Origin of the sequence: Streptomyces sp. YGL11-2 (assembly GCF_050054615.1) — a bacterium.
Classification (GTDB): domain Bacteria; phylum Actinomycetota; class Actinomycetes; order Streptomycetales; family Streptomycetaceae; genus Streptomyces.
The window spans coordinates 53750-110071 of the sequence record NZ_JBNHIN010000026.1 but is presented as its reverse complement, the minus strand read 5'-3'; the positions used below and the strand labels follow the sequence as shown (position 1 = coordinate 110071).

Below are 56322 nucleotides of genomic sequence, written 5' to 3'. Positions count from 1 at the left end.
GCTGCACAGCAGAATCGCTGGCTTGGACACCCCTTTGCAGGTGGCCGCGTCCTTCATCACGTCGATCTACCGACCCCGTTGAACCGAGATCACCGGCACCGGCTGCCAGGGGCTGGCAAGGTCCGTCCCTGGCAGCTCCCAGAGTTCGAGTACCGCCGGTACTGAGGGCGGTTCATTCTCCCAGGGCACGGGCGTGGGCCGACTGGCCGGTCGCGGGCATGCGCGAGCCGCATATGCCTGGTCTTGTGAACGGCATGACCGCCACTGACCCAGGAGAGATCACCTTCCATAGACCCCCTACCCCTGCCCGACGCCCCGCCAGGAAGGCGTCGGGCCGACATCGTCCGAGCCCCCCGCAACGGTCCCGCCGTCGCCGTCGTCTCTGTTGGTGTTCGGCCACCGTCCTGCTACTGCCCTGCGTACTGGCCGCCTCCGGCGCACCGCCACACCCGGGGCATCGGCACGCGGCACGCTATCCCATGCGCGTCAGCGCCTATGTGGCCAACAGCGGCGCGGGGATCGTCCAGGTCTATGACACCCGCCTGGAACGCAAGGTCGGCGCCGTTGCGGTGGGCCGCGGCCCCACCGGGGTGGGAGCGAATCCGGACGGGGACGCGGTCTACGTCGCCAACGGGCGTAGTGACACCGTCTCCGTCATCAACACCGGCAACCGGCTGGTCACGGCCACGCTGCCGGTCCGCCACCGGCCCTTCGCGGCGATGCCAACCCGCGACGGCCGCTATGTGCTGGTGGCCAACTTCAGCTCGGACTCGGTCTCGATCCTCAGCTACCCAGCCTGCCACCTGATCGCCACCGTGCGCGTGGGGCCGCTGCCCCACAGCATCGCCACACTGCCAGACAGACGCGCCTACGTCAGCGACAACGGCGGTGGCACGGTGACCGTGCTCGACACGCACGGGCAACCGGTTCGGGACATCCCGGTGGGCGACTTCCCCAGCGGGATCACTTCGTCGCGCTCCGGCAACCGGGTGTACGTCTCCAACACCGGTTCCGGCACCGTATCGGTCATCGACACCCGCAGCGACACCGTGGTGGCCACCCTGCCAGGCGGTCAGGCGCCGCTGGGCATCGCGGTCAGCCCCGACGGCCGACGCCTTTACGTCGTCGATTCGGCCCGGAACTGCCTGCTGATCATCGACGCCGTCACTCGCCGCGTCATCGGCCACGTCCCTGTCGGTGTCCAGCCGGAAGGTGTCGCGGTCACCCCGGACGGCCGGCGGGTGTGGGTGACCAACGAACAATCCGACACCGTCTCGGTCATCGACCCCCTCGCCCAGCGCGTCCGAGCCACCCTGCCGACCGCACACGAACCCGAAGGCATCGCCATCACCCCCCGCTGAACCTGATATTGCTCCAGGGCGCTGCGGTCTATTCCCACCCTGCGACGAATCACCGCCGCCCACCACGCCGGAAACCTCGCCGCCCAGCTCACCCGGCCCGGCCGCCATCCCTGTGGCCTACGAATTGCGCCCCACGCCCACCGTGACCCCGACATCCGCCGTGGATGAACGGTCAGCGGCGTGGTGCGGCTGCTCCCAGGCAGTCTGCAAAAGCTTCACTCCTTGTGGGAGACGATGTACTGCGTGACAGCCGTGAACCCGGCCAGGATCACGGCGGCGATCGTTGAGCGTGCCGCCGACGGGAGCCAGCAGCTTCGCCGAGTCGGATGTCGTCGCCGTCAGGTTGAAGAGCCGGTTGACCAGCGGCAAGCCCTTGACGAAGAGCGTGACCATCACCAGTGCGAGGGCGGCCACCAGCGCGTACCTCTGCCGTCTGAAGACCAGCCGCGAGCAGAGAACTCCGATGGCGACACCCGCCCGTGCGCAGGTGAGCTGAGCCTCCAGGCCCAGGAGGAGGTCGACCACGGCGATGAAGAACGCGGTGGGCGGCGTCGGTCTGATCTGTGCAGTTTGATCTTGCGATTTCCATCCGCTGGTGCCGCCAGCGCGCTGCCCTGTCGGTGTAGCGGTAGGTGACGCTCTACTGACGCCGGCTGCCTTTTCATGGTGTGGGCGGCAGTTGGCCGTCAGGGGGCCGGGTTCGGCCGTCGTCGAGAACGGCGATCAGGTCGTCACGGCACTCCTGAAGATCTGCAAGCGGTGCCCGTGTCGACTTCCGTTGCGAAGAGGTACGCAGATGCGCCCCGCGCGCGGGTACCGCGGCCTAGACTTGCAGAGTTCTTCAATTCGCTAGTTGTCGTAGCAGTGAACCGTTGCGTGTGGAGGTTTGGGTGGGCGGCTTCGCCGAAGCAGTGCTGGAGCGGGTGCGTCGGGCGCGGGCCGCGGTCGCGGAGGCGTGCGAGGCCGAGGACGCGTACGCGGTGGCCGTGGCCGAGGACGAGCTGGACGACGCACTGCGGATAGCGCGCGGCCTGGGCGTGGATCCCGGTGTCGCTTCGGAGGGTGAGAACGGGAGCGTGGCATGAACGGGATGCAGGTTCCGCTGTATCAGGCGAAGGCGGAGTTGTTCCGGATGCTGGGGCATCCGGTGCGTATCCGGGTGCTGGAGTTGCTGCAGGACGGGGCGATGCCGGTGCGCGACCTGCTGGCGGCGATCGAGATCGAGCCGTCCAGCCTTTCGCAGCAGCTGGCGGTGTTGCGCCGGGCGGGGATCGTGACCGCGACGCGGGGCGGCTCGACCGTGGTCTACGAGCTGGCGGGTGGGGATGTGGCGGAGCTGCTGGGGGCGGCGCGGCGGATCCTCGTGGAGTTGCTGGCCGGGCAGCAAGACCTGCTCGCCCAGCTGAGGGAGTCCGGCGCGGGTGTGCGGGAGGGTGCGTCGTGAGGTGGGCGGGTCGCTTCCTGCCGCGAAGGCAGGAGATCTCGCCTACCGCTGCCTGTGAGCACACGTTGCCGCAGGTACGGCGGCATGTGTTCACCGTGCCCGTCCGGCCCGGTGCGGTGCGCATGGCCCGGCGGGAGGCGGAGGCGAAGCTCGCCGAGTTCGGTATCGCCCCGAAGTCGTTTCTTTCGGACGCGGCGCTGCTGGTGGTCAGCGAGCTGGTGGCCAATGTGCTGCGCCACGCCGCGGACCGGTCGCCCACGGCGGATGTCGGGGTCACGGTCGGCGCCGGGCAGCTCGTGATCGGCGTGGCTGATCGAGACCCTCGGATCCCGAACGTGGAGGGCGATGCGGTGGGTGCAGGGCTGCGGACCGTTGCCGAGCTGACCGCGCGGTTCGGCGGCACGCTCACGGTCGAACCTGACTGGGCCGGCCACAGCAAGGACGTCCTGGCCCGCTTCTTGATCCCCGATGCTGATGCCCGGTGAACCATGGTGGAAAGAAACCCTGGGTCCGGCGCTGTGAGATCACGTACCTGCGTGCCGACGACGACTGCCCCTCGCCTGAGGTGCACCTCGACGAGATCACCATGCTGGTCAAAGTGGGCCGGATCGACGGGGCTGCCGGTCCGCATACACCCCGTCACTGGATCACCGAGCCCTGATATCCGATACCTCAGGAGAGCAGCTATGCCTGATGACCAGGCCAACGGCCAGTCGATACCCGAACCGTCCTTCGGCGGTGGGATGTCCGAGGAGCGGAAGGAGCGGGGGGCGTCCTTGCGGGTGTTCCTCTACATCGCCGGCAGCCATCTCCTGCTGGGGTTCATGGCGCTGCTGTTCTATCTGGGCAGTCACGCCGGCAAGTAGGCGACGGTCCTGGCCGTACGGGAGAAGGGGAGGCGGAGGACGGTGATCGCTGTCGTGGGTCATGCGGATCTCACGCCGCAGGTGCTGAAGCCGCTGGAGGCCGAGTTGAGCGGCAGGCTGAAACGTCTGGCCGGGCCGGGGTCGATGGTCCTGATACGGGCCGGTCGGGGCCTGCCGGTCGTGGCCGGGCGGGCGGCGCGCAAGGCCGGGCTGCCGCTGGTGGTCGTGCTGCCCTCGCAGGGCTCCGTGCCGGCGCTGCTCCCGGGCCCCGACCGGGCGGCGGCCGGTGAGCTGCTGTTCCTGGCCGCGCATGTGCGCTTGGTTCCTTACGACCCGGCGGACCGGAGCGCATGTAGGAACGCCGATGAGCGCCTTGTCTGCTCCAGCCGTCATCTGCTGGTGGTCCGAGACGGCTCGGCGCCCCGCGACCAGGACGCCGCAGCACACTTGATCGCCTACGCCCGCAGCCAGGGCATCGCAACCGACACTCTCCGGGCTCGCGACTGCATACGTGGCAGCACGCAGCCCCTTGCCTTCCCCAGCGAGTCCTCGTGAACGCCGCGCCGACCGGCTCTGTGCGCAGGGTCGAGCTCTCGTGTGCGGAGTGCTTGGAGTTGCTGGCCGGGGTCACGGTGGGGCGTGTGGTCTTCTCCCATCACGCGCTGCCCGCCATCCGTCCGGTCAATCACCTCATCGACGATGGCCGAGTGGTGATCCGCACCCATCAGGACGCCTCCCTGGTGGGATCGACGTCGGTCTTCGGTGTTGTCGCGTATGAGGCCGACGCGCTCGACCCGGTCACCCGAACCGGCTGGAGCGTGACCGTCACCGGTACGGCGAGCGTGGTGCGCGCCCCCGCCGAACTGGCCCGGTACCGGGTCCTGTTGACTCATTGGGCCGACGGCGGCAGCAGCGCGGACCAGGTCGTGCGCATCAACCCTGACATCGTCACCGGCTACCAACTGGTCCGCACCGGCCCCGCGCCGACATAGCGATCCAGCGGCGACAAGCTCACAGCCACGCCGGGAACCCCTGGGCTCGCCGATCTTACGAATAACCAGCTCAGACCCTCGTTTAGAGAGGGTGTCTCACGTGGCAAGTTTCGCGAACTTCTTGTAGCAGGTTAGGGCGGCGGCCAGGCCGAGGAAGGCGAGGAAGTGCGAGCCCTTTCGTTCGTATCGGACGGGTGAGGCGGCGGTAGCCGAAGAGCCGGGCGATCGACCGTTCGATCTTCCAGCGGTGCCGACCGAGGCGTTCGCCGGACTCGATGCCGGGCCGCGCGATGCGCGCGACGAGCCCGCGCTGGCGCAGCCAGGCCAGGTGTTCGTCGGAGAAGTACGCCTTGTCCGCGCGGAGTTTGACGGGTCGGCGCCGCCGTGGTCCCCGGCGGGACCGGACGGCGGGTATGCCGCGGAGGAGCGGCTTGAGGGCAAGGCTGTCGTGCATGTTCGCGCCGGACACGGCGACGGCGAGCGGGATGCCCTGGGCATCGGACAGCACGTGCAGCTTGCTGCCCTTCTTGCCGCGATCGACCGGGTTCGGCCCGGTCAGCGATCCCTCCTTTTGGCGCGGACGGAGGCCGCGTCGACGATCGCCGAGGTCCAGTCCACCTCGCCCCGGGCCCCGAGTTCGTCCAGCACGGCCCGGTGCAGCCGACGACACAGGCCGGCCTCGGTCCATACCGTGAAGCGGCGATGCGCGGTGGCGGGCGACGTGCCGAACGTCGGTGGCAGATGCCGCCAGGCACAGCCGCTGGTCAGCGCGTACACCACTGCCGTGCACACGGTCCGCTCGTCACACGGAGCGGTCCCACCACCTTGCGGACGAGCAGCGAACGACGGCAGCAACGGGGCGGCCAGCTCCGAGAGTTCATCAGGAACCAGCCGCTTCGATAGATCAGCACCCACGACCGGCATCGTGCCGCACGAACATCACGTCACGTGAGACAACCTCTACGCCTTGATTGGTGCGGCCGACCTGGCGGCCTGCTCGATCTTCGCGCAGTAGGCTGCACGGGCTTCCTCGTCGATCTGCTTCTCGTGTTCGGGGCGCACCCCGGTCCGGCCGTCGAGGCCCTCGCGCAGGATATCGGCGTGCCCGGCATGCCGGTTGGACTCGCCGAGGACATGGACCATGATGGCGAACAGGTTCGCGTTGGGATAAGGCTCCGGCCACCACGGCACGTGGCCGGGGGCGTTGAGGGGAAGCTCGTTGATCGTCGCGTCCGAGTGTTCCCACGTGCGCCGGTAGAACCCGATGATCTGATCGCGGGTCTCGTCCTCGGTCGCCCACAGATCACTGCCGTTGTAGTCCTGCCACTGGGGCAGCGGTTCCGGGGAAGGCCGGTCGAAGACCTCGCCGAAGTACCTGGCCTCGATGGTGGCCACGTGTTTGACCAGGCCGAGGAGGTTGGTCCCGGTCGCTGTCAAAGGTCGGCGGGCGTCGTATTCGGACAAGCCGTCGAGTTTCCAGAGCAGCGCCTTGCGGTCCCGCCGCAGTCTCCCGTGCAGGTCCTCTTTGGCGAATTCATCGATCATGTGGCATGAGCCTGCCATGGGCTGCTCGTGGTCTCAAGATCCCGTACGTGGTCCGCAACGACTGGCAGAGCCAATGCCTGGCCATGGACGCCGCCCTGACCTGCTACAAGAAGCTCGCGAAACTTGCCACGTGAGACAACCTCTTAGAAGGCAGGACAAGCTTAGAGTTCATAACGCAACGTGAATAGCCGCCGCTTCCGGCCTGGGATAGCTGGTTGCCATACAGCCCCCAGAACAACCAGGTGCAGAGTGACACAGAGGACGAGATTCACGCCGTTGGCTAGATCACGTTGGCGCAAGCTATCGGCCTCGGCTCGCGACTCTATTTCCCGAGCCTGTTCCGCGGCCATTTTCCGGGCGCCGCCCTATCTTTCCCATGCTTCGACCTGATCGTCGACCTGTGCCATCCTCAGGGCGTCGCGGAGGGCTCGCCGCTGTTCTGGCGACATCACGCCGAAGAAGGCGACGAGCGCGGCGGCGGGGTTGTCGCTGGTGGACCATGCTTCGTTCATCAGCGCGGCTGCGTAGGCAGCCCGGGTGGAGACCGCCTTGTACCGATAGGCGCGGCCTTCGGTTTCGCGGCGGACCCAGCCCTTCTGATGGAGGTTGTCCAATACGGTCATGACGGTGGTGTAGGCGATCGGCCGTTCCTTCTGGAGGTCCTCCAGGACTTCTCGAACGGTGACCGGGCGGTTCCACTCCCATACCCGCGTCATTACCGCGTCTTCCAGATCTCCCAAGGGCCTCGGCATGCAAGAAGAATAGTGGGAGACGTCGTGAATTCCGATTATTTTCGCTGCGTTTGAGCCGGAAGGAAGTGGAGCCTGGGGTGGTGAATCTCAGGCTGCATGGAGCGGAAATGATCTCGTAAGCCTCGCCGATGCGCAGGCCGCGATCGTCCGCGGAGTTCTCCGGTGTGCGCCCGCGCACCCGTCTGCGTCGTGGTCACAGGTCGTTGCCGGCGTAGGAGAGGTTGAAGCTTTTGTTGGTCAGGGGGAAGTCGGGGACGATGGTGTCGGCCAGGGCCAGGGGCAGGGCGGGCCAGTTGAAGAAGGACGGGTCGACGGGTTTGACGCGGGCCAGGGTGTGGTCGGGGTTGAGTTCCACGCGGGTGGTGATGGTGCCGCGCCAGCCTTCGACGATGCCCACCCCGGAGCCCGGTGCCTCGGTGCTGGAGAGCGGTGGCCAGGTGGTCGTCGCGTCGGGGTGCAGACCGGCGGCCAGATGGTTGATCAGGTCCGTGGAGGTGTCGATTTCCTCGGCTCGGACGAGGAAGCGGGCCAGGACGTCGCCGCGGGTGTGGGTGGGGGTCGTGGGTGGCTGGTCGTAGGTGTGGAAGGGGTGGGCGGTGCGGGCGTCGGTGGGCAGGCCGCTGGCGCGGGCGACGTAGCCGAGGCAGCCGAGGTCGCGGGCGGCTTCGGTGGTCAGTGCGGCGGTGCCGGTGAAGCGGTCGCGGATGGTGGGGTGAGCCAGGGCGAGGTCGGCGATCTGGCGGAGGTCGTCGCGTACGGCGCGCATCCGGGCGGGGTCGGGGAGGGAGCGGAGCACGGCGCCGCCGGGGATGATCCCGCCGCGCAGGAGGCGGTGGCCGGTGATCTCGTCGTTGAGGCGCAGGAGTTGTTCGCGGACGCGTTGGGCCTGGGCGTTGAGGATGGAGTGGCCGACGTCGTTGCACAGTGCGCCGAGGTCGGCGGTGTGGTTGTGGAGGCGTTCGAGTTCCAGGAGGAGGGCGCGGGCGCGCTGGGCGGATGCGGGGACGTGGGTGCCGGTGGCTTCTTCGATGGCGAGGCAGTAGGCGAGGGCGTGGCCGACGGCGGTGTCGCCACTGATGCGTTCGGTAAGCGGGAGGCCGTGCTCGACGGTGCGGCCTTCGAAGAGTTTCTCGATGCCTTTGTGGACGAACCAGAGGCGGGCTTTGAGGCGGAGGATGGTCTCGCCGACGACGGAGAAACGGAAGTGGCCGGGTTCGATGAGTCCGGCGTGGACGGGGCCGACCGGGATCTCGTAGACGCCGTCGCCCTCGACCTCCAGGAAGGGGTAGGGGCCTTCTTGTTCGGCGAAGGGCGGTGGGGGGCCGGCGTCGGGGCGCATGGGGTACCAGCCTTTGGGCCAGTGGAAGTGGCGGACCAGGCGCTGGGGCAGCGGGCGGTCGAGGGGGACGATGCCGTGCAGGTCGCGCATCTCGCGTTCGAACCGGCCGGTGGGGAAGGAAAGGTGGGCGAGGGTGGGGAGTTCGGGCCGGTCGGCGTCGAGGCGTACGTGGAGTTCGGTGCGGGTGTCGGGTGGGCCTGAGGTGAAGAGGTAGACCACGCGGATGGCGCGTCCGCCCGGAGCGTCGTCGGTGTCGTGGTGGGCGGCGACCAGGGCGATGCGATGGCCTGCGGCGAGCAAGTCTCCTGCGTACTTAGGTAGTTCGGGTGCGGCGATGTGGGTGATCTCGCGGATGGCGGGGTGTTGTGGCACGGGTCAGTGCCCTCCCAGGATTGCGGTGGCGGCGGTGAGCAGATCGGTCAGCGGGCCGGCCGATACCCCCAGGGCGGCGCAGGCCAGCAGCCCGGCGGCGAGCGGCAGTGAGGCCGCGGCCCCCAGGCGTACGGGAGCGGCGGGGGTGCCGGGCGCGAGGGGAGGCGGGCCGAGCAGCATCGTGGCGGTGCGCAGGGCGAGGGCGGCGAAGGCGGTCAAGGCAAGCAGCAGGGCGAGGGCGGTGAGCCAGCCCAGTCCGGCCGTGAATCCGGCTCGTACGATGCCCAGTTCGGATGCGAAGAGGCTGAAGGGCGGGAATCCCAGCAGCGCGACGACGGCCAGGCCGAAGGCGGCACCGAGGCCGGGCACGCGGGCCAGCAGGCCCCGCACCCGGCCGATCCGCGTCGTGCGCCTCAGGTGCAGGATGTGGCCCGAGGAGCAGAAGGCGACGGTCTTGGCCAGCCCGTGGCCTGCGATGTGCAGGAGCACGGCGGCTCGCGCGAGCGGGGTGCCGATGGCGGCACCGAACGCGATCAGGCTCATGTGCTCCATGCTCGAATACGCCAGCATCCGCTTGTAGTCGCGCTGGCCGAGCAGCAGGGCCGCGGCCAGGGCCAGGGTGAGCAGGGCGGCGATGGCCAGCAGGGTCTGGGCGTAGCCGGGGCCCAGTGCGGCATCCGCGATGACCTTGCCTCGCAGGACGGCGGCGAAGGAGACGGCGAGCAGGACCCCCGACATCAGGGCGGAGACGGGAGCGGGGGCTTGGCTGTGGGCGTCGGGGAGCCAGGCGTGCAGCGGCACGAGACCGGCCTTGGCGCCGAAGCCGAGGATCAGCAGCGCGATGCCCAGGCGGGTGACCGCGGGGTCCAGGCTGTCGGCGTGAGCGACGAGGGTCGGCCAGTCCAGCGCGGTCGCTTCGGGGATGCCTGCTGCTCGTGCCGCGTAGTAGAGCAGGACGATACCCAAGAAGGCCAGCGCGATCCCGGCCGAGCAGATCACCACGTACTTCCAGGCGGCTTCGACGGATGCGCGGGTGCGGCGGTGGCCGACCAGGAAGGCTGTGACGATGGTGGTGGCCTCGATGGCCACCCACAGCACCCCGAGGTTGCCGGCCAGTACCGCCGCGCACATCGCGCCCAAAAAGGCGTGAACGAGGAGGTGGTAGAGGCGGGCAGTGCCCTGTGTGGCGTGCCCGGCGGCGCGCTCGTGCGCCAGGTAGGCGGGCCCGGTGGCGCAGGCGACGGCGGCGACCGCGCCGACCACCAGCAGCATCCACACCGTCAATGCGTCCGCACGCAGCACACCGCCATACGCATTGACCGCGCCGCCGCCCCGCATCGCATGGGCCAGCACGATGGCGGAGGCCAGGATCGCGGCAGGTGAGACCAGACTCAACCACGGGGTCGGCGCATATCGCCGGATGGCGGCGTAGGCCGCGCCGGTGGCCAGGGGCACCGCGATGGGGGCAGAGAGAACGAGCGCGGAGGCGGTTCCTCCCAGTGAGCTCGGCGAAGTCGGCATCAGTCGTGCAGCTCCCGCAGGTCGTCGATGTCGGTGGTGCCGAAGGCCGTGCGCATGCGGGTGGTGAGGATCTGCAGCACCAGGACCGCCAGCAGCACGTCGAAGGAGACGCCGAGTTCGACGATCAGCGGCACTCCGGAGGCGGCCAGGAATGCGGTGGCGGTGATGCCGTTGTCCAGCAGCAGGAAGCCCACCACCTGGGCCAGTGCCCGGCGCCGGGTGGCCAGGACGAACAGGCCGATCAGCACCACCGCCAGGCCGACCGGCAGGGCGCGGGCGGCCGGGCCCGGGTTGAGGGCGACCAGCGGCCGGGCGACGGCGTAGGCGAGCAGGGTCAGGGCGGCAGCGGTGAGCAGGGATGCGGCGACGTTGACCAGCGGTTGGGTTTCGCGGGCCTCGCTGACGTCCTCCTCGTAGTGATGCTCCTCCCCCGCCGACGGCACCAGGGCGGCCAATGCCCGGCGCATCAGATAGGGCAGCACCCCGGCTCGCAGTGCGCCGATGCCGGCGGCGAGCTCGATCAGTCCCCAGCGTTGCTCATGGAGCCCGATCAGGAGGGGGATGGCGGCGAGTGCGATGCCCTGGAGGGCGAAGGTCCTTACGATCGCCACCAGTTCACGCCGCCACAGCACCACCACGGCCGCGAGCAGGAAGGCCCCGCAGGCCAGGTCCAGGAGCTGGGTGTAGGTACCTGTGCTCATCGGCTCCTCACTCCCCGCTCAGGAAGTACGAGGAGGTGACCGCGAGCAGCGCCAGCAGGAAGGACCCGGCCAGCAGCTCCGGGACCCTGAACAGCCGCACCTTGGCCCAGAACACCTCAGCCGCCGCCAGTACCGTCCCCAGTACCGCGACCTTCACGACGAACGCCGCCAGCGCCACCGCCAGCGCCGCCCACGAGGCGTCGGTGGCGATGCCCCACGGTGCGAACAGCGAGGCCAGCAGACCCAGCAGGACCGTCAGCCGCATCTGCGCGCCCAGTTCGACCAGCGCGAGGTCAGGACCTGCGTACTCCAGCACCATCGCCTCGTGGACCATCGTCAGCTCCAGATGCGTGGACGGATTGTCGACCGGAATCCGGCCGGTCTCCGCCAGCACCGCCACCGCCAGCGCCGCGGTGGCCAGCAGCCCGGCGGGTGAGGCCAGCCGCGACGGCTCCCTGACCGCACCGGCCACGATCGCGGGCAGATTCGTCGACCCGGCCGGTATCGAGAACGCGAACACCGCAACCAGGATGGTCGGTTCGACAAGCGCGGCCACCGTCATCTCCCGGGAGGCGCCCATCCCGCCGAAAGCCGTACCCGAATCCAGCCCCGCCAGCGCGAGTGCCACAGTACCCAGCGCCAGCAGCGCGACGACCACGATCAGGTCCGCGTGGGCGCTGACCGGGGTGGTGGTGGACAGCAGCGGCACCAGCGCGGCCACCACGGCAGTGGTGGCGACCAGCAGGGCAGGAGCAGTGCGGAAGGCGGGGCCGGTGCCGATGGGGGTGATGGGCTCCTTGCGCAGCAGCTTGCGCGTATCGCGCCAGGGCTGAAGGATCCCGGCACCCGCCCGGCCCTCCATCCTCGCCCGCACCTGCCGCATCCATCCCGCCAGCAACGGAGCACCGCCGACCACTGCCACGATCTGCCCAGCCACCGCGGCGAATCCGGTCCCGTTCACCAGCCCACCGCCAATACCAGCAACAGGGCGACCAGGCCGAAGAAGCCGTAGCCGAGATAGAGGTGCACGCTGCCGCCCGCCAGCCGACGCGCCGCCCCGCCCAAGCGCGCCAACGCGGCCAACACGGGCTCGTACAAGCGGTGTTCGATCCGGTCGGGCACTCGCCGCTGGTAGCGCACCCGCTCCACCAGGTAAGCGGATTCCCGCACGGGGGTGACATCCACATCCTGCTCCGGCGCCAGCACATCATCGAAGACCCGCTGCAGCGGCTCGGCGAACGAGGTGGCCGTATAAGCCATGCGCGGGGTGGGCGCGCCCCCTCCGCAGTCCCACAGCCGGGCATTCTTCCGCCGCCTGCGGCGACGCCCGATCAGGCGGGGCAGCCCTGCCGCCACCGCCAGCACCGTCGCAAGTGCGGCGACCACCCACACCGGCGCCAGCGACGCCGGCACCTGCTGCAACCGCACCTGGAGACCACCGCCGGACAGCGCCTTGGCACCCGTCAGACCGGCCGCCGAGGCAGCCCGGTCCAGCCCGCTCCCCAACACCCCCGGAACCAAAGCCAGTCCCGCGCAGCATGCAGCAAGCAGCCCCATCCCCACCAGCATCGTCGGCGGGCTCTCCACCGCCTTGTCTGCCTGCTTGCTGCGCGGCCGGGCGAAGAACCCCACCCCCAGCGCCTTGACGAACACCGCCGCCGCCAGCCCAGCCGAGAGCGCGATCACCGCGACCGCCAGCGGCAACACAATCGCCGTCGCCACCCCCGGCACCACCAGACCATGGATCAACGACTGCAACAGCAACCACTCGCTGATGAACCCGTTCCCCGGCGGCAGCGCCACCGCCCCCAGCGCCCCCAGCGCGAACAGCACGGCCGTCAGTGGCATACGCGCCCGCAGGCCCCCCAGCCGGTCCAGGTCCCGCAGCCTCGTGGCCCGCAGTACCGACCCGGCAGCGCAGAACAACAGGGCCTTGAAGGCGGAGTGGTTGACCACATGCAGCAACGCAGCCACCAGCGCAAGGGCTGCCAGCGGCCCATCACCAGTCGCCGCGAACAGCCCGGCCGCCCCAATGCCGACCAGGACGAGTCCCATGTTCTCGCTCGTCGAGTACGCCAGCAGCCGCTTGAGGTCCGAAGCCATCGCCGCCTGCAAGATCCCATACACCGCGGAGATGGCGCCGACCGCGATCAGCCCGAGCCACCACCACAGTGGGCCCCCGCCGAGCAGATCGAAGCCCACCCGCACGATCCCGTAGATCCCGAGGTTGACCATGGCTGCGCTCATCAACGCCGAGACGTGGCTGGGGGCTTCGGGGTGTGCGCGCGGCAGCCAGGCGTGCAGCGGGACCCCGCCCGCCTTCGAGGCGAACCCCGCTGCCACCGTCACGAACACCACCGCGCGCACCCACGGCGGCATCCCGGCTGCCCCGGCCCGCAGCGAAGCGAAGCTCTGTCCCCCGGCCCGCGCGGCGAACAGCGCCAGCCCCACCAGCAGCAGCACCAGCCCCAGGTGCGTCATCACCGCATACCAGAGCCCGGCCTGCCGTACCGCGGGCCGCTCCCGGTGCTCGGCCAGCACCAGCAGCAGCGAAGCCAGCGCCATCACCTCCCACAGCACCAGAAATGCGGAGACTGAGGCCGCCACCGGGACCAGCATCAACGTCCACGCGAACAGCGGCAGTAAGGCCTGCGCGCCGCGCGACGCCGCACCGTGATCGCCCCGCCCCGTGTACCCGATCCCGTACACCGCGACGGCGGCGATCACGGCGCCGGCCACCGCCATGAACAGCCCCGACAACGGGTCCACGGCCAGCCGCACCCCGGCCAGCGGCAACACCCCAGGTAGATCCATCGACCACCGCGCACCGCCCAACGCCGCGACACCTGCGATGAGTCCGGCGCCCCCCGCCCCCGCGGTGCAAGCCCCTACCACTGCCGCCCGCCCCCGTCCGGGCACCAGCATTCCGGCCGCGGCGCCCGCACCGGCCAGCGCGGATGCCGTGCCCAGCGCGAGCCCGATCACGTTCACCGGCCGGTGACGGTGCGCAGTGCCGCCACGATCTCCTCAGGGCGTGGCGGGCATCCGCGCACTTCCACATCCACCGGCACCACATCGCCGACCGCCCCCTCCACCCCGTACCCCCCGGCGAACTCACCGCAGTTGACGGCACAGTCCCCCACCGCCACCACCACCCGAGGCTCGGGCATCGCTGCAACCGTGCGGCGCAGCGGCTCGGCCATGTTCCGCGTCACCGGACCGGTCACCAGCGCCACATCCGCGTGCCGGGGCGAGGCCACCATCCGGGCGCCGTACCGCTCGGCGTCGTACACCGGACCGAACGCTGCCGCGATCTCGATCTCACAGCCGTTGCACGAGCCCGCGTCCACACAGCGCACCTGCGCGGAGCCGCCCAGATCCCGAGCCGCGGGCGGAGGTGCGGCCCGTGGTCGCGGTGGAGCGGGCTCCGCCACCCGCCCGGTGTCACGGATCTTGCGCAGCAGGCTCATCACGACTCCCACACATGAGCGATTCCGGTGTCTCACGAAGCGTGGAGCGGCCGCCCCTTCCCTGCCCCCAGGCGCAGGATGCGTATGAGGAGCGGCCGCCGATTGAGGGGCTACGACGGTGCGCGGCCCGGCTTGCCTTCCGCAGTAGTGGCTCGCAGGTCCGCCAGCAGCTCGGCCTGCCCGGTCAGCACCCCGGTCAGGATGGTGCGTGCCACCTTCAGCAGCTCCGCCACATCAGGACTGGTCAACGAGTAATAAACGGTCGACCCCTCCTTGCGGGTTACGACCAGATTCGCTCTTCGGAGAACCGCGAGTTGCTGGGACAGATTCGCCGGCTCCACATCCATCTGCGCCAGCATTTCCGAGACCGCATGCTCACGCTCGCTCAACAGCTCCAGCACCCGAATCCGCACCGGGTGCCCCAGGGTCTTGAAGAACTCCGCCTTCAGCTGATACAGCGGCGCGCTCACCGGACCGGCCTCCAGCCAGTCCTCGACGGCCACAGTGACCGCTCTCCCACGCATCCCGCCCACCCATTCGTCAACGTCATGCGGCCATCCTCGCCGAGCTTGCCCGGCATCAGGACCTCGCGAGTTGCTAAAGTTAGCAACTTCAGAAGTCCTTGGAGGGAGATTCGTGCGGATCACACCCCTGCGCGGCGCGGGCGCCACTCTCCTCAAATGCCCCGACTGCGGCCTGACCTGCCACGCTGCCGCCCTGGACACGCACCGCCACTGCCCCGGCTGCGGACACGAACGAGTGATCCGGCTGAATCTCGCCCGGGGCGGCCGTGGTGCCGTGGCCGTCACGTCCCTCAACCGTCAAGCGCGGCCATGAGCCTGGACTGGCAGGACGCCACCCATCGCGGCGTGACCGTCCTGACGCTGACCGGCCACCTCGACGGCGAAGCCACCGCCCGCTTCGTCGGCGCCATCGGGTGGATCCAGGCCCGCAACTCCGGACGGGTCCTTCTGGACCTGACCGGCCTGGTCAGCTGGAGCACCGACGGCGAAGCCGCCGTGCTGGACGCCGCTCGCCGCCTCGGTACTCAGGAACAACCTCTCGCCCTATGCGGCATAGGGGACCTGCCCACAACCGCCCTTACCGGCAACCAGGCCATCCCACTGGGCATCTACCCCGACCTCGACACCGCCCTGGGCTCCCTCACTCCCCAGGGTTGAAAACCTCCTCCCTCCATGGAGAGAGGAGAGGGGGCCATGCCCGGCAGCGACCTGCTCACATCGCTGCCGGGCCTCTGGGCAGGAGCCTGGGTACGTCCGGCAGAGCTGCCCGCTGCGGATGGGGCGGGTGTCGGTGCCGACCGGCACGCTGCACGCCATGACACCGTGGAGCCTCATCGATATCGACCCTGCCTTCCTCGCGAGTTGGGCCGCCGACACCTGCTCCCCCGACGACGACTGGCAGCCAAGCAACCCCGCCCAACCGTGCCTGACAGCTCCATCTGCCAAGCGACAGCGCCGAGATAACCGGACCTCACACCGGAGGTAGCGCACGAGCCACAATCACGGGCAGGCCCTCCTCATGCAACCCCTCGCATGGACGGTCCGCCTGGCAGAAGAACCCCTTCCGTCGGCACGCCCGGCACCCCAGCGGGGCAGCCACAGTGACGCCGTAGAGGCCCGGTGTCACGCTCAGAACCTGTTCCCACGTCACCCCCAATCCACAACACCCCCGGCACTGAAGATGGGGCCGGAGCACATCACGCCCATGCCCATCAGTACCGAGCGCCCTCCTTCGCAGTGGGGTGGCAGGCCAGGGCGGCGTCTAGGTCGTGATGCACGGGTAGGGGCGGGCACGTCTCATCCGGGACCAGGGATCCGTCCGCGGGAATCGCGGCCAGTTCCAACGTCCTGCCGTGTGCGGACAGTTGCCGGGCAGCATCGACGATCGCGGCCTGCCCCGCCGGCGTCCAGCCCTCCAACGCGGTCAGGTCCAAGACCACCGGGCCCCTCCCCCGGGCCAACGCCCAGGCGACCGCTCCACCGAACCGGCTCGTGTCCTCATGGTCGAGACGACCGGCCAATGACAGGATTCCCAAGTGGCCGTGGGTGGTGTAGTGCCACTGGATCGTCATGGTGTCTGTCCACATCTTCTCTTCTACAGGCCGATGAGGCCAGGTCACAACGGTAGCGTGATCCATACGCTCTTGCCGACGCCATCCGCGTCCGGCCGTACCGTCCAGGTGCCGCCCCACTCGACGGTGAGCTCGGCGACGGTGGCCAGACCTCCGGGGCTCTGCGGGAAACTGCGCGGATCGGGTACGTAGGGGTCGCGATCGTGTACGGCGAAGGCGATCACGTCGGCGCCTGCTGCGTAGGTGACCGTGATCTGAGGCGAGTACTCAGCGGCGTGCTGGACGCTATTGGTGACCAGCTCGCTGAGCACCAGCAGGGCCGGCCCCAGGACGGGATGACCGAGGTTGATGCGCCAGCCCGCATAGGTCAGTTCGGCCGTTTCGCGGGCCAGCCGGACTGAGGCGGGAACATTCGGCGCAACGAGCACAGAGCGCATCGGCAGGGCAATTGGCTGGGCGGTCACCGGGACGAGGGCCTTCCTGCGCCGGGCGGCGCTTCGGCGGGACCGGCGGCGTGCGCGAAGCGGTAGCCGTTGACGGTCTGCGGGTGGATGCGCAGCAGTGTGTCGTGCGGGCCGTGGGACCAGCCTGTCAGGGTGCGCCGGTAGTGGGCGACCTCGCCCTGCTCGGTGATGACCTCGGCCGGTCCGGAGGCGGTCACCGCCCAGCCGGTGCCGGTTGTCGGGTGGATGTGGTCTGCGTGGTAGGTGACGGTGCCCCGCCCTGTGAGGGCAGCAGCCGGGAGCGGCGTGCGGACGATCAGGCGCCCGTACTCCAGAACGTGGGAGGCGGGGCGCACGGCGGTCACTTCCCGCTGCTCGTACATCAGCCGTCCCTGGGTAGTGCCTGCGAGCAGGTAGAGGGCTTCCTCGCCGGAAATGTCGAGCATGCGGCGCGCGGCGGTGGGCGGGGTGGTCATCGGGGGGACTCCTCGGTGATCACGGGGACGGGGGCGGTCTTTTGGGCGGGGATCGGGAGGAGCCCGGCGCACTGCAGGTGGGCGCGAGCGCCGGCGATGGCCTCGGGGGTGGTGGCGTACTCCCGGCCCTCGTGGCGCAGCAGCTCCAACGCGCCGACGGAGTACAGGACTTGGCGCTGGCCGGGCCGTATTCCTGAGGTCATCACGACGATGCCGCGCCGGTTCAGTTTCTCCACGGCATCCTTGAGGACGAGCGCGCCGGTGGCATCGATGGTCGTCACCCGCGACATGCGCAGGATCACCACCCGTACGTCGGCTACTTTCGCCAGTTCCAGCAGGAAGCGGTGGGCGCCGGCGAAGAACAGCGGCCCGTCGATCCGGTACGCGACAGTGTGCTCGGCCAGCAGTGCGTGCTCCTCCTCGCTGTCTGCGCCCGGGAGGTGTGGTGCGAAGGAGACCTGTTCCATGCGGGCCTGCTTGGCCACCGCGCGCAGCGCCAGCGCGCCGGCCACCACCAGGCCGATGATGACCGCGTAGACCAGGTCCAGGGCGAGGGTGGCCACAGCGGTCAGCACCAGGACGATGGCGTCCGAGCGGGTTGCCCGCGCCATCGCCCGCAGCGTGCCGACTTCGACCATGCGGACCGCGGTCGCCAGCAGCACGCCCGCCAGTGCGGCCAGCGGGATCTTGGAGACCAGCGGTGCAGCTGCGAAGACGATCACGGCGAGGAGGGCGGCGTGGGTGAGGGCGGCGAGCCGGGAGCCCGCGCCGGTGCGCACGTTGACGGCGGTACGGGCGATGGCGCCGGTGGCCGGGACGCCGCCGAACAGCGGGGCGGCGAGGTTGGCCAGGCCCTGCCCGAACAGCTCCTTGTCCGGATCATGCTTCTGCCCAACCGTCATGCCGTCCGCCACCGACGCCGACAGCAGCGACTCCAGCGCGGCCAGCGCCGCCACCGCCACCGCAGGGGCGAGCAGGGAGCCGAGCGCGCCCGGGTCGAGGAAGGACAGCGACGGTGCGGGCAGGCCAGCCGGAAGGTCACCGATCGGCTTCGCGGCGTCCAGGTGGAAGAGCTGCGCAGCAAGGGTCGCGGCGATCACCGCGACGATCGAGAAAGGGATGGTCGGCCGCCATCGGGCACCGATCAGCATGATCGCGGCCACGGCGAGCGCGAGTCCGACGGCCGTCCAGTTGGGGTGCCCTACGAACTCCTCGACCGCGCGCCAGGCCACCACCAGGACCTTGTCACCCTCCGGCTTGGCCACACCCAACGCGCCTGGTACCTGCTGCAGCCCGATCACGCAGGCGATCCCGAGCGTGAAGCCCTCCACCACCGGCGCGGGCACGTACTGCATATACCGACCGGCCCGCGACACGGCGAGGGCGATCAACATCAGCCCGGCGATCAGCCCGACGGTGAGCACACCGCCTGGCCCGTACTGCGCGACGATCGGGACGAGGACCACAGTCATCGCCCCGGTCGGCCCGGACACCTGCAGGTTCGAACCACCGAAGAGTGCGGCCAAGGCGCCCGCGACCACCGCGGTCGCCAGCCCGGCCTCCGCCCCCAGCCCCGAGGAGACACCGAAACCCAGCGCAAGGGGCAGGGCCACGATGGCCACGGTCAGGCCGGCCAGCAGATCCCGCCGTGGGTTACGACCCATCGCCGCCAGATCAGCGTGACCAGGCAGCAGAGAACGGACCAGGGCCCAGGCCCGGCCCAGCGGTGAAGTGCTCACTGTGCGGCGCCCTCGGCTTCCCGCAACTCGGCCAGCAGCTCGTTCCGCCCGGCCAGCAGCTCGGTGAGGATCCGCCTCGCCGCCCGCATCAGCTCCGCGACATCGCCGCCCGCGAGCTCGTAGACGACGGTGGAGCCCTCGCGCGTGGAGGTGACGATGCCCGAGCGGCGCAGCACCGCCAACTGCTGCGACAGCGCCGCCGGCTCTATCTCGATCTCCGCAAGCAGACCCCGAACCGGCATCGGCCCGTCCTGCAGCAGCTCCAGCACACGGATACGCACCGGATGCCCCAGCATCCGGAAGAATTCGGCCTTGGCCTGATACAGCGGGACCAGCACGAACGCCCTCGATCACTCAATAAACAACCCCACCCTCGGCGAGGCACTCCTTAGGCGTCGTGCCCGCGGCTACTACGGACACGACCGCTACAGCATGTAGGCAATTGCATATTTTCGCAATTCACGATCCAGCCGCGACCTCAAATACACTGTCTCCGTGACCGAGAACCTGCCGCCGTGCCCTGAGTGCTCCAGCGTGTACACCTACGAGATGGGCACGCTCCTGATCTGCCCCGAGTGCGGGCACGAGTGGTCACGCGCATCCGCTGAACCCGCCAATGACACCGGGGACAAGATGATCCGGGATGCAGTCGGGAACGTCCTCGCAGACGGCGACTCGGTAACCGTGATCAAGACCCTGAAGGTCAAAGGCAGCCCCACCGGGATCAAGGCGGGCACCAAGGTGCGCAACATCCGCCTCGTGGACGGAGTGGACGGCCACGACATCGACTGCAAGATCGACGGGTTCGGCTCCATGCAGCTCAAATCCAGCGTGGTCAAGAAGTCCTGATCTGGCACTTCATCATTCATAGCGGCACGACCGTTCCGTCGACACGAACCTCACCCGGTACGTACGTCTCCATGCGGTTCCCCCGCTGCGCGGGAATCGCTGATCAGCCGATCAGGAGGGGTTGACGGGGGGCAGGTTGCTTCGGCCTTCGCCTGCTTGGTGTACCCCAGGCCCTTCATCTGGACCAAGACCGCCGAGGAGATCCTCGAGTCCCTCGCCCAATCCTGCCGACGGGTCTCCAGCGCAGGACACTAGCGTCGGGGCGGCCGTCCTTCGACGATGGCGGCTATGCCGTCGAGAAGGGGGCCCAGGCCGAACTCGAACAGTTCATCGAGGCGCAGGTCGTAGCCGTCCTTGAAAGCCCCGACCACCTTGGAGAACACCGGGTACCGGGCCGATGTGACGATGGCATCCATGGCGGGGGCCTGGCGGTCCATCCACTGGTCCTCGGTCAGGCCGGTGGCGGCTTCGGCTTGGGCCTCCTGTTCCAGGTTGACCGCCAGGCCCTGAATGTAGCTGTAGAGGAGAATGTGCAGGTCGAGCACGGTCTTCGGGGCCAGGCCGTGGCCGTCCAGGGCGCCGAGCGCCCATTCGGCATGGACCATCAGGTTGGGCAGCATCAAGGGGCGGGTGAGCGGGCTGAGCTGCGCCAGCCACGGATGTTTGCGGAAGACCGTCCATAGGGTGTGCGCGCCGAGTTCGAGGCGGGCTCGCCAGCCGTCGGGGGGCGTGGCGGGGTAGGCGCCCTCGCTGAAGGCTGCATCGGCCATCAGCAGCACCAGGTCGTCCTTGCCGGTGACGTAGCGGTAAGGGGACATGGCGGCCACGTCGAGCCGGGCGGCGACTCCACGCATGGTCAGTGCGGCCAGCCCTTCAGCGTCCGCGATCTCGATGGCGGCCCGGACGATCCGTTCACGGGTCAGCTCGTGGTCGGAGAGGGTATCGCCCCGGGCGGAGGAGCCTCGTCGCTTCGGCGGTACGGGTGCAGGGGCGGCCACAACGGTGCCGACACGGGGGCGGGCCTCCACGACCCCCTCACGACCCAGGGTGGTCAGCACCTTGGCCGCGGTGGCAAGTGCGACGCCCCACTCCCTGGAGATCTGACGGGCGGAGGGAACCCGGTCACCTGGGGCGAGTTCGCCGTCCGCGATGCGCCGCCTGATCTCGGCGGCGATGCGCAGATAGGGCGGATGCGTTTCCACAGCCATGGCCCGGTCCTGCCTCCATCCATTCCCGGCGTTGTCCGCCTGGCCTTTCCCCGACTTTTTCTCGGGCCCCTCGGACCTGTACTAGTACAGAACCTAGCAGCATCGATGCCGCCGATCAGGCTCCTGAACTAGAACAGACGCCCCTGTAAGGGCAGTTGGCAGCACTGCGCGTACGTCGTACATTCAGTCGCGTACATCGCACGAAGGGGGCTTCACCATGCAGACCGTACTCATCTCCGGCGGCGGCATCGCCGGATCCGCGCTCGCCTGTCTACTGCGCCATCGCGGCTTCGCGCCCACTGTCGTCGAGCGCGCCCCCGGCCTGCGCCGGGGCGGCCAGGCCGTGGACATCCGTGGTGTCGCGCTCGACGTCGTCGCCCGGGTGGGCCTGCTGGAGCGGGCGCGGCAGGTCCGTACCCGGATGCGCGGGATGTCGCTGCTCGACGCCGACGGCAACGAGATCGAGCGGTCCACCGAAGCGACCTACAGCAGCGGCCGACTGGACAGCGACGACATCGAGTTGCTGCGCGAGGAACTGGTGCAGATGCTGTACGAGGGCGCCTTCGACGACGTGGAGTATGTCTTCGGGGACAGCATCACGGCGCTCGAACAGGATGAGCGCGAGGCGCGGGTGCACTTCGCGCACGCGGCTCCCCGTGCCTTCGACCTGGTGGTGGGAGCCGACGGCCTGCATTCGACCGTGCGGCGGCTGGTCTTCGGACCGGAAGAGGACTTCGCCCACCACCTGGGCAGCTATGTGGCGGTCTTCAGCGCGGACAACTTCCTCGGCCTGGACAACTGGCAGGTCTGGCTCAGGGACGGGGATGCCGGCTTCGGCATCATGCCCGTACGCGACAACACCGAGCTGAGAATCGCCTTCGGGTTCCAGTCCGAGCCGCTCGACGGTGACCACCGCGACACCGACTGGCTCCGTCAGACCGTCGCCGACCGGCTCGCCTCCCTGCGCTGGGAAACGACGAGATTGACGAAGGCAGCATGGGAAGCGCCCGACTTCTTCTGCGACGCGATGGCCCAGATCCGGATGGAACGCTGGTCTCACGGCCGGACCGTGCTCCTTGGGGACGCCGGATACTGTGCGTCCCCACTGTCGGTCAGGGGACCAGCGTGGCCCTCGTCGCCGCCCACGTACTGGCCGACGCCCTCGGCCAGGCAGCGGGCGACCACCGCGCCGCGTTCACCCGCTACGAAGAACGCATGCGGCCCTTCGTCGCCCTCAACCAGGCGCTGGCGACCGAGAACCCCGGCGGCCCGGCCTCCGAGGGGTCCGTCACACGGGCCAAGAACGCCATCTCACTCGACCACTGATCCACGAACCCCAATGGGCGAGGGGTGACACCCTCGCCACCTGGGGCGGTTGACAGCCCTCCGCCAGTTCCACAGCGGCGCGATCGTCCGCGCTTCCCTGGCTACTTCCGGTTCGGCAAGGATGTCGCGGGTCACCAGGCGTTTCAGCTTGGCTCGGGTGTTTTCGGCGTGCCGTGGCTCGCTGCCGGAGCCAAGCGCGATGGCCATCGGGGAGCTGTCCCGCCCCGGCGTAGCGCCTCGGCCGTGTATGAGGATCAGTTCCAGGAGGTGCCGGCCGGCTCCTCGATCGTGGTGTTGAGGCGGTTGAAGAAGTTGGTGAGGCTGATCATCAGGATGATCGCGGAGAGCTTCTCCTCGTTGAAGTGGTCCGCTGCCTCGTCCCAGATCGCGTCGGGGACGGCTTTGCCGGAGCGGTCGGCGATCCGGGTGGCAGCCTCGGTCAGCGCAAGGGCCGCGCGCTCTTCGTCGGAGAAGAACGGGGCCTCGCGCCAGGCAGCCACCGCGTGCAGCCGCTCGTCGGTCTCCCCGTGCTTCTTGGCGCCCTCGACGCCGGCGAACATGCAGGCGCTACAGCCGTTGATCTGGCTGGCACGCAGGTGGACCAGTTCCAGGATCTGCGGCGCGACGCCGCCCTGGTACATGGCCTTGTAGATGTTCTGGATGCCCTTCATGGCGTCCGGCAGAACCATCGCGGGGTTCTTCATGCGGGCGGTGGTCGTGATGTTGGCGTTCGACATGGTGTTTCCTCTTCATCGGTTAGCGTCCGTCACTGGACCGACGGATCCCGACGTGAGGACGTGACAGGTGAGCGAGGAAATTCTTCTGGCCCAGCGTTTCGAGGCGGAGCGGCCCCAACTGCGTTCGGTGGCCTACCGGATGCTGGGGTCGCTCGCCGAGTCCGAGGACGCCGTCCAGGAGGCGTGGCTCAAGCTCAGCCGCACCGACGTGAGCGACGTGAAGAACCTCGGAGCCTGGCTCACCACGGTCGTCGGCCGGGTCTGCCTGGACATGCTGCGCTCCCGCACCTCGCGCCGCGAGGACCCGCTCCCCGAGCAGGAGGGACAGGCCCGGATACCGGATCCGGTCGTCAGCGGCCTGGCCACGGTCGACCCCGAGCAGGAGATCCTGGTCGCGGACTCGGTCGGCATCGCCCTCATGATCGTGCTGGAGACCCTCTCCCCCGCCGAGCGGCTGGCCTTCGTCCTGCACGACATGTTCGACGTGCCCTTCGACGAGATCGCGCCCGTCCTGGGCCGGACCTCCGCCTCCACCCGGCAGCTCGCCAGCCGCGCCCGCCGCCGCGTCCAGGACGCCGCCCCGCCCGCCGACCCGGACACCACGCGCAAGCGCCAGGTCGTCAACGCGTTCCTGACCGCCTCCCGCGGCGGTGACTTCGAGGCGCTGCTGACCGTCCTCGACCCCGAGGTGGTGGCGCGCTCCGACGGCGGCACGCTCGTCCCCAACGTTCTGCGGCGCGGCGCGGCCGACGTGGCGTCCCAGGCGATCACCTTCGCCCGCTTCGCGGCCAACGCCCGCCTGGTACTGGTCAACGGCACTCCCGGGGTGGTGTCGTTCGCCGAAGGCCGACCGCTGTCGGTCATGTCGTTCACCATCCGGGACGGCCGGATCGCCGCACTGGACATCCTCACCGACCCCTCACGCCTGACCGCCCTCGACCTGACCGCCTGACCGCTGCACGCCCCGCCGCGGTGACCGATCGGCCACCGCGGCGGAACCTGCGCCGGTGGGCCACGCGCTGCCGTGTCACCGAAGCGGAACCCTGTCTGCGCTTCGCCCACGAGGTGACGGCGACACCGCTCGCCGTCCCCATTTCGCACCGGCAGCACGACATCGCGCCCACCAAGGAGGGCCGCACCGTCACCGAGACCAACTGGATGCGCCTGCCCCTGTAGTTCATCCCCGCCGCCGTCCTCACCACCGGTGTGCTCGATCGCAAGGGAGCCAACGGCGCCCTCATCAGCACCACCCTTGACCGCCTCAGGCCACCTGGAAAATCGCGACCATGGGGACGGTGGCCGTGCACCGAGATCCCCCCGGCACCGGAGGTTCCCGGGCCACTCGATAGCCAGACCGCTGTTCAGGCTGATCAGGGCAGTCCAGGGTGGCCGACAGGCCAGCGCGAAGCGCCGCCGCAGGCGCCCTTGACGGACCGGACCAGTCGCACACTCAGCAGTCTGGCGGCCCATGCCGGGCTCAGCCCAGGTGGGGAATTACGCCGACAGGATCATGCAGATGGTGGGGAATTACGCCGTCACTGACAGGTCCGAACGTCGCCGCTTGTGCCCCGGCTCCCGGGGGGCCAGTGCCTGACCTTCGTCGCGGCGCTGGACGCGGGCTCCAGTGGCGTCGGCGCTGTTGTGCGCCAGGCTCGCACGCTACGCGCTCCCCTCACCCGTCTGGCTGAATGCAGGCGGTCCGCCCACAATCCTGGCAGCGGGGAAATCACCAATTCGCTAAGGAGGTTGATGTGCGTCGGCTACGGCACTTGAGGGCGCCTCTGGCAGCCCTGATGATCAGCGTCTTCGCATCGGCAATGGGCTTTGCTCCACAGGCTTCGGCAGCCCCCGCGAGTGCACCGACCCTTCCCGGCCCGTGCACCCAGAATGCCGATGGCAGCATCACGTGCAGCAGCGGCGTGATCACCGTCCCAGGAGTTGGCAGCGCCACGTGCACTGGGACCTTTGGCGTTTCCGGTACCACGCTGTCGGCTACCGGCACCTGCTCCGGCAGCGGCGCTGCCAGCTCGCTCACTGGTTCGTTCACCACCATGGGATCCGGCTCCATCAGCGCCGGCCCGCCTCCGATCATCACCGGAAGCGGCACCACAACTACCACAAGTTCATCTGGCGGTACCCACACGTGCAGCACCACCGTTAACAGCGGAGCCATTCCGCCGTTCACAATCACCTGCACCTGAAAGGCGCGACACGGCGCAGCGCCGCTGCATTGGCCGTGCTGTCCCAGGAGGCGTGGCTCTCACCCTGCGACAAGGTGAGGGCCACGCTTGAGCGTTCGGTGTTCACCGCCTGTGTGAGCCTTCGCCGATAGGAACGGCTGCTCCCAACCCCGCCGGCGTGATCAGCGGATTCAGCTCGACCGACCGGGCCGAACTGCACGAGCTGCCGCAACGGACCGTCACGATTACCGCAACGTCACAAACCGGCCCCTGCCGCTGGCCCCCTCTGCCCCTGGATGGTTTTCCGGGTGCCTGCGTGCGCAGCGGTCACGAAGGGACGTTGTGGGCGGTCATCGTGAATTGGCTCTGGCGCGAGTCCCGTGAAAGCCGTCGTGGTGATCTTCAGGACGCGAGGAGCACCCACTTGTGGTGATCGAGCATCAGGGCTCCAACGGCTCAGGACAGCTCAGTCTGGTTTCGGCCGGGATCGCAGGTGCCGCATTTGGGCGTGGCTGAGGTCGTGTGCCCGTCGCATGTGCCGGGTGATCACCTCAAGCTCGTCCTCGGTGTGATCGTCGAGGAGTGCCTGCCAGGTCTGGCCGAGGTCGCCCCACACCGCGGTGACGCGGGCGATGCGCTCCGGCACCGGGGTGACCAGCACGCGGCGGCGGTCCTGCTGGTCGGGTGAGCGGACCACGTAGCCGTCACGTTCGAGCCGGTCGACCAGTCGCGTGGCCGAGCCTGTGGTCAGGCCCGTCATGTCGGCGATCTGCTTGACCGCCAGCGGTCCGGGCTCTGCCGTCAGCAGGCTCAGACACTGCACGTCGGTTGGATGCAGTCCGAAACCTCCTCCAGGACACTCCCGAGATCACCGATACCGAAGTCCTGTCGACCCTCGCCGCCAACGCCGACATCGCCACGCTGACCGGCGCCATCGACACGGTTCTCGCCGACGGCTGGGCGGACCGTCCCGCGCCTGACCGGCTCATCCTCACCCCTGGCGGTAGTCGGCGTCTGACCGACGCGGCTGCGCGTGTCGACGCGTTCCGCGAGCTGTCCATGACCGGCATCTCCCTGGACAAGTACCGCACAACCGTCCGCGTCCTTGAACGCATGAGCCGCAACCTGGAAACCGCCAGGTGCTGTACGGACAGCGCCTTCCAACAAGGTCGAACGAAGGTAGGCCCGATCTAGGACACAAGCCGTCCCAGATCGGATGGGAGGCGGGTGAACCCTACGCACCACACAGGACGAATGCCAGGTCAGTTGACTGGCCCATCCATCACCTCGGCAGATTCCGGGCGGTAGTTGGGGCACCTGCTCCTGCACTGGCTGGATCGCCAACCAGCCCTGCGAACTGAACTTGGAACAGACCCTACTAATACGGCAACCGCGCCTGGGGGTCATGACCTCGATGTTTGCAGCGGGAACGTCGGCTCGTGCCTGGCTGCGCCTGCGGAAGCCCGACCAGCGAACATAGTGGTCGTTGGTGTGACGGCGAGACGTAATGACGACGTTTCCCATCAGTCGGCGAATCTCCGGAACCCTGAGGGGTACCAGTCCGTACGCGCCGCCTGATGCGTGTGAAGGGCCCCTGGGGTGCTGTGCGGACCGCGTTGTCCACCTTGGATGGATCGGGCCCGTGCGTCGACGGGCGCCAGGCGAGTTCGTCTCCCAGACGGCATTCCGGTGGTTCCGGGGCTGTTCGTAGCCAGTCGCTGTTTCCGCACACCCCACACCCCACCTCATATCGAACGCGCGAATTCCGTTTCAGCGTTCCATCGAATCTACGTGCGGCAAATGTCTGCACCTACAGCGGTTCGGTGACATCGGTAAAGAATAGTCATGCAATCCTATCTGGCGTCTTCCGATTCGGCGGGTTCCGCAGTACGGTGGCCGCAATACGGCAGGTCTGTACGGCGAAAGCGGCCTCGGCGGATTCCGTGGCAGCGTTCCGCATCTAGCGAACTGTGGCGCATATCCCTTCGCGGAGCCCTTTTCCGGAATTCACCCTTTCTCGTCGCCTATCCATAGTTCCACTTTTCTTGGGATTCGCGGAGCGGCGAGACGCACCCACTCGGGCTGATGGCAGTCCACTCCCCATCATTTTCCGCGCACTGCGGCATGGAATTACTTCCGCCCCGACGCAGGTCCAATTCCTCTTGGAAGGAGGAGACGTGTCAACTGAAGTAAATATCCACGGAAATCCGCTGGAAGGCGCTGTCGAGGGTTCGGGCGCGACGTCGAAGTGGCGTCGTCGTCTCACCCGCCTTGGTGTCTACGGACTGTTCGCGGTGCTGGCCGGGACCGCTGCGACGGCCACGGCGGCGCCCGCCGCGCAGTCGCGAGCGGTCAGCGTCGCGCCCGTGTCCATCACCTGCCGGAACGGCAGCGGCACCGTGGTGAAGACCGACAGCGACCCTGGTAAGCCGGTCATGTACCAGGCAACGGGCACCTGCTCGGTCACGGGCACGGAGAACGGCAAGGCGAGCGGCACTGCCACGTTCTCGATCAACAAAAACAACTGCGTGAACGCTACGACACCCGTCACGGGAACCATCGCCTGGCCCGATGGGACGCACAGCACCGTCACGGCCACCGTGGTGTGGGCCGCTACCGCCGGAAAGGGAATCACGGCCAGCGTCTCCAGCGGCTCGATTACCAGCGGTGCCTTCGCGGGCGCCGTGGTGAGCGGTACGGCCACGGCCGCTCAACAGGTCGAGGTCAACTGTGTCACCAGCGGGACCTTCGACGGAGCCTCCGGCTCCGGCTCCGGGGCGGTGACCGGTAGCTGACGGTTCCAACGGGCGTGTGCCGGGCGCGTCTTGCCTGCCCGGCACGGGCTCCGGCAGTGGGCCCGCCCTCGACAACCGCCGGGGACTGCAGCGGTATGTCTCCCTCATGAATACGGGGTGCACTGTGCGACGGGAACAGTCATATCGAGCCGAGGCGCCTTCACCGGACACCGCGGTGATCAGTCCGTGCTCCGCAGCGGACAATCCCCTGGCAGGTCCGCCTCCCGCCCGATCGACGCCGCGCGTTCCCGACCACATCGCCATCGTCATGGACGGAAACGGCCGTTGGGCCACCCGCCGGGGGCTTACGCGCACCCAAGGCCACGCAGCCGGCGCAAAGGCGCTGATACAGGTGGTCGAAGGCGCCGTCGAGATCGGTATCCGCCATCTGACGGTATTCGCGTTCTCCACCGAGAACTGGTGCCGTCCCGCAGTCGAAGTCGGTTTCCTGATGACGCTGATGCGGAGCACCCTGCGCAAGCATCTTCAGCGGCTGCACGCCCATGCCGTGCGCGTCAGGCACGTGGGACGACGCACCGGTCTGCCTCCCGATCTCATCAGCGAGATCAAGGCAGCCGAGCAGCTGACCGCCGACAACGACCGGCTCACCCTGACCATTTGCCTCGACTACGGAGGCCGGACAGAACTGGTCGACGCGGCTCGCAGCATCGCCGAGGCCGCCGCCATCGGCACGCTGGACCCGGCGACCCTCGACGCCCAGATGTTCGCCCGCCACCTCTACGCCCCCGAACTGCCGGACGTCGACCTGTTCATCCGCACCTCCGGTGAGCAGCGCATCAGCAACTTCCTGCTCTGGCAGTGCGCCTACGCCGAACTCGTCTTCGTCGACACACCGTGGCCCGACTTCGACCGCCATCACCTACGGCAGGCGGTGGAAATCTACGCGACCCGCAACCGCACCTTCGGAACCGTCGAGGATCCAGACCGCAGCACCGCGCGGTCCGCACCCAGGAGGCAGCCGTGTACCTCGACCAACGAGCCCTGACCCGCGCCGGCATCCACGATCCGCTCCTGCGCGAGTCCTACGAATACTGCCGCCGACTCCTGGTCGCCGTCGGGGACGGCAAGGACATCTGGCGCGGCAGCCTGCTCCTGCCACCGGAACGACGACCGCACATGTGGGCCATGTACGGGTTCGCTCGCCACGTCGACGAGATGTCCGAGCTAGCCATCGAAACCGGGGCAGGGCGAACGCAGTTCGCCGACTGGTGCACCACCACGAAAGCCGACCTCGAATCCGGGCACTCATGTGAGCCGAGCGTACGCGCGCTGATCCACACGCTGCGCACCTGGGACATCGGGCCCGAGCCGGCCCAGGGGTACCTTGACGTCTACCTGATGGACCAGAGGGTCACCGAGTACCCCACCTTCGACGATCTGCTGAACTATCTGCGTCCCATGATCGTCGAACCGTTCCGGATGGTCGTCACCATTATGAGGCCAACGAGCGGACCGACCGGGCCGGAGGGGGAAGCGGCTGCACTGGCCTTGTACCTGACCAATCTGATCCGCGATGTCGCCGAGGACCAGCGGCTCGGGCGGACGTATCTGCCGCTGGAGGACCTGGACCGGTTCGGCGTCACGCGTGAGGACCTGGCCGGCGGACCGATGACCCCGGGCATCAGGGACCTGGTGAAGTTCGAGGTGAACCGGGCCCAAGCCCTCTACGAGCGCGGTGCCGGTCTGCCTGATCTTCTGCATCCCCAGTGCCGGGGGTTGGTCAGGGCCTCGCTGATGTTCTACCGATCCTACCTCACCGAGATCGAGCGGCGGGATTACGACGTGCTGAGCGCCAAGCCCCGGATCGGTCCCGCACACCAGGCGCGGATGGCGCTGCGCCTGGGCGTGCCCCTGGTGATGTCCCGTGCGCGCCGTTCCGGTACGGGAGCGGGGCCCGCGCGGCGCTGGGAGGGGGCCGCGTGTTCGTGACGCTCGGCCGTGCCGCCGCACGCCGTAGTTGGGTCTTTCTCGTAGTGCCTCTGGTGTTGGCCGTGTTGGCGGCGGTCGCGGCGTCAGGCATCCACGACCGGCTCAGCTACGGGGGAATCATCGCGCAGGACGCCGAGTCCAACCGGGCCGCCGTGGCGGTCCGGGAGCGCATCGGGCGCGGTGGCGCGGACGTGGTCGCCATCTACCGCAACCCCCACCACACGGTGGACGAGCCGATGTTCCGCCGGGCAGTGGAGGATTCACTGGCGTCCGCGCCGAAAAGAACCGTCGTCTCCACCATGACGTACTGGTCGCGCGATCTGCCCCCGCTGGTCTCCAAGGACCACCATGCGACGGCCGTCGCGATCATGCTCGCCGGTGCGGACGACACGAGCCGGATGGCCAGTTACCACCGGCTGCGCCCGGCGTTGCGGGCCGAGGGCTTCGACATCGAGTACGCCGGGCCGGTCGCGGTGGTCGACGGGGTCGCCGAGCGGACCCTGGCGGATGTGCGGCGCGCCGAACTGATCGCGTTTCCCCTGGTGCTGGCCCTGCTCCTGCTGATCTTCCGCAGCCTGGTGGCGGCCCTGTTGCCGGTGGTCATCGGTGGGCTCAGCATCGGTATCACGCTGGGCGTCCTGGTGCTGCTGAGCGGCACGGTGGCGATCTCGTTCATCACCGTGAGCCTGGTGACCTCCCTGGGACTGGCGCTGGGAGTGGACGCCGCCCTTTTCGTCGTCGGCCGGTTCCGCGAAGAGCTCGCCGGCCGTCACAGCGTGCCGGACGCGGTCACGGCCACCTGCGCCACCGCCGGCCGCACGGTGTTCCTGTCCGGGGCCACCATGACCGGCATCGCTCTGGGATTCCTGCTCTTCCCCGTCGGTGTCATGCAGGCGTGCGGTGTCGGCGCAGCTGTCGTCATCGCCGTCAGCGCCGTCCTCAGCATCACCGCGCTGCCCGCCGCTCTGGCCCTCCTCGGCCCGCGCGTGAACGCCGGACGGCTCCGCCGGCCACGGCGGAAGGGCACGGTCCCGGCAGAGGGGCCCTGGGCCGGACTGGCTCGTGCGGTGATGGCCCGGCCAGGGCACTACGTGATCGGTACGCTGCTGGCGCTGCTGGCCCTGACCGCACCGTTCGCACATATCACCCTCGGCTTCCCCGACCAGCGGACCCTGCCCGCCGGCGCGCCCGCCCGCCTGGCCTCCGACGCCCTGCGGCACGACTTCGCGCTCGGCGGGCTGGACACCGTGCAGGTGATGGTCACCGTGCCGCAGCGGCTGGACACCCGCGACGGACAGCGGACACTGACCGCCTGGGCCGGCGAACTAGTCCACCTGCCCGGCACCGGCGCCGGGCTCATCGCCGCAACGTCCCAGCACAGTGCGGTGATCTATCTGAGCCACAACGGCAGCGCCGAGGACCCGGCTACCCGCGCACTGGTGCGGCACATTCGCGCGCTACCCCCGCCGGACGGCGGCCAAGTTCTGGTGGGCGGGCTGTCGGCCATGGCCCAGGACACCCTCCAACTGCTGGGCCGCCGACTGCCGTGGGTCCTGCTGTATATCGCGGTGTTCACGTATGTGCTGCTGCTGACGACGTTGCGGTCGGTCGTCCTGCCGGCGAAGGCACTGCTCGTCAACGCGCTGTCCCTCGGAGCCTCCTTCGGCGCGCTCGTGTGGATCTTCCAGGACGGGCATCTGACCTGGCTTGTCGGCGCAAGCCGCACCGGATACATCGACGTCGCCCAACCCGTGATCATGCTGATCCTGCTGATCGGCCTCTCCATGGACTACGAGTTCTTCCTGCTGTCGCGCATCCGCGAGCAGTACGACGCCACCGGGGACAACACCGCCGCGGTCGCGACTGGGCTACAGCAGTCCGCTCCGGTGTTCACCTCAGCCGCGGCGGTAGTTATGGCCGTCAGCGCGGCCTTCACCACCAGCGGCGTAACCATGGTCAAAGAGCTGTGCGTCGGGATGTTCATCGCCATCGCGCTGGACGCCACCCTCATCCGAGCACTGCTCGTCCCGGCCACCATGCGGCTGCTGGGCCGGGCCAACTGGTGGCTACCCGGCGCCAAGCACCGACAGCGGGGCGGAAAGCAGGCACTTGCTCCCCCGATGCGCCCGCTGAGTGCGCATCAGAGCAGCGACCCGTGAATGTCTGGCCGAGTGCGACGAGAGCCGGCCTCCCGAGACCGAAGTCAGCAACTGGCTGCCTGGGAAGTGTCCTCAGCGACCGCAACTCTGCCGGCATCGATTCGCGGTGACCGCGGCACAGACAGCGGCCTGTGCCGCGCGGCTGGCCTGCTGGATCCGGGGCGAGGACATCCCGACCAAGCACTGACTTCACCGGGCGCCTCTGAGTGCGAACCCACTCAAGCGCGCCCGGACTTGGGGCGCGGGCAACAACACGGGTCCTCCACCACGTCATCTATCCAAACCGCACTACCAATCACCAAGATTACTTAGGGCCTGTCCGACGGATCTTGTGACCGTCGCAGTCTCGGGTCGTTGGCATGGTCATGGGGCGGGGAGATCTGTCGAACGCAGAGCGGTTCCGGCTGAAGCCGCACCTGCCGAAGTCCGGGAGGCGCGGGGGCCGTTGGGTCAGCCACCGCAGGATCATCAGTGGGGTCTTGTACCGGCAGCGCACCGGGGGCGCCCTGGCGGGATCTGCCCGCGCGTTTCGGTCCCTGGAAGACCGTGTACGAGCGGCACAGACGCTGGTCGGCGGACGGCACGTGGACAGGGTCTTCACTGCCGTCCTGGCCGACGCCGACGTGGAGGGCCGGATCGACTGGTCGATGGTGAGTGTGGACTCCACCTCCTGTCCGGCCCACCAGCATGCCGCCGGGGCCCGCAGAACAGCGCCGCGAGTGCGGGGAAAAGGCGCACGCGCACGCCCCCGGCAGCATCGCCCTGACGAGGGACTCGGACGTTCCCGGGGTGGCCTGACCTGCAAGATTCATCTCGCCAGTGAGGGCGGGCGTCGCCCTCTGGCGCTGCTGATCACTCCGGGCCAGTGGGGCGACGCCCCGCAGCTCATCCCGGTCATGGAACGCATCCGCGTCAGCCGCCTGGGCGGCGGGCGTCCGCGCACCCGGCCCGACCGCCTCGGCGGCGATAAGGCGTACTCGTCCCGCCGCAACCGTCGCTACCTGCGACGACGCCGTGATCACACCTGCCACCGCGAGATCGTCTCACCCGTGACCAGCAGTTACGGCAGCTCTTAACCGATCCCGGTGGCTGTCGACGCCATCGACAGGAGCAGAGCGCCGAGCGCACCCACAGCACCGTAAACCTGCACTACGCGCCGATCCTCGTGTCGGCGGACGTATCGCGCGGCAGCGACGGCGAATGCCAGTCCTCCCACGATGAACCACGGCCCCCATAGATAGAGGTACCAACGGGTCAGCTCGACCAGACCAGGCGCGACGGAGACGGCCCCGGTCTCGACCAGCACGCCGTACAGAACGAACAGGCAGCCGTGCCAGGTGAGCAGGACTGCCGCACCACCGCCACACAACACCATGAGACGGCTGATCCGAACGCCCCGCAGCCGCGTCAGGCCGATGCCGATCAGTGCCCCGAAGAGCTTGACGAAACCGGTCACCCATAGGACGGCGAGGAACCATGGCACCCCGTCGCGAGCGAGCTTCACCAGCGATGGCGACACCATCGACTGCGCGCCGAAGGTGCCACCCATCGCCCAGACGAAACTGGGCACTGCGAACAGCAGCCCCCATACCGCAACGGCGTACCCCGGCCATCTCCCCAGCGGTAGACAGGGCGCCGGGCGCGGGACCGGGGCACGCCGTGCCTCACCCAAATGACGCTTGATCGGCATGAATCCACCGTGGCAGACCCGATGTAGTGAGACGTCATCTGCACGGAGGATCCCCTCCCCTACGGGAGCCACGTCTCACGCCCTTGCCGCCGAAGGGTCAAAGGCCGAGCCGACAACCTCAAAGATCAGGTACGGGAAAGCCCTTAGGCGCTGGCTATGCCTGCCTTCGCAATATCGGCTGCGGAACATAGAGCCATGCCTCCGGCAGCAAACCGCCTTTCGGTGACAGGGGTTCCACCTTGCTCATTTCAGGACAGCGCTCGGGGCCGACTGTCTGCCGTACCTCGCCCGAAACAAGTACAGAGAGGTCGGGGCGAGCCGGGAGCCCCACATACTCATGAGCACGTCCAAGAACAGGCGCATCCGCCATGCGTACGGTGTCGATCACTGCGGATCCCCCAAAGCCGCCGCCATCATTCATACCTACGACGGGTCCGACATGGAGACTTCCCCGCACTTTCAGGAGCCCGTATGAGTTGAGGTCATTGTCTACCAGCAAACGGCCGGCCATCTGGGGAAGAAGATCAAGAACAGCCGCGACCGCCTGCTCCGCCCCCGGTGCGCAGATCCGCACGCCATCGCCTAGCAGCTCTATGTGGGCCCCCGTGGGTAGCACACTCGACAGGATCGAATCGAACCGCCGACGCAAGTGAACCGCGTGGAAATCGTCCTGCGCTCGGACGACGTCGAGAACCATGATCGAAGCCAGCTCCGCCTGCGCGTCAGGATGCTCAATCCGCGGAGCCTCATGCAAGCCCCGCTCGATCATCCACAGCCGGTAGTTCTTTTCGATCTCCTCCCGCTCATCCGGTGCATGTGAGGCATACTCCGACAGCACAGCCACGATCGCGTGCACCTTCAACCACGCCGGTATCCACTGCCCCTTCAGCAGCTTGGTCACCGTGTCATGACTCACCACATCCGGCAGGTCTGTTCGATCTTTGGTCCGCTGGGCGATCTTTGGAGCGCCAGGGAGCCCAGCGCGCTGATACAGCTCGTGAATCGAAGCCACCAGGTCCCTCCTCGGCCCTGGCGGTAGCTCGCTCTGACTCGGCATCGGGATTGCCACGTGCTTCCACCCCCGGCTCGGGCTACACCAACTCGCCTTCAGATTCTTCCAGTTAGCTCCAGATCTCGACTGCCTGCGGCACCGGAGCTGCAAGCTGGACCTGCGGCGCCGTAAACGACCACGATGCAGCCCAAGGAGCCCGATGTTCAGTAAAGTCCCCACCAGCAAACACCCGATCCTGCTTGCAACCATCCGCGGAGCGGTTTCCGGAGCAGTCCGCGCCGTCGTCTCACGGTTGCTGACATTCGTCGACCACTAGCCCTAACACCCGTCCCGCACCTTCGGGATGAGCCGGGCCAGCACCCCGCGAGCAGCGTGCCCGTGCATCAACACACGTTCAGCGCGCTGCCGATCAGGGCGGCGCACCCGTTGATCTTGAAGCACGGTGGCGGGAATTACAGGTGCTTCATACCGGAAACGAAGCGGCCCTCGGCGGTGTTGGAGCGCCAGTCCGAGGGCATTGCACCGCCAGAAGTCTCCCGCTCCGGCTTCCACCTGCGGCTGAAGGCAGCCCCAGCCCGTAGGGGGCGGGCCCGTTCGAACGCTCACCCCGCCCGCCGGGTCCAGGAGATCCACAAGAAGTCCGACGGCACCTACGGGGTCCCGCGCGTCACGGCGGAGCTCAAGGACGCCGGGATCGGCATGAGGTGAAGCATGACGCCAGGCCGACCAAGCCGGCGGGCCCGCGCGACCGGCATCACTGGAAGGCACGGCCACCCCGGATCGACCTGCAGGCGCCTCAAGGGTACCTAACAGGGCGTCAGTAAAGTCAGCAACGAGTCAGCAAAGGTATGATCAGAACCGACCAGAGATGATCGAACCTGCAACTCGACGTGAACCGGGGTTAACCTCATGACCTGGGAAGACGCTGGTCAAGAGGCCAACCCCGGCCCCGCCCCTGCCTGGTTCGGGCGATCCCCCGCGTCGCCCGAACCAGGCAGCCTGGCCGGATTTCCGAACCACTCGGGTCGGACAATCCCCAGTTGCGCTGAGTATATTGGCTCTCAGCCAGTCAACGCAGGAGTTACAGGATGTCCCCCCGCAGCGCATCGGTCAATGAAGAATTGCGACGGCGCTCCCGCGAGCGACTGTTGCAGGCAACGGTCGAGCTGGTGGGCGAGCGTGGCTACGAGGCCACGACGCTGGGCGACATCGCCCAGCGAGCGGGGGCCGCGCGCGGGCTGATCTCGTACTACTTCCCCAGCAAGCACCAGTTGCTCCAGTCCGCCGTGCACCGGCTGATGCACCGCACCCTCCAGGCAGCGCTGGAGCGGGCACCGCGACCCGCCGGACCGGACGCGGGGCGGGAGTTGATGGCCCGGGCCATCGACGCGATCCTGGGCCTCGCCCACGACGAGCCGCTCCTGATGCGCACGCACATGGCGGGGATCCTGACCGCCGCGGGCTTCGTCCAGTGCCCCGAACAGCAGCGGCTGGCCCAGCTGCTGAGGGACACGGTGGTGGCGTACGGGTCGGCCGATCCCGACACCGACTACCCGCTGCTGCGGGCGCTGCTGATGGGGTCGGTGGTGCCCATGCTCCTCCCGGGAGCGCAGATGCCGCGCGTCCGACTGCGCGCCGAGCTGTTCCAACGCTACGGGCTCGCCTGGGAGTTGGGAGTACCGCCCGGTGACCGGCCGCCCGCCGGGTCGACGACGCAGGGGCCGCGCTAGCCGAAAGCGCGGGCCGGCGCCGACGGGGACGCGCACTAGCGCTTGTTGTGGCGCGGTGTCAGCAGGCCGGCGTCGCGGGCTCCGGCGATCAGGCGCAGCGCCCGGCGGCGGTTGCGGCCGGTGGCGGTCATGACGGCCAGTACGGGGTCCCGGCCTTCCTTCTGGGCCGCGCGGTAGGCGTCCGCGGCGAGCTTGCGGCGTTCGCCGGCCCGCGATCGCACGAGGACGGCGGAGCGGACGGCGGAGGAGGAGTCGCCCGCCGCCGCGGCATCGGCGGTGTCGGCAGCATCAGCGGTGTCGGCGGCATCAGCCGGATCGGCCGGCGCCTCGGGGCCGGTCGTCCCCGGTTCCGGATCGGCCGGCGCGCCGAGCGGGGTGCCGGTGCCCGTTCCGCAGAGCGCTCCCTCACCGCGGACGACGTCCTCGGCCGGCGCGTCGTCCCCTGAAGTGCCCGATCGCTGCTCCCCCGGCAGCACCCCGCCGTCGCCGCTCTCCGCCGCGGCGCCCGCCGTCGGCTCCGGGACGGGCGGGGACTTCGGGGGGCGGCCGGTGGCCGCGCGGCAGGCGTCGTCGAGGGGACCGTCGATCCAGCGGGCGAGGGCGGCGAGCGCGTCCAGTGTCAGCGGGGGATCGGCGCGTACGTCCTCGACGGTGAGGTGGTCGTCGGACGCGGTCACCAGGACATCGATCCGGGCGCCGTCGGTGAAGGTGAGCCGGGCGCTGAACCAGGGGCCCAGTTCGGGCGCGGCCGAGCCGTGGGCCCGAAGTTCCCAACTGGGCCACTCCAATGCCGCGTCCTGGGCTTTATATCGGTGATTAACGGTATAAAAGTCACTTTCCGACACAAAAAAAACCTAGCCTCCAGCCGACCCGGCCAAGGGGCGCGGCACGCTCATCGGACCGGGAGCAACCCCGATAGCTCAGCTCTCCCGCCGCACGCCCGCCGGTGCGATCCTGGGGGTACTCCGCGGAAGGGGCCACCCGTGCTTCGTGTCGCAGTGATCGGTTCCGGACCGAGCGGTGTCTACACCGCCCAGTCGCTGGTCGCGCAAGAGGCCGTCCCGGACATCGAGGTCTATGTCCTGGACCGGCTGCCCTGCCCTTACGGGCTGGTGCGCTACGGCGTGGCACCGGACCACGAGAAGATCAAATCGCTGCAGAACAACCTGCGGACGGTGCTGGAGCATCCGCGGGTGCACTTCCTGGGGAACGTGGAAGTGGGCGCCCAGGGGGTGAGCCTGGAGGAGCTGCGCAAGATCTTCCACGCGGTGGTGTTCTGCGTGGGCGCGGCCACCGACCGGCACCTGGGGATCCCCGGCGAGGGGCTGCCGGGCAGCCATCCGGCCACCGAGTTCGTCGCCTGGTACAGCGCGCATCCCGACGCGCCGGCCGAAGGCTTCACGCTGGGGGCGCGCTCCGCCGTCGTGATCGGCGTGGGGAACGTGGCGGTGGACGTGGCGCGGATGCTGTCCCGGGGCGCCGCCGAACTCGCCGCCACCGACATGCCCCAGGGGGCGCTGGGCGCGCTCGCGGACAGCCGCGTCGAGGACGTCTGGATGGTCGGCCGACGCGGGCCCTCGCAGGCGAAGTTCACCACCAAGGAGTTGCGGGAACTGGTGTCGCTGCCCGGTACGCAGGTGCGGGTGCGGCCCGAGGAGCTGGCGCTGGACCCCGCGTACCGCGATCCGGCGGAACTGCCGGCGCCGCTGCGGCGCAACGTCGAGGTGCTCCGCGGCTGGGCCGAGCGTCCGGTGGCCATGGCCGCCGGGGTGGGGCGGCTGCGCCGGATCCATCTGCGGTTCTTCCTGCGGCCGGCCGAACTGCTCGGGGACGAGGCCACGGGGGTGCGCGCGGTACGGTTCGAGCGGACCGTGCCCGACGGGCGGGGCGGGGTCACGGGAACGGGCGAATTCGAGGACATCGAGGGGCAGTTGGTGCTGCGTTCGGTCGGCTACCGGGGACTGCCGCAGTCGGGGCTGCCGTTCGACGAGGCGACCGGGACGGTACCGCACTTGGCCGGGCGGGTCCTGCGGGACGGGGCGCCGGACCCCGGTGTCTACGTAGCGGGCTGGATCAAGCGCGGCCCCACCGGGGTGATCGGTACCAACCGGCCGTGCGCCAAGGAGACCGCGGCGTCGCTGCTGGCCGATGCCGCCGATCTGGCGCGGCGGTTGCCGGCCGGGGACCCGGTGGCGGCGCTGGAGCGGGCCGGGCAGCGGCCGGTGCCCTGGCGCGGCTGGCTGGCCATCGAGGCCGCGGAGGCGGAGTGGGGCCGCGGCCTGGGGCGCGGCACGGTCAAACTGCCGGACTGGGAAGGGCTGTTGGCCGCGGCCCGCGCGGCGATGGTCGGCCGCTGAGGCGGGCGCCCCCTCGGTCACCGCTCGCCGAGGCGGCACTCCTGGAGCCGGGCGGCGCGCAGGACGCCGTCGATCAGACCGGGGAACAGCTCCTCCAGATCGGCCCGGCGCAGCCCGTTCATCTTGGCCGTACCCCGGTAGATCTGCTGGATGACACCGTGCTCGCGCAGCACCCGGAAGTGGTGTGTACAGGTCGACTTGCTGACCGGGAGCTCGATGTCCGCGCAGTTCAGCTCGCCCTCGGCGGCGGCCAGCGCGCAGACGATCCGCAGCCGCATCGGGTCGGCGAGGGCGTGCAGCACATCGGCGAGCCGGATGTCCTCGCGGGCCGGGTGCGGAAGCGACCGGGAGCCCGCGGGGGTGCCCGTCGCTGTCGTAACGGAAGGCATGGCGGCTCCTGAGCTGCGGATCTGCGACCGGCGGCGCGTTCGCCCGCGATCTCCGGGTGAGCGCCGCGGTCTCTGAGGGATCCATTGTACGAGGGGCATCGTAGTTTGACATTCACCGTACTACGACGCCTATCGTATGAGCCGGGATCCAGCGGGACCCCGGACCACCCGTTCGCCCTCAGGTACAGGAGCCTGCCGTGAGCGCACTCTTCGAGCCCCTCCGCCTTCGGTCGCTGACCATCCCGAACCGCCTCTGGATGGCCCCCATGTGCCAGTACTCGGCGGCCCCCAAGGGGCCGGCCGCGAGCGCGCCCGGCGACTGGCACTACCAGCACCTGGTGGCGCGCGCGGCGGGCGGGACCGGCCTGATCCTCACCGAGGCGACCGCGGTGCGCCCCGAAGGGCGCATCAGCCCGTACGACCTCGGACTGTGGAACGACACCCAGACCGAGGCGTTCCGCCGGATCACCGACGCCCTCAAGGAGCAGCACAGCGTCCCCGGCATCCAGATAGCGCACGCCGGGCGCAAGGCGTCCACGGAGCGGACCTGGGTGAACCGCGGCGGCCCGATCCGCCCCGGTGAGGGCTACGGCTGGCAGCCGGTCGGGCCGAGCCCGCTGGCGTTCGCGGACGGGTTCAGCACGCCCGCCGAACTGTCCCGGGAGGAGATCGGCGAGGTCGTCGCCGCCTTCGCGGACACCGCCCGCCGGGCGCTGGCGGCCGGCTTCGAGGTGGCCGAGATCCACGGCGCGCACGGCTACTTGATCAACCAGTTCCTCTCCCCGTACAGCAACCGGCGCACCGATGAATACGGCGGCTCGTACGAGGACCGGACGCGCCTGCCGCTGGAGATCGTGGACGCCGTTCGGGCGGTGTGGCCCGAGGAACTGCCGCTCTTCTTCCGGATCTCGGCGACCGACTGGCTCAGCGAGGACGAGACCGACGACCGCGAGGGCTGGACGGCGGACGACACGGTGCGCTTCGCCCGGGACCTCAAGGAGCACGGCGTCGACCTGCTGGACACCTCCACGGGCGGCAACGCCCCGGACGCCCGGATCAGCGCCGGGCCGGACTACCAGGTGCCGTTCGCCGAGCGGGTCAAGAAGGAGACCGGCCTCGCGGTGGGCGCCGTGGGGCTGATCACCGAGGCGCGGCAGGCGGAGAAGATCGTCGCGGACGGCCGGGCCGACGCCGTGCTGATCGGCCGCGAACTGCTCCGCTCGCCGAGCTTCGCGCAGCACGCCGCCCGCGAGCTCGGCGCCGCCGCGCATATCCCGAACCCGTACCACCGGGCCGTCTGACCTGCTCGGATACCGTACCGGGACGCCGTTGTCAGTGCCGCGGTGCACACTGGCGACAGCTGAGACAACGGCGTCTTGGAGGTGTTCCAGACATGACGGACGTACTACTCGCGGTGGGCACCCGCAAAGGGCTCTTCATCGGCCGCCGGCGGCGCGGCAGATGGGATGTGAGCGGCCCGCACTTCCCCGCGCAGGCGGTGTACTCCCTCGCGATCGACACCCGCCGCGAGCGGCCCCGGCTGCTGGCCGGGGCGGACAGCGCCCACTGGGGCCCGTCGGTGTTCCACTCCGACGACCTGGGTGAGACCTGGCACGAGCCGTCCCGCCCGGCCGTCAAGTACCCGGAGTACACCGGGACTTCGCTGGAGCGGGTGTGGCAGCTGCATCCGGCCGGCCCCGCGGCACCCGATGTGGTGTACGCGGGCACCGAGCCCGGCGGCCTGTTCCGTTCCGAGGACGGCGGCGAGACCTTCACCCTCGTACGGGCCCTGTGGGACCACCCGAGCCGCGAGAAGTGGGTGCCGGGCGGCGGCGGGCTCGCCGTCCACACGGTGGTCACCGACCCGCGGGCCGCCGACGTGGTCACCGTCGCCGTCTCCGCGGCCGGGGTGTTCCGCACCGTCGACGGCGGCGCCAGCTGGGAACCGTCCAACAAGGGCGTGAAGGCCGTCTTCCTGCCCGACCAGCACCCCGAGTTCGGCCAGTGCGTCCACAAGATCGCCCAGGACCCGGTCGACCGCGACCGGCTCTACCTCCAGAACCACTGGGGCGTCTACCGCAGCGACGACGCCGGCGCGACGTGGACGGACATCGGCGGCGGACTGCCCTCGGACTTCGGCTTCGCGGTGGCCGCGCACCCCCGCAGGGGCGATGTCGCCTACCTCTTCCCGATCACCGCCGACAGCGACCGGGTGCCGGCCGAGCACCGCTGCCGGGTGTACCGCACGGGCGACGCGGGCGGCAGCTGGGAGCCGCTGAGCGACGGCCTCCCCGAGGAGGACCACTACGGCACGGTGCTCAGAGACGCCCTGTCCGTCGACGACGCCGACCCCGCCGGGGTGTATTTCGGCAACCGCAACGGCGAGGTGTACGCCAGCGCGGACGACGGCGACACCTGGCGGCAGCTCGCCTCCCACCTGCCCGATGTGCTGTGCGTCCGCGCGGCCGCCGTCGCATGAGCCGGCCGAGGACGACCGGGCGATCCGGCCCAACGGAGCGGAGGTGACGGGGAGTTGTGACGGCGGGCGGTGCGCCCGGTGGGATATCCGGAACCCCGGTCCGGGTCCGGACCGCTGGCCTTCGGTTGAAGGGAAGCGGGCTGCGGCCAGTAGGGTGATCCCGTGGCTGCACGACCTCTCCAAGACATCGTCGAACCAGGCTGGGCCAAGGCACTTGAGCCGGTCGCCGGACAGATCGCCGCGATGGGCGACTTCCTGCGGGCGGAGATCGCCGCGGGCCGGACCTACCTCCCGGCCGGCAACAACGTTCTGCGCGCCTTCCAGCAACCCTTCGATGAGGTGCGGGTGCTCATCGTCGGACAGGACCCGTACCCCACCCCGGGGCATGCGGTCGGGCTCAGTTTCTCCGTGGCGCCGGACGTCCGCCCGCTGCCCGGGAGCCTGGAGAACATCTTCCGTGAGATGCACTCCGACCTGGGGCTGCCCCGGCCGTCCAACGGCGATCTGACCCCGTGGACCCGGCAGGGCGTACTCCTGCTGAACAGAGCGCTGACGACGGCGCCCCGCAAGCCGGCCGCGCACCGCGGCAAGGGCTGGGAGGAAGTCACCGAGCAGGCCATCCGCGCACTGGTGGCCCGTGGGGGTCCGCTGGTGGCGGTGCTGTGGGGGCGCGACGCGCGGAACCTGCGGCCCCTGCTCGGCGACCTGCCCGCCGTCGAGTCGGCGCACCCCTCCCCGATGTCCGCGGACCGGGGCTTCTTCGGCTCGCGGCCGTTCAGCCGGGTCAACGATCTCCTGGTCCGGCAGGGGGCGCAGCCCGTGGACTGGCGGCTGCCCTGAGGCCCGGCGGGGCCGGATTGCGGGCGATAGTGTTCCCGGCATGACGACTGCGAACATCCCTGCGGGTTGGTACGCCGACCCGGAGGGCGCCCCCCACCAACTCCGCTGGTGGGACGGCTCCCAGTGGACGGCGCACACCCATCCCGGGCAGCAGGCGCAGGTCCAGGAGCCGGCCGCGCAGCCGCTGGTACCGCAGCAACCGGCACCGCAGCAGCAGACGCCACGTCAGGCTCCTCCGCAGCAGGTGCCCGAGCAGTACGCGTCGCAGCAACCGGCCCCCGCCCCGTACGGCGGGCCGGGCGTCAACCCGGCCGATCTGCACCATCAGGCGCAGCAGCAGGCCGGTGTCCAGCGCCAGGTGCAGCAGCAGGCCGGCGTCGGGCCCACGGGGCCGGGCGGCGGCACCCTGTTCACCGAGCCGGTGCTGGTGGTCAACCAGAAGGCGAAGCTGATCGAGGTCAGCAACGAGTACGCCGTCTACGACCAGAACGGCAACACCCTCGGCGCGGTCGTCGAGGTCGGGCAGCGCACCGCCAAGAAGGTGCTGCGGGTGGTCTCCAGCCTGGACCAGTACATGACCCACAAGCTGGAGATCCGCGACGCCCGCGGGCAGCCGCAGCTGGTGCTGACCCGGCCCGCGAAGCTGATCAAGTCCAAGGTGCTGGTGTCGCGTCCGGACGGCTCGCCGGTCGGCGAGATCGTCCAGCAGAACGCCATCGGGAAGATCAATTTCGCGATGCTGGTCAACGGGCAGCAGGTCGGCGCGATCAAGGCGGAGAACTGGCGCGCCTGGAACTTCGCGATCGTCGACCACGCCGACACCGAGATCGCCCGGATCACCAAGACCTGGGAGGGCCTCGCCAAGACGATGTTCACCACCGCGGACAACTACGTCCTGCAGATCCACCACCAGCTCCCCGACCCGCTGCTGAGCCTGGTCGTCGCCACCGCGCTGACCGTCGACACCGCGCTCAAGCAGGACGCCCGCGGCCTTGGCTGAGCGCGGCGGCACGGCCGCCGGAAACCCTCGGGGATCCGGGAGCGCCGATCGCCCCGGGGACCTGGTCCTGGGTGTCGACTCGGGCGGATCGGGGCTGCGCATCGCCGTCGCCCGGGCCGGCGACCCGCATGCCCGGCCGCTGGCCACGTACACCTCACGGGAGCCCGTACGCACCGGCCCCGCCGGCATCGACGCGGACCACATGCTCGGCCAACTGCTGCCCGCGGGTGAGGAGTTGGGGCACCGGGTGGGCGGTGACCGGTTCGCCGCGGTGTGCGTGGGCGCCGCGGGTATGGGCACCCTCGGGGACGAGCTACGCGCCCGGCTGCCCGCCGCGCTGGCCGGCGCCTTCGGAGTGCGGCGGCTCGCCCTCGCCGCGGACGCCGTCACCGCGTACGCGGGGGCGCTCGGCCAGCGGCCCGGCGTCGTGGTCGCCGCGGGCACCGGCCTGGTCGCCGTGGGGACGGACCTGACCCCGACGGGCGGTTGGCGGCGGGCCGACGGCTGGGGCCATCTGCTGGGCGACTGCGGCAGCGGTGCCTGGATCGGGCGTGCCGGGCTGGAGGCCGCGATGCGCGCGTACGACGGGCGGCCCGGCGGCTCGCCGGCTCTGCTGGCCCGTGCGGAGGCGGTGTTCGGGCCGGTGGCCGGACTGCCCGGTGCGCTCTATCCGCGGCCCGACCGGCCCGCGGTACTGGCCTCGTTCGCACCCGAGGTCGCGCACTGCGCCACCGGGGACACCGGGGACACCGGGAGCGCGGGAACCGCCAAAGACGCCGTGGCCGCCGGCATCCTGGCCGACGCCGCACGCCATATCGCGGACGCCGCGGCGGCGGCCTGCCCGCCCGGCCCCGGAATGCCCGTTGCGTACACCGGCGGGCTGTTCGCCCTCGGGGATCCCCTGCTCTCCCCGCTCCGTACGGCACTCGCCGAGCGGTTGCCCGGCGCCCGCCCGGTCACGGCCGCCGGCACGCCGCTCGACGGGGCGCTGACGATCGCCGCCGCACTGGCCGCGGGCCGCCTGACGCTGCCCGCCGATCCGAGGTTGTTGCAGATCACACGGCCTGTGGCGGGGTAGCCGCCGTGACGCGCGGGATAAATCGGGACGGATACCGCTCGACCGAACCCTCCCTCGGCGGCGGGACACATCGAGGCGTTAGCATGCGGCGCCATGAGTTCCCCCACTGGGCCCGCACCTGGCTCGCCCGTTTCTGACGCCGAATCCCCGAGCCCGGGAGCCGCACCCGGCCTGCCTGTACGTATGCCGCGCGCGCGGCAGTCCGGCCGCCATCGCAGGCCGGAGCCGCTGGCCGCCCCCGAGGGCGCACCCGCCCTCGTGCTGGCCGTGCCCGGCACCCCCACCGCCGACTCGCGCAGCCTGGCGGAGGAGGTCTCCAGCATCGCCCGCTCCGAACTGCCCGGCCTGGACGCGCGGATCGGTTACGTGGACGGCGGAGACGACGAGTTCCCCTCCCTGGAGGCCGTACTGGCGCGGGCCGCCGCCGAGCAGAAGGCCCCCCCCGCCAACGCCGGGCAGTCCGACCCCGGTCCGGCCGCGGTCGTCGTGCCGCTGCTGGCCGGTCCGGACAGCGCGCTGCTGCGCCGGATACGCCAGGCCATCATGAACAGCGCCTCCGCCGCGGAGCTGACCGACGTCCTGGGCCCGCACCCGCTGCTCGCCGAGGCGCTGCACGTCCGCCTGTCGGAGGCCGGACTGGCGCGCGCCGACCGCGCCCGGCTGTTCACGGTCGCCACCGCGGCGGACGGCATCATCCTCGCCACCGTCGGCGGCGAGGAGGCGGTGCAGGCCGCCGGGATCACCGGCATGCTGCTCTCCGCCCGGCTGGCCGTGCCGGTACTGGCCGCCGGCCTGGACGAGGAGGGCGCCATCGCCCGTACCGCCGAGCAGCTGCGCTCCTCCGGCTCGCAGCAGCTGGCGCTGGCCCCGTACCTGATCGGCCCCGAAATCGCCGACGGCCTTCTGGGGGCAGCCTCGGCGGAGGCCGGCTGCGCTTCGGCCGAGACGCTGGGCGCCTACGGCACGGTGGGCCGGCTGGTGCTGTCCAACTACGCGTCGGCAGTGGGTATCACGCTGCCGGGCCAGGGTGTGGGGGCGCCGGTCCGGTAGGCCCGGCCGCCCGCGCCGCATGCACAGGGGCCGCCGCCGCGCCGATCGCGCGGGGCGGCCCTCGGCGTGTCCGGGGCCGGGTAGGGGGCGGCGCCGCCGGAATCGTCCGGTGACCGACGTCCGGTGGCCTGGTGCGATGCACGGTGCGGCACGTCCCGGCCGGACGGGGCACTGAGCAGCCCAGACGCCGGTCAGGCGGCCCGTAAGGGCGGCGGGCACCCCGCGGGCGTCGGAAGGAGCCGCGGGCGCGCGAGCGGGCGGCTCAGCGCCTTCCGGCGGAGGTCCGCGGGGATGCCCGCACCGCCTCCGCTACGGTCGTGGCGCCGGCTCCGTCCCCCCATCAGGAGGCAGCCCATGACGCACCGCAGCAACGTCGAGGCCGTTCGCGCCTGTTTCGCCGCGTACCTGGCCCAGGACCGCGCGGCCATGGAGCGGCTGCTCGCCGACGAGTTCGTCTTCACGAGCCCGCAAGACGACCACATCGGCAAGGCCGCGTTCCTGGAGGTCTGCTTCCCCACCGCGGACCGGGTCCGCTCCCAGGAGCTCCTCGACACCGTCGCCCTCGACGACGACCAGGTCTTCGTCCGCTACGAGTACGAGCTGAAGACCGGGGAACGCCATCGCAACGTGGAGGTGATGACGGTCCGGGGCGGCCGGCTCACCGAGACGCAGGTCTACTTCGGCGGGCGCTTCCCGCAGGGATGACACCGGCGGGCGCCCGGCCCGCGCCCACGGCCCCGCGCCCAGGGCTCGTCCGGCGGATCAGGGCCGGGCGGCTTCCGGTCCGCCGGGGACGAACACCACGCACGAAGCGGCCGGCGCCGCGATCGAGCCGCCCCGCGCGGGGACACCGGTCTCCGGGTCGAGGGTGAACCACGTGACGTCGCCGGAGCGTTCGTTGGCCGCGTAGAGGTGCCGCCCGTCGGGGTGCAGCGCGAGGTCGCGCGGCCAGTGCCCGCCGCAGGGCACGGTCGTGACCAGGGCGGCGGTCGCGCCGCACGCGTCCAGGGAGAGCACCGCGATGCTGTCGTCGCCCCGGTTGGCGGCCCAGGCGAACCGGCCGTCCGGGGAGACCACCAGGGCGGAGGGGAAGGTCGGCCGGGGTGCCCTCGCTCCGTCCCCGCCGGCGCCGGCCGCAGCCGCCCGCGTGTCCGGAAGGAGGCGGGTCTCCCCCAGGGGCGTGAGCGTGCCGCGGTCCGCGTCCCAGCGGCAGAGGGTCACCATCGGGTCGAGTTCGTTGATGACGCAGGCGAGGTCGCCGCGCGGGTGGAAGGCGAGATGGCGCGGCCCGCTGCCGGGGCGCAGCCGTGTCTCGCCCCGTACGGTCAGCTCCCCGCTCGCGGCGTCGAGCGCACAGACCCGCACCGAGTCGGTGCCCAGGTCGACACCGAGCAGCCAGCGGCCACTGGGGTCGGGGCGGACGGCGTGCGCGTGCGGGCCCTCCTGGCGGTCGGCCCGGGGGCCGCTGCCCTGGTGTTGCAGGACCCGGGCCGGGCCGCCGAGCGTGCCGTCGGCCCGGACGGGGAGCGTACTAACGCTGCCGGAGCTGTAGTTCGCGGTGACCAGATGGCCCGCGGCCAGGGTGAGATGGGTGGGATCGGCGCCGCCCACGGGGACGGCGGGCGCGCGCAGTACGGGTCCCTCGGGCGTCAGGGCGAAGGCGGCGGCAGCGCCGTCCGGGGTCTCGCTGACCGCGTAGAGGTGCCGGCCGTCCGAAGCCGGCGCCAGGTAGGAGGGGTTGGCGAGGGCGTCCGTGGAGTGCAGCGGGGTCAGCGCCCCGGACTCCGGGTCGACGTCCGCGGTGGTGATGCCCCGCCCGCCGGCCGTCGTGAACGATCCGATGCAGGCCCGGTACGCCCGCCGCCCGCCCGGCGCCGTCCCGTCCGCTGCCGCCTGCGCCGTTGACCGGGTCGTCCCCACTGGTCGCCGCCCTTCGTCCGCCTGCCGGTTGGCGGCCACCGCCCCGGGGGACGCCGTGGTGGCGGCCGGGGAGTGCCCCGCTGTTCCGGCGACGCTAGCAGCGCCGGGCAGGTAGCGTGCCGGGTTGGCCGGCAACCGCCGTCCCGCGCCCGTCAGGACGCCGCGAACGGCGCCCGCGGTGCGCTGCGTACGGGCTGCGCCAGCGCGGTGAGCGCCGACTCCAGGTTGTGCAGATGCGCCAGCGCCCGCTCGGCGCCGGGGTGGTGGGCCGGCGCGGCGGCCGGCCCACCGGGCGCGGTCGCGGACTCCCCGCCGGGCGCGAACAGCGTGCCCACCACGGCCTCCACGCGCTGGCAGGCGGCGATCAGCCGGGCGTCGTGCGAGGCCGCCGGATCGGCCGCCACCTCGGCCAGGCCCCGTACCTGCGCGGCGCACTCGTCCAGGTAGGCCACGACCTGCCGGGCGCGCGCCTTGCGGTGCCGCAGCGGGTTGAGCGGGTGCAGCAGTGGTACGAGCGACAGCCGCACCCGGCCCAGGATCGCCTCCAGCTCGGCGACCAGCGGCGCCGGATCGGCATCCGGATGTCCCGCAAGCCGGGCGGCGGCCTTCGCCGTGCAGGCGTGTACACACCGCACGGCCTGCCCGACCCGCTCGTCGGTGACGGAGTGCGTGGTCACCGGCAGGACGAGGAGCGCCGCGAGCAGAGCGCCCAGGGCCCCGACGGCCGTCTCGCCCACCCGCAGGGCGAGCAGCGCCGGATCGAGCACGCCGAGCAGCCCGTACAGCATGCTCGCCATCACGGTCACGGCGAGCATCATCCAGGTGTAGGAAACGGCGGCGGAGTAGAAGATCCCGAAGACGCTGAGGGCGACGATCACCGCCGCCGCGATCGGCTCGTCGTGCAGCGGAACGGCGAGGGCGAAGCCGAGCACGACCCCGAGCACCGTTCCCAGGAACCGTCGGAACCCGCGCACGAGCGTCTCGCCCCGCGAGGTGGTGTTCACGAACACCCACCACGTGGCGCCCACGGCCCAGTACCACCGCTGGTCGGACAGCACCTGCCCGACGCCCAGGGCGAAAGCGGCCCCCACGGTCGCCTGCACGGCCTGCCGCGTCGTGATCCGCGCGAGCCCCGTCCCCCCGGCCGGTGCGGCCAACGGGGCGGGCGCCGGCAGCCGCCGTTCGTAGCACCACGCCCCGAAGCGCACCACCGACGACGCCGCGAGCCCGAGCAGCACGGCCGTGGACGACTCGGGGAGCTGGCCGGGAGCGGTGTGCAGGAACTGCGCGGCAAAAAAGATCATGAAGGCGAACACGCCCAGCGAGTGCCCGCGCGGCCCCCACCGGCGCGCGTACACCCCCGCCCCCACGACGGCCAGGAACGCCAGGTCGCGCGCGAGGGGCACGTCGTGCAGCAGGGCCGCGAGCGCGAGCAGCGGGAGGCCGACGACCGGCAGCAACGCGGTCGTCACGGCCTGGCCGCGGACCGTCGGATCGGTCACCGTGAACAAGGCGAGCAGCGCGGCCAGACCACCGGTGATCGCGGCGACCAGCGCATGCCCGGCCAAGCCGCACAGCGCCACGGCGAGCCCGACCCCGACCACGGCCCGGGCCGCGGAGCGCAGTCGCATACGCCCCGGATCCGGCGCCATGAACGCCTTCTTCAGCAAGTCGTCCCGACCCTTCCGCACACAGGTGCACCGCGACATGAGAAAGGCGCCGCGGGGATCCGCAGCGCCATCGACGCCTACATCTCAGCACCTGGGCGGCCGATTGCTCAATAGGCACTGCCACCACTGGGCCAATGGTCCAGCGAGAGCCGCTCCTCTCCTGCCATCGACGGACCAATGGAACACTCACCGAGACACTTCGCCACCGTCCGGCCCCCAGCCGCTCCCCCGCACACCCTCGCCGGCGGAGCCGCTGCCGCCCCCACTCCGCCACCTCGGCCGCGTCGCGCACGCCCCGCCCGGGACACCCGCCCCCGGCTCCGGCCATGACCCGGCGTCCGCCTGCCCGGCCTCCTCGCTAGCGGGGGTCGCCCGCGGAACCGGCGGGCACCCCGGAACCGGCGGGCGCCGAGGTCGCCGTTCGCCGCTGCCGGTAGGCCCGCTGCCGGCAGGCGCGCGAGCAGTAGTCCCGTGGCCGCCCCCGGCGCGTCCCGTCGAACGCGGCGCCGCAGACCGAGCATCGCCCTGCACTGGACTGCACCGCACTTCCGTCACGCTTTTCGTCACGGTGACGCCGGACGAGCAGTTCGACGCCGTCGAGCGTGCGGGCCAGACCGAAGTCGAAGGGGTCCTCAGGCTCGTCGAAGCCACCGGCCTGCCACAGGCGCCCGAGCGCGGGGTACGGGCCCATGCGCTCGATCAGTTCCTCCTGGCCGCGCCACCACTGCGCGTTCGAGACGCCGGACTCCCGCTCCTCGCGCAGGACTTCGTGGACCTGCAGGGCAGCGGTCTTCACGAAGCCCCCGACCAGCAAGACCACCGCGACCACCTCGGAGGCCCGCAGCCCCGTCCCCTCGGCGATCCGCAGCGCGCGGTCGTAGTCGGCCATGATGTTCGGGCCGGGCAGCCGGCGGCTGCCGGCGGTGTGCACGAGCCACGGATGCCGCAGGTGCAGGGCCCAGTGCGCGCGGGCCCACGCCTCCATGCCGGCGCGCCAGTCGCCGTCCTCGGGCCCGGCACGGTCGGGCGTCGCCAGGTCGAGTTCGCCGACCACGGCGTCCCGCATCAGCTCGATCAGCTCCGCCTTGCCGGGCACATGCCGGTAGAGCGACATCGTCGTGAAGCCCAGCCGCTCGGCCACCCGCCGCATGGACAGCGCGGGCAGCCCCTCGGCATCGGCGACCTCGATCGCCGCCGCGACGATCCCGGCCAGGCTCAGCCCCGCCCTGCCGTGGCTCCCCTTGGCGCCCCAGAGCAGTTCGACGGTGCGTCCGGGATCCGCCGCCGCGTTCTCCTCGGCCATGCGCACTCACCTTCCCATCCTTGACGCCCACCCTAGCCCGGCGTTTATGGTGTATGCCGTCGTGTACAACATAAACCTCCTCGGGGGAAGGTACCTCCATGCTCGACGACCAGCCCGACCAGCTCCACGTCGCACCCTGGGGCCGCGACTCCTGGCCCGGCACGCTCGACCGGCCGTTCGCCACCCTGCCCGCCGCACAGCGGGCCGTCCGCGCCCGCACCGCGTCACTTCGCTCCGACCTCGTGGTCAACCTCCGCGCCGGAACGTACGTCCTGGACACCCCCTTCACCCTGGACCCGGCCGCGGGAGACTCGGGCGAGAACGGCCACCGGGTCGTCTACCAGGCCCACGGCTACGGAACTCCCCTCCAGGAGACGGCCGTTGTCAGCGGCGGCCGGGTGATCACCGGGTGGCGTCCCGGCGAGGTGGACGGCGCCTGGCAGGCCGAGGTGGGTTCGCTGGAGACCCGGCAGCTGTATGTGAACGGCCGCCGAGCGCCCAGGGCCTCGCTCAGCCCCGGCATCCCGGGCAGCGTGACGAAAACCGAGACTGGTTACGTCACGGACAGTACGGTGCCGCAGCGCTGGCAGGACCCGACGAGCATCGAGTTCGTCTTCCCGTGGGTGTACCCGTGGTCGGAGGCCCGCTGCCGGGTCGCCGGGATCACCGGCGATGCGCGGTCCACGACCATCACCCTCGTCCAGCCCGCCTTCGACCGGGCCCGCGAGCTCTACACCGCCACCTGGGTCGGCGACCGGACGGCGAGCGCCGAAGGCGGCCGGGACACACGGTGGGACGGCCTGGCCCGGCCGAGTGCGGCGGAGAACTGCGTGAGCTTTCTGACCGAGCCGGGCACCTTCGTCCTCGACCGGCGCACCCCGGGGCGCCACGTCCTGAACTATCTGCCGCTGCCCGGTGAGGACCCGGCCGAAGCCGAAGTCGTCGCCCCCGTCCTGGAGAAGCTCGTCCTCGGCCGGGGAACCGAGGAGAACCCGCTGCACGATGTGACGCTTCGGGGCCTGACCTTCTCCCACGCCGGCTGGACCGAACCGGACGGACCCCACGGGTTCCTGCATTTCTTCGCCACCACCTACTACGGCGGCGGGGAACTGCAGAAGGTCGAACTCGCGGAAGGAAAAGCCCACTTGACGATCCCGGCAGCACCCCGGTTCCTGCCCGCCCACGTCGAGTTCACCGCCGCCGTGCGGGTCGCACTTCACGACAACCGGTTCGCCCTGCTCGGCGCCGGGGCGATCGGCTTCGCCGGGGGCCGCGACAACGCGGTCGTCGGCAACCACATCGAGGACGTCTCCGGAAGCGCCGTGACGGTCGCCTCCGGCACCGGTACCCGCATCCGGCACAACCTGATCCACCGCATCGGCCGCGAGTACCACGGCTCCCCCGCGATCTGGGTGATGGACGCACACGAGGTGACGGTGGCTCACAACGAGATCCACGACGTGCCCTACAGCGGGATCGTGGTCACCGGGGGCAGCCGGGCCGCCCGGGTCCGGATCACCGAGAACCTCGTCCACCGCACCATGACGGTGCTGGCCGACGGCGGCGGCATCTACCTCAACGGCAGGCAGGGGACCTCCTACACCGACGGCACCCTGGTACGGGGCAATGTCGTCCGCGACACCGTCACCCCCTACAACTTCGGCCTCTACACCGACTACGGTGCCGCCTGGGTCACCGTGCAGGGCAACGTCGTCCACCGCGGCGACACCCCGATCGTGCTGCGGGTGACGCCCCCTCTGGAGAACGTGACCTTCCGCGACAACTTCTGGGACGACCACCCCGCCGGGGCCGACACCCCGCCGAGCGGAGTCACCCTCGCCGGGAACACGGTGCTGCCGAAGGACGGCTTCGAGGAGGCGCTGGCCGCCGACCCCGCCGGAGCCGCCATCCTGGCGTCCGCGGGCCGGGGTGCTCCGCCCGTCGGCCCGCCACCCGGCCGGGCCGGGTGACCCTCCCCCGGGGGCAGGCCGACGCCGATCCGGGAGCAGCGCCAGAGTGTGAGGCTTCGCCGCGTCGAGCGTATCGTTGAGTGAAGACATCAGTGCAGTTCCGCTGAGGGAACGAAAACCCGGCCGAGCGGCCGGGGACCTGATGCGGGCTGATTTCGCCTGAGCCGCACGTGTGGCCTGAGGGTTGGGAAGACAGACGCCCGGGCGAGGTCGCCACGTCGGTGTCGGGGACCAGAGGTGCGACCGCATGCCGCGGCGGGGTCGCCGGCGACGCCTGTCCGCCCCCTCACCCCCGTCGGTTCACGACGTGTGGGCCGGCGTGGCGATCAGCGTCGTCCGGCGTCCCCGGCGTACTCCCAGCGAATCGGAGATGGTGTCGTGCGCACATGTGCACTGTCGGTCACGGCCCCGTGGGGCCCGCCCGGGGACACGGTGCCGGATCCCGGGCAACCGGCAGGCGTTCGACGGTGGGTTGACGATGCCGGTTCCATCGGCGCGGGTCAGCGCTTGGCCGGTCACGACGGAACCGCTGCCGTCCGGCGCCGTCTGCTGTCCGTTGTTCGCGGCCGCCTGCCACCCGGCCGCAGGTGTCAACTCCCCTGCAGCCGCTCGGCGTCGCGCCTGTCGTCGATGCCGCGGTACGGACTCGGCCCCAGCGGCGGCGGTCGCTCCGGGCGGCGGCCGGAGCGACCGCCGCAGTCCCGTCCCAGCAGTTCTCGGCCAGCAGAGAGAAGACTGTGAAGACCGAACCGCGTGGCGCACCGATCGACCACACCAGCGTGGATTGCCTGCCCGACCTGCTGAAGCAGCAGGTCGCGGCACGGCCCGATGCCGTCGCGGTGGTCTGCGGCGACCGGTGTCTGACGTTCCGCGAGCTTGCGGAGTCGGCTCGCCGGCTCGCGGCGTGTCTCGGTCGGCTCGGTGCGGATCCGGAGCTGAGCGTGGGGGTGTTCGTCGAACCGTCCCTGGAGCTGATGACCGGGGTGTGGGGCATCCTGTTCGCCGGAGCCGCTTATCTGCCGCTGTCGCCGGAGTACCCGGAGGACCGGCTCCGCTACATGATCGACGACAGCCGGACGCGCGTCATCGTCACGCAGGACCACCTGGCGGCCCAGCTGGCCCAACTGGCCCCGGCAGGCACCCGGATCGTCGTCCCGGGCGACGTGCAGGACCACTGGACCGCGCGCGCCCCGGTGGCGGTGCGGCCGGACTCGCTGGCGTACGTCATCTACACCTCCGGCAGTACTGGCAGACCGAAGGGGGTGATGATCGAGCACCGCAGCATCGCCTCCCAGATGCGGTGGATGCACGCCTACGGGTACCTGGGCCAGGACGTCAGCGTGCTGCAGAAGACGCCGATGAGTTTCGACGCGGCCCAGTGGGAGATCCTCGCCCCGGCCGTCGGCAGCCGGGTGGTCATGGGCACACAGGGCATCCATCGGGACCCGCAGGCCCTGGCCGCCGCGGTGGTCGCACACCAGGTGACCACCCTGCAGTGCGTGCCCACGCTGCTGCAAGCGCTGCTGGACACCGAGGAGTTCGGGCTGTGCACCTCACTGCGGCAGGTGTTCTCAGGGGGTGAGGTGCTGTCGTGGCGGCTCGCCCGTGCCGTGGCCGACGCGCTTCCCCGGGCCTCGCTCGTCAACCTGTACGGGCCGACGGAGGCCACCATCAACGCCACCGCCTGCCCGGTGGACCCGGACGCGGCCGGCGACGGCACGGGCAGCGTGCCGATCGGGGCGCCGGTCGGCGACACACAGTGCTTCATCCTGGACGCCGACCTGGTGCCGGTGGGCATCAACGAGACGGGCGAGCTGTACATCGGCGGCACCCAACTGGCCCGCGGGTACCTGAACCAACCCGAACAGACCCGGGAGCGCTTCATCACCTCGCCGTTCATCCCCGCCGAACGCCTGTACCGCACCGGCGACCTGGCGTACTGGAACCCCGACGGCACCCTCCAGTTCGCCGGCCGGATCGACAACCAGGTCAAACTGCACGGCTGTCGCGTCGAACTCGACGAGGTCGCCCTGGCGGTCGAGGAGCACATCTGGGTCCGGCGCGCTGCCGTGGTCGTCGCCGACAACCCGCGCACCGGCTCGGCGAGCCTGGTCGCCTGCGTCGAGCTGAACCCCAACGAAGCGGCACTGATGGACCAGGGCAACCACGGTGCCCACCACCAGTCCAAGGCCAACAGGCTTCAGGTCAAGGCCCAGTTGTCCAACCCGGGTCTGCGCCGCCGCGAGCAGCTCGCCGGGCGGCCCGTGGTGGAGCTGCCCGGCAGGCAGGAGACGCCCCGGCAGCGCAGGGAGGTCTTCGCCCGCAAGACCTACCGCTTCTACGACGGCGCCCCGGTCACCCGGACCGCCGTGCTGGCCCTGCTCGCCGAACGCCCGGCCCGCGGCCCGTCCCGGGGACTGGACGAGCTGACGTTCGCGGAACTGGGCGAGCTGCTGCGCTGGTTCGGGGCGTACCACAGCGACCAGCGGCTGCTGCCGAAGTACGCCTACGCCTCCCCGGGGGCCCTGTACGCCACGCAGCTGTACCTGGAAACCGACGGCGGAGCGGCGGGACTTGAGCCGGGCACGTACTACTACCACCCCGTCGACCACGCCCTGGTGCGGACCGGCCCCCCGTCCCGCCGGTCGGAAGGTCATCTGTCGGTCCACTTCCTCGGCTGCAAGCAGGCCATCGAACCGGTGTACAGGAACAACATCCGGGAAGTTCTGGAGATCGAAGCCGGGCACATGGCCGGTCTCTTCGAACAGGTGCTGCCGGAGTACGGACTGACCATCCGGCCGCTGGCCCACGACGGGTCCGTCAAGGACCTCCTGGACGTCTCCGACGAGGACTACTACCTGGGCACGTTCGCCATCCGCCCCGCCGGCGGGGAACCGTGGCCGGACCCCACCGAGATCTATGTGCAGGCACATCCGGGACGCGTTCGGGACCTGCCCGCGGGCCAGTACCGCTACACCGGTGGCGAGTTGGAGCGCATCTCGGGTGAACTGGTGCTGCCGAAGCATGTCATCGCCATCAACCAGCAGGTCTACCGGCGCGCGAGTTTCGGCATCACCGCGGTGAGCCGCGCCGACCGGCCGTGGCTGGAGTACCTGGTCCTGGGCAGGAAACTCCACCACCTGCAACGCAACGGCCTGCGTCTCGGCCTGATGTCCTCGGGATACAGCTCGAAGACCGGCCGTCCGCTGCCCGCCGCCCGACGCGTCGAGGACATACTGGCCTCCTGCGGCATCCCCACCGGCCCCACGTACTTCTTCCTCGGCGGCAGGGTCAGCGAGGAGCAGATCCGTAGCGAGGGCATGCGCGAGGACGCCGTCCACATGAAGGGGCCGGCCGAGATCATCAAGGACGAGCTGGTGCGCATCCTGCCCGACTACATGGTCCCCGACCGGGTCCTGGTGCTCGACAGGTTGCCGCTGACGGCGAACGGCAAGGTCGACGGCAGGGCTCTCGCCTCCTTCGACCAGGTGCGGTCCGCGGACCGCACCACCCC

56 protein-coding genes and 2 pseudogenes are annotated in these 56322 nt (G+C 70.2%); 30 read left to right on the top strand and 28 right to left on the bottom strand.

Annotation, left to right across the window (positions count from 1 at the left end):
- Positions 1–479: 479 nt before the first annotated feature.
- Positions 480–1361 (top strand): beta-propeller fold lactonase family protein, encoded by an 882-nt coding sequence (locus tag ACO1BR_RS26935; protein WP_426797681.1) that lies wholly within the window; start codon positions 480–482, stop codon positions 1359–1361.
- A 117-nt stretch (positions 1362–1478) separates the two neighbouring features.
- Here ACO1BR_RS26935 and ACO1BR_RS26930 read toward each other — a convergent pair whose 3' ends face one another.
- Positions 1479–1886, bottom strand: a complete 408-nt coding sequence (locus ACO1BR_RS26930) for a hypothetical protein (RefSeq protein ID WP_426797680.1) — start codon at positions 1884–1886, stop codon at positions 1479–1481.
- Between the two features lie 353 nt (positions 1887–2239).
- On the opposite strand from ACO1BR_RS26930, the gene ACO1BR_RS26925 reads away from it, so the two are divergent.
- The 7 genes from ACO1BR_RS26925 to ACO1BR_RS26895 all read left to right on the top strand — a co-directional run bounded on the left by ACO1BR_RS26925 (position 2240) and on the right by ACO1BR_RS26895 (position 4663).
- Positions 2240–2446: a hypothetical protein gene (locus tag ACO1BR_RS26925; RefSeq protein ID WP_426797699.1), complete on the top strand. Its 207-nt coding sequence runs from the start codon at positions 2240–2242 to the stop codon at positions 2444–2446.
- 5 nt (positions 2447–2451) lie between these two features.
- Positions 2452–2805, top strand: a complete 354-nt coding sequence (locus ACO1BR_RS26920) for an ArsR/SmtB family transcription factor (RefSeq protein WP_426797698.1) — start codon at positions 2452–2454, stop codon at positions 2803–2805.
- Between the two features lie 95 nt (positions 2806–2900).
- Positions 2901–3290, top strand: a complete 390-nt coding sequence (locus ACO1BR_RS26915) for an ATP-binding protein (protein ID WP_426797679.1) — start codon at positions 2901–2903, stop codon at positions 3288–3290.
- Positions 3287–3466 (top strand): hypothetical protein, encoded by a 180-nt coding sequence (locus ACO1BR_RS26910; protein ID WP_426797678.1) that lies wholly within the window; start codon positions 3287–3289, stop codon positions 3464–3466. Before ACO1BR_RS26915 ends, ACO1BR_RS26910 begins: the two co-directional genes overlap by 4 nt.
- A gap of 25 nt (positions 3467–3491) precedes the next feature.
- The gene (locus tag ACO1BR_RS26905) at positions 3492–3671 is read left to right on the top strand and encodes a DUF6126 family protein (RefSeq protein ID WP_426797677.1); all 180 of its coding nucleotides are present in this window, start codon (positions 3492–3494) and stop codon (positions 3669–3671) included.
- Between the two features lie 42 nt (positions 3672–3713).
- A complete protein-coding gene (locus ACO1BR_RS26900) occupies positions 3714–4226 on the top strand; it encodes a hypothetical protein (RefSeq protein ID WP_426797676.1) in 513 nt (170 codons plus the stop codon).
- Positions 4223–4663: a pyridoxamine 5'-phosphate oxidase family protein gene (locus ACO1BR_RS26895; RefSeq protein WP_426797675.1), complete on the top strand. Its 441-nt coding sequence runs from the start codon at positions 4223–4225 to the stop codon at positions 4661–4663. The genes ACO1BR_RS26900 and ACO1BR_RS26895 overlap by 4 nt, the downstream gene beginning before the upstream one ends.
- Positions 4664–4759: 96 nt before the next feature.
- Here ACO1BR_RS26895 and ACO1BR_RS26890 read toward each other — a convergent pair.
- Together ACO1BR_RS26890 and ACO1BR_RS26885 are read right to left on the bottom strand one after the other, a co-directional pair.
- Positions 4760–5578 (bottom strand): annotated as a pseudogene (locus tag ACO1BR_RS26890) (IS5 family transposase).
- Positions 5579–5623: 45 nt separating this feature from the next.
- Complete coding sequence (locus ACO1BR_RS26885; RefSeq protein ID WP_426797674.1) at positions 5624–6208, bottom strand: DinB family protein; 585 nt, start codon at positions 6206–6208, stop codon at positions 5624–5626.
- Between the two features lie 5 nt (positions 6209–6213).
- Between ACO1BR_RS26885 and ACO1BR_RS26880 the strand changes: the two genes are divergently transcribed.
- Positions 6214–6342, top strand: coding sequence for a hypothetical protein (locus tag ACO1BR_RS26880; RefSeq protein ID WP_426797673.1), 129 nt, complete (start codon positions 6214–6216; stop codon positions 6340–6342).
- Between the two features lie 231 nt (positions 6343–6573).
- Here ACO1BR_RS26880 and ACO1BR_RS26875 read toward each other — a convergent pair whose 3' ends face one another.
- From ACO1BR_RS26875 to ACO1BR_RS26840, 8 genes are all read right to left on the bottom strand, one after another.
- Positions 6574–6960 (bottom strand): BlaI/MecI/CopY family transcriptional regulator, encoded by a 387-nt coding sequence (locus tag ACO1BR_RS26875; protein ID WP_426797672.1) that lies wholly within the window; start codon positions 6958–6960, stop codon positions 6574–6576.
- A 193-nt stretch (positions 6961–7153) separates the two neighbouring features.
- A complete protein-coding gene (locus ACO1BR_RS26870; RefSeq protein ID WP_426797671.1) occupies positions 7154–8671 on the bottom strand; it encodes an NADH-quinone oxidoreductase subunit C in 1518 nt (505 codons plus the stop codon).
- A gap of 3 nt (positions 8672–8674) precedes the next feature.
- The gene (locus ACO1BR_RS26865) at positions 8675–10192 is read right to left on the bottom strand and encodes a proton-conducting transporter membrane subunit (RefSeq protein ID WP_426797670.1); all 1518 of its coding nucleotides are present in this window, start codon (positions 10190–10192) and stop codon (positions 8675–8677) included.
- A complete protein-coding gene (locus ACO1BR_RS26860) occupies positions 10192–10893 on the bottom strand; it encodes a hypothetical protein (RefSeq protein WP_426797669.1) in 702 nt (233 codons plus the stop codon). The genes ACO1BR_RS26865 and ACO1BR_RS26860 overlap by 1 nt, the downstream gene beginning before the upstream one ends.
- 7 nt (positions 10894–10900) lie before the next feature.
- Complete coding sequence (locus ACO1BR_RS26855) at positions 10901–11854, bottom strand: respiratory chain complex I subunit 1 family protein (RefSeq protein ID WP_426797668.1); 954 nt, start codon at positions 11852–11854, stop codon at positions 10901–10903.
- Positions 11851–13884, bottom strand: coding sequence for a proton-conducting transporter membrane subunit (locus tag ACO1BR_RS26850; RefSeq protein ID WP_426797667.1), 2034 nt, complete (start codon positions 13882–13884; stop codon positions 11851–11853). Before ACO1BR_RS26850 ends, ACO1BR_RS26855 begins: the two co-directional genes overlap by 4 nt.
- On the bottom strand, positions 13881–14363 hold the full coding sequence (locus tag ACO1BR_RS26845) for an NADH-quinone oxidoreductase subunit B family protein (protein ID WP_426797666.1): 483 nt from the start codon (positions 14361–14363) through the stop codon (positions 13881–13883). Before ACO1BR_RS26845 ends, ACO1BR_RS26850 begins: the two co-directional genes overlap by 4 nt.
- A gap of 110 nt (positions 14364–14473) precedes the next feature.
- The gene (locus tag ACO1BR_RS26840) at positions 14474–14833 is read right to left on the bottom strand and encodes an ArsR/SmtB family transcription factor (RefSeq protein WP_426797697.1); all 360 of its coding nucleotides are present in this window, start codon (positions 14831–14833) and stop codon (positions 14474–14476) included.
- A gap of 363 nt (positions 14834–15196) precedes the next feature.
- On the opposite strand from ACO1BR_RS26840, the gene ACO1BR_RS26835 reads away from it, so the two are divergent.
- Complete coding sequence (locus ACO1BR_RS26835; protein ID WP_426797665.1) at positions 15197–15544, top strand: STAS domain-containing protein; 348 nt, start codon at positions 15197–15199, stop codon at positions 15542–15544.
- A 554-nt stretch (positions 15545–16098) separates the two neighbouring features.
- Here ACO1BR_RS26835 and ACO1BR_RS26830 read toward each other — a convergent pair.
- The 5 genes from ACO1BR_RS26830 to ACO1BR_RS26810 form a co-directional block, all read right to left on the bottom strand.
- Positions 16099–16458 (bottom strand): STAS domain-containing protein, encoded by a 360-nt coding sequence (locus tag ACO1BR_RS26830; protein ID WP_426797664.1) that lies wholly within the window; start codon positions 16456–16458, stop codon positions 16099–16101.
- 44 nt (positions 16459–16502) lie between these two features.
- On the bottom strand, positions 16503–16922 hold the full coding sequence (locus ACO1BR_RS26825) for an ATP-binding protein (RefSeq protein ID WP_426797663.1): 420 nt from the start codon (positions 16920–16922) through the stop codon (positions 16503–16505).
- A complete protein-coding gene (locus ACO1BR_RS26820; protein ID WP_426797662.1) occupies positions 16919–17377 on the bottom strand; it encodes a pyridoxamine 5'-phosphate oxidase family protein in 459 nt (152 codons plus the stop codon). Before ACO1BR_RS26820 ends, ACO1BR_RS26825 begins: the two co-directional genes overlap by 4 nt.
- Positions 17374–19041: a SulP family inorganic anion transporter gene (locus ACO1BR_RS26815; RefSeq protein ID WP_426797661.1), complete on the bottom strand. Its 1668-nt coding sequence runs from the start codon at positions 19039–19041 to the stop codon at positions 17374–17376. Before ACO1BR_RS26815 ends, ACO1BR_RS26820 begins: the two co-directional genes overlap by 4 nt.
- Before the next feature lie 71 nt (positions 19042–19112).
- Entirely contained in the window at positions 19113–19454 is a 342-nt protein-coding gene (locus ACO1BR_RS26810) for an ArsR/SmtB family transcription factor (RefSeq protein ID WP_426797660.1), read from the bottom strand.
- 157 nt (positions 19455–19611) lie between these two features.
- On the opposite strand from ACO1BR_RS26810, the gene ACO1BR_RS26805 reads away from it, so the two are divergent.
- Positions 19612–19965, top strand: a complete 354-nt coding sequence (locus ACO1BR_RS26805) for a zinc ribbon domain-containing protein YjdM (RefSeq protein ID WP_426797659.1) — start codon at positions 19612–19614, stop codon at positions 19963–19965.
- A 251-nt stretch (positions 19966–20216) separates the two neighbouring features.
- Here ACO1BR_RS26805 and ACO1BR_RS26800 read toward each other — a convergent pair whose 3' ends face one another.
- Positions 20217–21173 (bottom strand): TetR/AcrR family transcriptional regulator C-terminal domain-containing protein, encoded by a 957-nt coding sequence (locus ACO1BR_RS26800; RefSeq protein WP_426797658.1) that lies wholly within the window; start codon positions 21171–21173, stop codon positions 20217–20219.
- A 217-nt stretch (positions 21174–21390) separates the two neighbouring features.
- On the opposite strand from ACO1BR_RS26800, the gene ACO1BR_RS26795 reads away from it, so the two are divergent.
- Positions 21391–22527 (top strand): FAD-dependent monooxygenase, encoded by a 1137-nt coding sequence (locus ACO1BR_RS26795; protein ID WP_426797657.1) that lies wholly within the window; start codon positions 21391–21393, stop codon positions 22525–22527.
- A gap of 226 nt (positions 22528–22753) precedes the next feature.
- On the opposite strand, the gene ACO1BR_RS26790 is transcribed toward ACO1BR_RS26795, so the two are convergent.
- Positions 22754–23236: a carboxymuconolactone decarboxylase family protein gene (locus tag ACO1BR_RS26790; protein WP_426797656.1), complete on the bottom strand. Its 483-nt coding sequence runs from the start codon at positions 23234–23236 to the stop codon at positions 22754–22756.
- A gap of 67 nt (positions 23237–23303) precedes the next feature.
- Here ACO1BR_RS26790 and ACO1BR_RS26785 point away from each other — a divergent pair, with 67 nt between their 5' ends.
- Positions 23304–24188 carry a sigma-70 family RNA polymerase sigma factor gene (locus ACO1BR_RS26785; protein ID WP_426797655.1) on the top strand — a complete coding sequence of 295 codons (885 nt, stop codon included), beginning with the start codon at positions 23304–23306 and terminating at the stop codon, positions 24186–24188.
- 774 nt (positions 24189–24962) lie between these two features.
- On the opposite strand, the gene ACO1BR_RS26780 is transcribed toward ACO1BR_RS26785, so the two are convergent.
- Together ACO1BR_RS26780 and ACO1BR_RS26775 are read right to left on the bottom strand one after the other, a co-directional pair.
- Positions 24963–25391, bottom strand: a complete 429-nt coding sequence (locus ACO1BR_RS26780; protein ID WP_426797654.1) for a hypothetical protein — start codon at positions 25389–25391, stop codon at positions 24963–24965.
- A gap of 491 nt (positions 25392–25882) precedes the next feature.
- On the bottom strand, positions 25883–26239 hold the full coding sequence (locus ACO1BR_RS26775) for a MarR family winged helix-turn-helix transcriptional regulator (protein ID WP_426797653.1): 357 nt from the start codon (positions 26237–26239) through the stop codon (positions 25883–25885).
- Between the two features lie 5 nt (positions 26240–26244).
- Between ACO1BR_RS26775 and ACO1BR_RS26770 the strand changes: the two genes are divergently transcribed.
- A complete protein-coding gene (locus ACO1BR_RS26770) occupies positions 26245–26610 on the top strand; it encodes a MarR family winged helix-turn-helix transcriptional regulator (protein WP_426797652.1) in 366 nt (121 codons plus the stop codon).
- A gap of 1084 nt (positions 26611–27694) precedes the next feature.
- Here ACO1BR_RS26770 and ACO1BR_RS26765 read toward each other — a convergent pair.
- Entirely contained in the window at positions 27695–28120 is a 426-nt protein-coding gene (locus tag ACO1BR_RS26765; RefSeq protein ID WP_426797651.1) for a hypothetical protein, read from the bottom strand.
- 197 nt (positions 28121–28317) lie between these two features.
- Here ACO1BR_RS26765 and uppS point away from each other — a divergent pair, with 197 nt between their 5' ends.
- From uppS to ACO1BR_RS26745, 4 genes and pseudogenes are all read left to right on the top strand, one after another.
- Complete coding sequence (gene uppS, locus ACO1BR_RS26760; protein ID WP_426797650.1) at positions 28318–29217, top strand: polyprenyl diphosphate synthase; 900 nt, start codon at positions 28318–28320, stop codon at positions 29215–29217.
- Complete coding sequence (locus ACO1BR_RS26755; RefSeq protein ID WP_426797649.1) at positions 29193–30161, top strand: phytoene/squalene synthase family protein; 969 nt, start codon at positions 29193–29195, stop codon at positions 30159–30161. The genes uppS and ACO1BR_RS26755 overlap by 25 nt, the downstream gene beginning before the upstream one ends.
- Positions 30162–30214: 53 nt before the next feature.
- Positions 30215–32320, top strand: a complete 2106-nt coding sequence (locus ACO1BR_RS26750; protein WP_426797648.1) for an MMPL family transporter — start codon at positions 30215–30217, stop codon at positions 32318–32320.
- A gap of 365 nt (positions 32321–32685) precedes the next feature.
- A pseudogene (locus ACO1BR_RS26745) lies at positions 32686–33336 on the top strand (IS5 family transposase); the annotation flags it as partial.
- Between the two features lie 56 nt (positions 33337–33392).
- On the opposite strand, the gene ACO1BR_RS26740 reads toward ACO1BR_RS26745, so the two are convergent.
- Together ACO1BR_RS26740 and ACO1BR_RS26735 are read right to left on the bottom strand one after the other, a co-directional pair.
- A complete protein-coding gene (locus ACO1BR_RS26740; RefSeq protein ID WP_426797647.1) occupies positions 33393–34010 on the bottom strand; it encodes a DUF3995 domain-containing protein in 618 nt (205 codons plus the stop codon).
- Between the two features lie 154 nt (positions 34011–34164).
- Positions 34165–35022: a hypothetical protein gene (locus ACO1BR_RS26735; protein ID WP_426797646.1), complete on the bottom strand. Its 858-nt coding sequence runs from the start codon at positions 35020–35022 to the stop codon at positions 34165–34167.
- 495 nt (positions 35023–35517) lie between these two features.
- Between ACO1BR_RS26735 and ACO1BR_RS26730 the strand changes: the two genes are divergently transcribed.
- On the top strand, positions 35518–35730 hold the full coding sequence (locus ACO1BR_RS26730) for a transposase (protein ID WP_426797645.1): 213 nt from the start codon (positions 35518–35520) through the stop codon (positions 35728–35730).
- 380 nt (positions 35731–36110) lie between these two features.
- Positions 36111–36752 carry a TetR/AcrR family transcriptional regulator gene (locus ACO1BR_RS26725; protein ID WP_426797644.1) on the top strand — a complete coding sequence of 214 codons (642 nt, stop codon included), beginning with the start codon at positions 36111–36113 and terminating at the stop codon, positions 36750–36752.
- A gap of 35 nt (positions 36753–36787) precedes the next feature.
- On the opposite strand, the gene ACO1BR_RS26720 is transcribed toward ACO1BR_RS26725, so the two are convergent.
- Entirely contained in the window at positions 36788–37540 is a 753-nt protein-coding gene (locus ACO1BR_RS26720) for a DUF6214 family protein (RefSeq protein WP_426797643.1), read from the bottom strand.
- A gap of 195 nt (positions 37541–37735) precedes the next feature.
- Between ACO1BR_RS26720 and ACO1BR_RS26715 the strand changes: the two genes are divergently transcribed.
- Entirely contained in the window at positions 37736–39109 is a 1374-nt protein-coding gene (locus ACO1BR_RS26715; protein WP_426797642.1) for an FAD-dependent oxidoreductase, read from the top strand.
- A 17-nt stretch (positions 39110–39126) separates the two neighbouring features.
- On the opposite strand, the gene ACO1BR_RS26710 is transcribed toward ACO1BR_RS26715, so the two are convergent.
- Positions 39127–39498, bottom strand: a complete 372-nt coding sequence (locus tag ACO1BR_RS26710; protein WP_426797641.1) for an ArsR/SmtB family transcription factor — start codon at positions 39496–39498, stop codon at positions 39127–39129.
- 197 nt (positions 39499–39695) lie between these two features.
- Here ACO1BR_RS26710 and ACO1BR_RS26705 point away from each other — a divergent pair, with 197 nt between their 5' ends.
- From ACO1BR_RS26705 to ACO1BR_RS26675, 7 genes are all read left to right on the top strand, one after another.
- Positions 39696–40799 (top strand): NADH:flavin oxidoreductase/NADH oxidase, encoded by a 1104-nt coding sequence (locus ACO1BR_RS26705; RefSeq protein ID WP_426797640.1) that lies wholly within the window; start codon positions 39696–39698, stop codon positions 40797–40799.
- Between the two features lie 92 nt (positions 40800–40891).
- Complete coding sequence (locus ACO1BR_RS26700) at positions 40892–41977, top strand: WD40/YVTN/BNR-like repeat-containing protein (protein ID WP_426797639.1); 1086 nt, start codon at positions 40892–40894, stop codon at positions 41975–41977.
- Between the two features lie 162 nt (positions 41978–42139).
- Complete coding sequence (locus tag ACO1BR_RS26695) at positions 42140–42817, top strand: uracil-DNA glycosylase (protein WP_159506923.1); 678 nt, start codon at positions 42140–42142, stop codon at positions 42815–42817.
- Between the two features lie 40 nt (positions 42818–42857).
- A complete protein-coding gene (locus tag ACO1BR_RS26690) occupies positions 42858–43817 on the top strand; it encodes a phospholipid scramblase-related protein (RefSeq protein ID WP_426797638.1) in 960 nt (319 codons plus the stop codon).
- Positions 43810–44895 (top strand): N-acetylglucosamine kinase, encoded by a 1086-nt coding sequence (locus ACO1BR_RS26685; protein WP_426797637.1) that lies wholly within the window; start codon positions 43810–43812, stop codon positions 44893–44895. Before ACO1BR_RS26690 ends, ACO1BR_RS26685 begins: the two co-directional genes overlap by 8 nt.
- A 93-nt stretch (positions 44896–44988) precedes the next feature.
- On the top strand, positions 44989–45945 hold the full coding sequence (locus ACO1BR_RS26680) for a sirohydrochlorin chelatase (protein WP_426797636.1): 957 nt from the start codon (positions 44989–44991) through the stop codon (positions 45943–45945).
- A gap of 354 nt (positions 45946–46299) precedes the next feature.
- Positions 46300–46650, top strand: coding sequence for a nuclear transport factor 2 family protein (locus ACO1BR_RS26675; RefSeq protein ID WP_426797635.1), 351 nt, complete (start codon positions 46300–46302; stop codon positions 46648–46650).
- A 57-nt stretch (positions 46651–46707) separates the two neighbouring features.
- Here the strand turns inward: ACO1BR_RS26675 and ACO1BR_RS26670 are convergent, their stop codons facing one another.
- The 3 genes from ACO1BR_RS26670 to ACO1BR_RS26660 all read right to left on the bottom strand — a co-directional run bounded on the left by ACO1BR_RS26670 (position 46708) and on the right by ACO1BR_RS26660 (position 50838).
- Positions 46708–47865, bottom strand: coding sequence for a lactonase family protein (locus ACO1BR_RS26670; protein ID WP_426797634.1), 1158 nt, complete (start codon positions 47863–47865; stop codon positions 46708–46710).
- 152 nt (positions 47866–48017) lie between these two features.
- Complete coding sequence (locus ACO1BR_RS26665; RefSeq protein WP_426797696.1) at positions 48018–49535, bottom strand: FUSC family protein; 1518 nt, start codon at positions 49533–49535, stop codon at positions 48018–48020.
- A 358-nt stretch (positions 49536–49893) separates the two neighbouring features.
- Positions 49894–50838: a TetR/AcrR family transcriptional regulator gene (locus ACO1BR_RS26660; protein WP_426797633.1), complete on the bottom strand. Its 945-nt coding sequence runs from the start codon at positions 50836–50838 to the stop codon at positions 49894–49896.
- Between the two features lie 98 nt (positions 50839–50936).
- On the opposite strand from ACO1BR_RS26660, the gene ACO1BR_RS26655 reads away from it, so the two are divergent.
- Both ACO1BR_RS26655 and ACO1BR_RS26650 read left to right on the top strand, forming a co-directional pair.
- Positions 50937–52808, top strand: coding sequence for a right-handed parallel beta-helix repeat-containing protein (locus tag ACO1BR_RS26655; protein WP_426797632.1), 1872 nt, complete (start codon positions 50937–50939; stop codon positions 52806–52808).
- A gap of 737 nt (positions 52809–53545) precedes the next feature.
- On the top strand, positions 53546–56322 hold a 2777-nt coding region (locus ACO1BR_RS26650), incomplete at its 3' end, for an amino acid adenylation domain-containing protein (protein WP_426797631.1).

Excerpts from the sequence above, each read along its gene's own strand:
- ACO1BR_RS26935 (WP_426797681.1), top strand. The coding sequence starts at position 480 with ATGCGCGTCAGCGCCTATGTGGCCAACAGCGGCGCGGGGATCGTCCAG.
- ACO1BR_RS26920 (WP_426797698.1), top strand. The coding sequence starts at position 2,452 with ATGCAGGTTCCGCTGTATCAGGCGAAGGCGGAGTTGTTCCGGATGCTG.
- ACO1BR_RS26905 (WP_426797677.1), top strand. The coding sequence starts at position 3,492 with ATGCCTGATGACCAGGCCAACGGCCAGTCGATACCCGAACCGTCCTTC.
- ACO1BR_RS26885 (WP_426797674.1), bottom strand. The coding sequence starts at position 6,208 with ATGATCGATGAATTCGCCAAAGAGGACCTGCACGGGAGACTGCGGCGG.
- ACO1BR_RS26880 (WP_426797673.1), top strand. The coding sequence starts at position 6,214 with ATGAGCCTGCCATGGGCTGCTCGTGGTCTCAAGATCCCGTACGTGGTC.
- ACO1BR_RS26875 (WP_426797672.1), bottom strand. The coding sequence starts at position 6,960 with ATGCCGAGGCCCTTGGGAGATCTGGAAGACGCGGTAATGACGCGGGTA.
- ACO1BR_RS26865 (WP_426797670.1), bottom strand. The coding sequence starts at position 10,192 with ATGCCGACTTCGCCGAGCTCACTGGGAGGAACCGCCTCCGCGCTCGTT.
- ACO1BR_RS26860 (WP_426797669.1), bottom strand. The coding sequence starts at position 10,893 with ATGAGCACAGGTACCTACACCCAGCTCCTGGACCTGGCCTGCGGGGCC.
- ACO1BR_RS26845 (WP_426797666.1), bottom strand. The coding sequence starts at position 14,363 with ATGAGCCTGCTGCGCAAGATCCGTGACACCGGGCGGGTGGCGGAGCCC.
- ACO1BR_RS26835 (WP_426797665.1), top strand. The coding sequence starts at position 15,197 with ATGAGCCTGGACTGGCAGGACGCCACCCATCGCGGCGTGACCGTCCTG.
- ACO1BR_RS26830 (WP_426797664.1), bottom strand. The coding sequence starts at position 16,458 with ATGACGATCCAGTGGCACTACACCACCCACGGCCACTTGGGAATCCTG.
- ACO1BR_RS26820 (WP_426797662.1), bottom strand. The coding sequence starts at position 17,377 with ATGACCACCCCGCCCACCGCCGCGCGCCGCATGCTCGACATTTCCGGC.
- ACO1BR_RS26815 (WP_426797661.1), bottom strand. The coding sequence starts at position 19,041 with ATGGGTCGTAACCCACGGCGGGATCTGCTGGCCGGCCTGACCGTGGCC.
- ACO1BR_RS26800 (WP_426797658.1), bottom strand. The coding sequence starts at position 21,173 with ATGGCTGTGGAAACGCATCCGCCCTATCTGCGCATCGCCGCCGAGATC.
- ACO1BR_RS26795 (WP_426797657.1), top strand. The coding sequence starts at position 21,391 with ATGCAGACCGTACTCATCTCCGGCGGCGGCATCGCCGGATCCGCGCTC.
- ACO1BR_RS26790 (WP_426797656.1), bottom strand. The coding sequence starts at position 23,236 with ATGTCGAACGCCAACATCACGACCACCGCCCGCATGAAGAACCCCGCG.
- uppS (WP_426797650.1), top strand. The coding sequence starts at position 28,318 with ATGAATACGGGGTGCACTGTGCGACGGGAACAGTCATATCGAGCCGAG.
- ACO1BR_RS26740 (WP_426797647.1), bottom strand. The coding sequence starts at position 34,010 with ATGCCGATCAAGCGTCATTTGGGTGAGGCACGGCGTGCCCCGGTCCCG.
- ACO1BR_RS26725 (WP_426797644.1), top strand. The coding sequence starts at position 36,111 with ATGTCCCCCCGCAGCGCATCGGTCAATGAAGAATTGCGACGGCGCTCC.
- ACO1BR_RS26710 (WP_426797641.1), bottom strand. The coding sequence starts at position 39,498 with ATGCCTTCCGTTACGACAGCGACGGGCACCCCCGCGGGCTCCCGGTCG.
- ACO1BR_RS26700 (WP_426797639.1), top strand. The coding sequence starts at position 40,892 with ATGACGGACGTACTACTCGCGGTGGGCACCCGCAAAGGGCTCTTCATC.
- ACO1BR_RS26690 (WP_426797638.1), top strand. The coding sequence starts at position 42,858 with ATGACGACTGCGAACATCCCTGCGGGTTGGTACGCCGACCCGGAGGGC.
- ACO1BR_RS26680 (WP_426797636.1), top strand. The coding sequence starts at position 44,989 with ATGAGTTCCCCCACTGGGCCCGCACCTGGCTCGCCCGTTTCTGACGCC.
- ACO1BR_RS26675 (WP_426797635.1), top strand. The coding sequence starts at position 46,300 with ATGACGCACCGCAGCAACGTCGAGGCCGTTCGCGCCTGTTTCGCCGCG.
- ACO1BR_RS26660 (WP_426797633.1), bottom strand. The coding sequence starts at position 50,838 with ATGGCCGAGGAGAACGCGGCGGCGGATCCCGGACGCACCGTCGAACTG.
- ACO1BR_RS26655 (WP_426797632.1), top strand. The coding sequence starts at position 50,937 with ATGCTCGACGACCAGCCCGACCAGCTCCACGTCGCACCCTGGGGCCGC.